Source organism: Streptomyces sp. NBC_00448, from assembly GCF_036014115.1.
In the GTDB taxonomy this organism is placed as follows: Bacteria; Actinomycetota; Actinomycetes; order Streptomycetales; family Streptomycetaceae; genus Actinacidiphila.
In genome coordinates this window covers 6,152,483-6,208,800 of the sequence record NZ_CP107913.1, presented here as the reverse complement: position 1 = coordinate 6,208,800, position 56,318 = coordinate 6,152,483, and the positions used below count along the sequence as shown (strand labels likewise).

Sequence of the window (56,318 nt, the reverse complement as noted above, 5' to 3'; positions counted from 1 at the left end):
GGTCCGGGTCGTTGGTGATGTCGGCGTCGAGCCGGTCGGCGGCCAGCCGCTCGTTCGGGGTCAGCGTCGGGGTGTAGAAGACGACGACACCCCGGTAGCCGTCATCGCGGGCGGCCCGGATCAGCTCGAAGCCCCGGCCGGGGGTGCCGAACGCGGCGACATGGCACAGCACGGCCCGCGGTTCGCGGGCGAGCACGTCGGGCCACAGCTCTTCGTAGAAGTCGAAGTCGTGGTCAAGGCCGCCGCGGCGCAGCGCGAAACCGACCGCCCCCGCGGCGCCCGAGGTGAAGCCCGCCACCACCACGACCGGGGGCCGCGCGCCCCGCCCGTCGCCGCCCGGGGACAGGGACGAGGGCATCCGCTGGGCGTACCCGGCGGGCAGCGGATAGTCCACCGGGAAGGTCTCGGTGTCCTGCGGGTCGAGCGCGGGGCTGACCGGATCGACCGGCCCGGCCGGCCGGGCCGCGGGCGGCTGCGTGGTGGTGCGCGGCGACGACTGCGGCGGGCTCGTCGAACGGTTCCCGCCCGGCGAGTTCGCGCCCGGCGAGTTCCCACTCGGCCAATTCCCGACCGGCCGGTCGCCGCCCGACCCGTCTCCGCCCGGCGAGTTCCCGCTCGGCCGGTCCCTATCCGGCCGGCCGGCCCCGGGACGGTCGCCACTGGGCACGCTCGATCCGGGCTCCCCGCGCGCCCCCGGAAGCATCGTCGGCTCGCCGCTGTGCGGCAGCCCCACCATCTCCGGCGCGACCCACCCCGCCGGCGGCTCGGACGGCGGTGCCGGCAGCGGCTCCAGCGGGCGGTCCATCCCTTCCCGCAGCCGCTGGAGCACCAGCTCCGCGCCCTCCAGCTCCCGCAGCCCCCACAGCAGCGACACGAACGTCTGGTCGATGGCCAACGCGGGGAACCGGTCGGGCAGTTCGCCCTCCAGCACGCGCAGGGTGTCCTCGCGGTCGTGCTGGTCCTCCCCCTCCGGCGGCGCCATGGCGTACCGGGCCAGGAAGCCCTCGACCCGCTCCGCGTCCCGCGCCGACCAGTGCGAACCGGCCCGCAGCAGCGCCCGGACCGCGCAGTACTCGAAGAACGTGTCCACCACCTCGGGCTGCGAGCCGGGCTCGTTCTGCGCGGTCATCAACCGGTAGAAGTCGATGTAGAGGTACCGGAGCAGCAGCGTGATGATGACCGCCTCGGTGCTCAGGTCGGACCAGCTCGGGTTGAGGTTCGCCTCCAACAGCAGGCCGTTGACCAGGGTCTTCACCCGGCGCGGGTTGCGGGCTGCCCGGTAGCCCAGCAGCTCCACCAGCTGCTGGTCGAGGAGGTCGGCGATGCCGGCCCGCCCGGCGCAGCTCCATACGTAGTGCTGGATGTCGCGGTTGCCGGGAGCGGGGATGCGGTAGCTGGTCTGGAAGATCTTCTCCATGAAGGCCGCGCCGGCCGGCGTGAGGTTGCGCAGCATGCCCTCCTCGCTCATTGCCTCGCGGTCGCAGCCGATCACGAAGGCGAGGCCCGGCACGTCCAGGTAGACCTTGAGCGCCTCGCACAGCGCGAGCACCGTCTCCTGGGAGCAGCGGTCGAGGTCGTCGATGAAGACCACCAGCAGCCGGCCGGGGGCTCCCGGGTGCGGCGCGGCCGTCCAGTCCGCCACCATCTTGCGCAGCGCGTCCCGCATCCGGTTGCGCGCGGTGGCGTCCACCGACAGGGCGCGCCACAGCGCGTCCACCATGCCCGCCACGCCCAGCGGCCCCGCGGCCACCAGCGTGAGCGCGCGGACCACCCTGGCCAGGCCGCTGCCGCCCTGCAACCGGCGCAGCGCGCGGCGCAGGACGTTCGGGTCGAACTGCGCCAGCACGGACTTGATCAGCCCTTCGAGCGCGTCGGCCCCGGTCGAGCTCCAGGCGTTGTACCAGACGGTGTGCACGCCGTCGGTGTCCTGGAGCTTGGCGTCGACCAGCCGCATCAGGCTGCTCTTGCCCATCCCCCAGCCGCCCTCCAGCGCGAGGGTGAAGGGCGTGGAGCGCCGGGATGCCAGCAGCAGCGCGGACAGCTGCTCGGCCACCCACCGGGCACCCAGTTCGTCGTCCTGGGCACCGGTCACCGGCTCGTCGTTGAGCAGCACCAGCCCGCTGCGGGCGCCCTCCCCCATCCGTACCGTGCCGGGCGCGGCGGGCCCGGGCCGGCCGCCGTGCGGCGGTTGGATCGCCATCCCCCGAGTCTCCCAGCCTTGGACCCCCCCAGGGGCGGGGCCCGGCGAAATCCGTCCGGTGTCCACGTGGTGGAAAACACCGCGCGGCTCCCGTGACGCCGCCGTAAGGTGACCGACATGCAGGTGATTCAGTCCACGAAGCTCGCGAACGTCTGTTATGAGATCCGGGGTCCGGTTCTTGAGGAGGCGATGCGGCTGGAGGCGGCCGGGCACCGCATCCTGAAGCTGAACACCGGCAACCCGGCGCCTTTCGGGTTCGACTGCCCGCCGGAGATCCTGGAGGACATGCTGCGCACCTTGGGTGACGCGCATGGCTACGGGGACGCGAAGGGGCTGCTGTCGGCGCGGCGCGCGGTGATGCAGCACTACCAGACCAAGGGCATCCCGCTGGAGGTCGAGGACATCTACCTCGGCAACGGCGTGTCCGAACTGATCCAGATGTCGATGCAGGCGATGCTCGACGACGGCGACGAGGTGCTGGTCCCCGCCCCCGACTACCCGCTGTGGACCGCCTCGGTCTCGCTGGCCGGCGGCACCGCGGTGCACTACCGCTGCGACGAGCAGTCCGACTGGATGCCGGACCTCGCCGACATCGAGCGCAAGGTCACCGACCGCACCAAGGCGATCGTGGTGATCAACCCGAACAACCCCACCGGCGCCGTCTACGACGACGAGCTGCTGCGCGGCATCACCGACATCGCCCGCCGGCACCGCCTGGTGGTCTGCTCCGACGAGATCTACGACAAGATCCTCTACGACGACGCCACCCACACCCCCACCGCCGCGATCGCCCCCGACCTGCTCACGCTCACCTTCAACGGGCTGTCGAAGGCGTATCGCGTGGCCGGTTTCCGCAGCGGGTGGATGGCGGTGTGCGGCCCGAAGAAGCACGCCGGCAGCTACATCGAGGGCCTGACCATCCTCGCGAACATGCGGCTGTGCGCGAACATGCCCGCGCAGCACGCCATCGCGACCGCGCTCGGCGGCCACCAGTCGATCAACTCCCTGGTCCTGCCCGGCGGCCGGCTGCGGGCGCAGCGCGACGCCACGTACGAAGCGCTGATGGAGATCCCCGGCATCAGCTGCGTCAAGCCGAAGGGGGCGCTGTACGCCTTCCCGCGGCTCGACCCGCAGGTGTACAAGATCAAGGACGACCGGCAGATGGTGCTTGACCTGCTGCGCGCGGAGAAGATCATGATCGTGCACGGCACCGGGTTCAACTGGATCGAGCCGGACCACTTCCGCATCGTCACGCTGCCGCGCGCGGAGGACCTGCGCGAGGCGGTGGGCCGGATCGGCCGCTTCCTCGACGGCTACAGCCAGCCGTAACAAGCGCTCCAGTCGTAGGAGCTCCAGCCGTAAGAGCTGTTTCGCAGGGGCGCGGGGTCCTTCCCCCGCGCCCCTCACCGCTTACCCCAGTCGCTCGACCAGCGAGCGGTACTCCGTCCACAGCTCCGGAGGGGTGTGCTCCCCGAAGGTCTCCAGGTGGGCCGGGATGAGCGCCGCCTCCTGCCGCCAGATGTCGCGGTCGACGCTCAGCAGCAGTTCGAGGTCGGCCGCGGACAGGCCCAGCCCGTCCGTGTCGAGAGCGCCCTCGGCCGGTAGCACACCGATGGGGGTGCGCACCCCCTCCGCCTGGCCGTCCAGCCGCTGCACGATCCACTTCAGCACGCGGCTGTTCTCGCCGAACCCGGGCCACACGAAGCGCCCGTCGGCGTCCTTGCGGAACCAGTTGACGTAGTAGATCCTCGGCAGCTTCGCGGGGTCGTGCTCCTTGCCGAGCTTGACCCAGTGGCCGAAGTAGTCGCCCATGTTGTAGCCGCAGAACGGCAGCATCGCGAACGGGTCGCGGCGCAGCTCGCCGACCTTGCCCTCGGCGGCGGCGGTCTTCTCGCTGGCGACGTTCGCGCCGAGGAAGACGCCGTGCTGCCAGTCGAAGGACTCGGTGACCAGCGGCACCGCGGAGGCGCGGCGCCCGCCGAAGAGGATCGCCGAGATCGGCACGCCCTTGGGGTCCTCCCACTCGGGCGCGATGATCGGGCACTGGGCGGCCGGCACGGTGAACCGGGCGTTGGGGTGGGCGGCCGGGGTGGCGCTGTCCGGCGTCCAGTCGTTGCCCTTCCAGTCGGTGAGGTGGGCCGGCGGCTGCTCGGTCATGCCCTCCCACCACACGTCGCCGTCGTCGGTGAGGGCGACGTTGGTGAAGACCGAGTTGCCGTACATGGTCTTCATCGCGTTGGCGTTGGTGTGCTCGCCGGTGCCGGGGGCGACGCCGAAGAAGCCGGCCTCGGGGTTGATCGCGTAGAGCCGGCCGTCCGCGCCGAACCGCATCCAGGCGATGTCGTCGCCGATGGTCTCCACGCTCCAGCCGGAGACGGTGGGCTCCAGCATGGCGAGGTTGGTCTTGCCGCAGGCCGAGGGGAAGGCCGCGGCCACGTACCGGGCCTCGCCGTGCGGGGGTGTCAGCTTCAGGATCAGCATGTGCTCGGCGAGCCAGCCCTCGTCGCGGGCCATCACCGAGGCGATCCGCAGCGCGTAGCACTTCTTGCCGAGCAGCGCGTTGCCGCCGTAGCCGGAGCCGTAGGACCAGATCTCGCGGTCCTCGGGGAAGTGCGAGATGTACTTGGTCGCGTTGCACGGCCACGGCACGTCGGCCGCTCCGTCGGTCAGCGGGGCGCCGACGGAGTGCACGGCCTTGACGAAGGCGCCGTCGGTGCCGAGTTCGTCGAGCACCGCGCGGCCCATCCGGGTCATGGTGCGCATGGACACCGCGACGTAGGCGGAGTCGGTGATCTCCACGCCCATCGCGGACAGCTCCGAGCCGAGCGGGCCCATGCAGAACGGCACCACGTACATGGTCCGGCCGCGCATGGCGCCGCGGAACAGGCCGCCCTCGCCGCCCTCCCGGCTCTCGCCGCTCTCTCCGCTCGTGCCGGCACCGCCGCTCGTGTCGCCACGCCCGTGGTCACCCTTCCGGCCGGTGAAGATCTCCCGCATCTCGGCGGGTGCCTTCCAGTGGTTGGTCGGGCCCGCGTCGGCCTCGCGCCGCGAGCAGATGAAGGTCCGGTCCTCGACCCGCGCCACGTCGGTGGGGTCGGAGGCCGCGTAGTACGAGTTGGGGCGCAGGGTCGGGTCGAGCCTGGTGAAGGTGCCCTTGGCGACGAGTTCCCCGGCGAGCCGGTGGTACTCCTCCTCCGAGCCGTCGCACCACACGACCTCGTCGGGCTGGGTGAGTTCGGCGATCTCGCCGACCCAGTTGATCAGTTCCTGATGGTTGGTGGGAGCCGCATTGCCGCGCGCCACGATCGCTCCGTCCCGCCGGGTCCGCACAGACCGGCGTGGTGTGAGGGTGTTGTCTCGGCCCCTTGGGGGCTGCGGCCCGGACGCGTTCGTGGAGTGCTCATCCGGTGCCGACCGCACTCATATGAGTGTGGTCCCGGCGAAATGATTCTGTCCAGACCACCCAGCGTGAGCATTACCACTCGGAGGGCGGTCATGCTACTTACGGGTAACTTACGGTCGCGTAGGTATCATCCGCGGTATGACCGCCGTGGACGAGACCGACGACGCAGCCTCCGCCGTTGCTTCGGTCGACCTGCCCAAGCTCGCGAAACCCAAGCTCAGGGGGTGGCTGCACGCGGGAATGTTCCCCGCGGTACTCATTTCCGGCGTGGTCCTGACAGCCTTCGCGCAGAGCACCCGCGGGCGGATCGCCTGCGCCGTCTTCACCGTCACCGCCTGTGCCCTCTTCGGCGTCAGCGCGCTCTACCACCGCGGCAACTGGGGCCCGCGCGGTGCCGGAATTTTGCGACGACTTGACCATGCCAACATCTTCCTGATCATCGCGGGCACGTACACGCCGCTGACGATCCTGCTGCTGCCCGGAGCCACCTCCGAGCTGCTGCTGTGGCTGGTCTGGGCCGGCGCGCTGGCCGGTATCGCCTTCCGGGTCTTCTGGGTCGGCGCCCCCCGCTGGCTCTACACGCCCTGCTACATCGCGCTCGGCTGGGTCGCGGTCTTCTTCCTGCCGGACTTCATGCGCACCGGCGGCGTCGCCGTGATGGTCTGCGTGGTCGTCGGCGGCATCCTCTACAGCACCGGCGCGGCGGTCTACGGCTTCAAGCGGCCCAATCCCTCACCCCGCTGGTTCGGCTTCCACGAGGTCTTCCACTCCTTCACGCTGGCGGCGTTCATCGTCCACTACGTCGGCATCTCGCTGGTCGCCTACACCCACAACTGATCCAGCCGGACCCGGTCCGGCCACCACCTCCCCTCCAGATCGGCTCCCCCAGAACCGACCCGCCGCACCCGCCACGCCCCGCACTCCCCGCCCACGGGAGTGCGGGGCTTTCGCATGTCCGGAGTGACAGCTACTATTTTTTAGTAGTCACTTTCATTTGACATCTACTCGCGGGAGATCTCGTGTCGGCACCGTCCGCAACACCCTCCGCAGCAGCGCCCCACACCCACGAGCCGGGCGCCGACCCCAGGAGATGGCTCGCGCTCGGCGCGCTGGTCGCCAGCACCCTCGTCCTCAGCTTCGACATGACGATCCTCAACGTGGCGCTGCCGAGCATGGCCGGGCAGATCCACGCCGGGACCGGCGACCTGCAGTGGATCGTGGACTCGTACACCGTGGTCTTCGCCGCCGCGATGCTGCCCGCGGGCCTGCTCGGCGACCGGTTCGGGCGGCGCCGGATGCTGGTGGCCGGCCTGGTGGTGTTCCTCGCCGGCTCGATGATCGGCACCCTCGCGCACAGCCCGGGGCCGGTGATCGCGGCCCGTACCGTGATGGGCCTGGGCGGGGCGTTCGTGATGCCGCTGGCGCTGTCGGTGATCCCGTCGCTGTTCGGCCCGGCCGACCGGCCCAAGGCGGTGGCCATCACCAGCACCTCGATGGCGCTCGGCATGCCACTCGGCCCGATCATCGGCGGCGCGCTGCTGGAGCACTTCTGGTGGGGCTCGGTCTTCCTGATCAACATCCCGCTGGTCGCGATCAGCATCGTGGCGTGCGTGCTGCTGCTCCCCGAGACCCGCGATCCGGCCGCGCCACGGGTGGACCCGGTCGGCACCGTGTGCGCGGCCGCGGGCCTGGGCGCCCTGGTCTACGGCATCATCGAGGCCCCCGACCGCGGCTGGGCCGACCCGCTCGTGCTGGGCTCGCTGCTCGGGTCGGTGCTGCTGATCGCCGCGCTGGTGCTGCGCGAGCGCGGGGTGTCGCGGCCGATGCTCGACCTGTCGCTGCTGCGGCAGCGCGGCTTCCTGTGGAACGCGGTGGCCGCGACCCTGGTCAGCTTCATCCTCACCGGCCTGCTCTTCGTGCTGCCGTCCTACCTCCAGACCGTGCTGGGCTACGACGCCTTCGGCACCGGCCTGCGGCTGCTGCCGATGATGGGCGGGCTGATGGTCGCCGCCCGGCTCAGCGCCGGCCTGGTACGGCGGTTCGGCCCCCGGCCGGTGATCGCCACCGGGCTGCTGCTGCTCGCCGCGGCCGCCTTCCTCGGGGCCACCACCGGCAGCGGCGACGGCTACGGCGCCTGCGCGACCTGGCAGCCGATCGCCGGGCTCGGCTTCGGCCTGGCCATCGTGCCCTCGATGGACGGCGCGCTCGGCGCGCTCCCCCGCGACCGGGCCGGCAGCGGCTCGGGGCTGCTCCAGACGCTGCGGCAGACCGGCTCCGCGGTCGGCGTCGCGATCCTCGGCAGCGTGCTGGCCTCCGGCTACCGCGACCGGCTCGGCTCCACCCGGCTGACCGGCGCGGCGGCCCACACCGCACGGGACTCCGTGGTCGGCGCGCACCAGGTCGCCGCCAAGCTCGGCGACCGCGCGCTCGCCGCCGCCGCGGACCGGGCCTACGTCCACGGCATGGACCTGGCGATCGTGGTCTGCGGCGCCGCCGCACTGGCCGCGGCCGCGCTCGTCGCGGTCTTCCTGCCCGACACGCGCACGCCGGCGGCCCCCGGCAAGGCATCCGGGAAGGCCGCGGGCAACGCGTCCGGCCGGGCATCCGGCCAGGCCACCGCACCGGACGTACGGCAGGACGTACCGCAGGGCGCGCCCGTCCCCATGGCTCCCGGGGCCACCGATGCCCGACAATGAGCGGCATGTGCCCTCGTACGACCCCCACCGACGTGCCCGCGCCCGGCCTGCGGGAACGCAAGAAGGTCAAAACCCGGCAGGCCATCCGCACCGCCGCGTACCGGCTCTTCGCCGAGCAGGGGTACGACGCGACGCCGATCGACCAGATCGCCGCCGAGGCGGACGTGTCGCCCAGTACCGTCTTCCGCTACTTCCCCACCAAGGAGGACATCGTCCTCACGGACGAGTACGACGACGACATGGCGGGGGTACTGCGCACCCGACCGATGGACGAGCCGGCGCTGGCCTCCGTACGGCACGTGATGCACGAGGTGCTGGGGCGCATGCTCGCCGACCCGCAGGCGCGCGAGGAACTGGTCCGGCGCGAGGAACTGGTCCGGGACGTGCCGGCGATCCGCGCCCGCGCGCACGAGTCGATGTCCACGACCGGGCGGCTGCTCGGCGGCATCATCGCGGAGCGGACCGGGCGGCCCGCGGACGACCTGGAGGTCCGGGTCTTCACGACGGCGGTCTTCGGGGCGATCCACGAGACCACGATGTACTGGATCGAGCACCACCGGTCCGAGGACATCATCGCGCTGCTCGACCGCACCCTCGGGTTGCTCCGCCGAGGCCTCGACATCCCGCCGACCTGAACCACCCCGGGCCCGCGGGACCGGGGCGCCGGGGGGTCAGGCCTCCACTCGGAGTTGGGAGCGCAGGGCGCGGGGGTCGGAGGTGGGGGCGTCGCAGACGAAGCGGCGGCAGACGTACGCCGCCGCGCGCCCACCCCTCGTCGGGCGCCCCCGCAGCAGCGGGAACTCCTCCGACCCCTCCTCCCCGATCGCCACCACGGCGCCGGGCGCGGCGCCCAGCAGCGCGGTGCGGTGCAACTCGTCGGTGAGCGGGTCCCCGACCGCCCCGACGACCGCGACCTCCCGCGGCCCGTCGAGCATCGCCTCGGCCACCGCGAGCCCCCACCCGACGAAGCGGGGCGCGCGGGCGGCCAGCGCCCCGACCACGCCGAGCGCCCGCTCCGCCGCGGTGCGGTGCCGCTCGGAACCGGTGTGCGCGGCATACGACAGCAGGGCGCCCGCCGCCGCGTTCCACCCGGAGGGCACCGCGTTGTCCGTCGGGTCCTGCGGGCGGCGGATCAGCGCCTCGGCGTCGTCGGCGGTGTCGTAGAGCGTGCCGTCGGGCGCGGTGAAATGCGCGAGCACCCCGTCCAGCAGCAGCCCGGCGAAGTCCAGCCAGGCGCCCTCCCCGGTCACGGAGGCGAGCGCGAGGAAGCCCTCGGCGACGTCGCCGTAGTCCTCCAGCACGCCCGCGTTGGTGCCGGGCGCGCCGTCGCGGGAGGTGCGCAGCAGCCGTCCGTGGGGATCGAGGTGGACGCGTACCAGCAGGTCGGCGGCGTCGACCGCGGCCTGCACCAGGTCGGGCCGGTCGAAGTAGGCGCCGGTCTCGGCGAGCGCGGCGATGGCCAGCCCGTTCCAGGCGGCGACCACCTTGTCGTCCCGGCCGGGCCGGGGCCGCCGCGCCCGGGCGGTGAGCAGCCGGTCGCGTACGGAGGCCACCCGGTCGGCGTCCACCACGCCGTTGCCCTGCGGGAGTTGGAGGACCGAGGCGCCCTCCTCGAAGGTGCCCTGCTGGGTCACCCCGAAGTAGCCGGCCGCGAACTCGCCGTCGGCCGGACCGAGTTCGTCGGCGAGCTGGGCGGGCGTCCAGACGTAGTAGGCCCCTTCGACGCCGTGGCCGCTGCCGTCGTCGCTGTCGGCGTCCAGCGCGGAGGCGAACCCGCCCTCGGCCGTGCCGAGTTCGGTGACCATGAAGTCCGCGGTCTCCAGGGCGACCCGGCGGGCGAGGTCGGAGCCGGTGGCCCGCCACAGGTGCGCGTACACGCGGGTGAGCAGCGCGTTGTCGTAGAGCATCTTCTCGAAGTGCGGCACGACCCACGCATGGTCCACGCTGTACCGGGCGAAGCCGCCCGCGAGTTGGTCGTAGATCCCGCCGCGGGCCATCGCCTCGCAGGTGTCGCGGACCATCCGCAGGGCGCCCTCGGCGCCGGTGCGGGAGTGGTGGCGCAGCAGGAACTCCAGCGCCATCGACGGCGGGAACTTCGGGGCGCCGCCGAAGCCGCCGTGCGTCGCGTCGTACGCCCGGGTCAGGCCGAGCAGCGCCGCGGCGAGTTCGCTCTCGCCCACGCCGCCGGTCGCGTTGCCGTACGCCCCGGCCCGCTCGGACAGTTCGCGTACGATCCGGCCGGCCACCTCGCCGACCTCCTCGCGGCGCTCCCGCCACGCGGCGACCACGCCCTCCAGCACCTCCCGGAACCCGGGCATGCCGCCGTGCGGGGTGGGCGGGAAGTAGGTGCCGAAGTAGAACGGCTCGCCGTCGGGGGTGAGGAAGACGGTCATCGGCCAGCCGCCCTGGCCGGTGGCGGCCTGCACGGCCTCCATGTAGACCGCGTCGACATCGGGGCGCTCCTCCCGGTCCACCTTGACCGCGACGAAGTGCTCGTTCAGGTAGGCGGCGACCGCCTCGTCCTCGAACGACTCGTGCGCCATCACATGGCACCAGTGGCAGCTGCTGTACCCCACACTCAGCAGCACCGGCACCCCCCGCTTGCGGGCCTCCTCGAACGCCTCCTCGCCCCAGGGCCACCAGTCCACCGGGTTGTCCGCGTGCTGAAGCAGGTACGGCGACGTCGCGTCACCAAGTCGGTTCACCCGGCCACTTTCTCACGCCGCCACGACCCTCCGCGCGCGCCGACGTGGAGGTGTCGTGACGGCCGCTCCACAGCCCACCGTCGCCGCGTCGCGCCTCCCTGGCCAGTACGCTGGGCGCACTGCCGTCGGACGGCGTCGGAGACCAGGAGGACCGGGAAGCGCACGATGCGTGTCGGGAGGGTCGTGCCCGCGTGGATGCACGAGCGGATCACCGCTGAGCAGTACGACTCGTGGTCGGCCGAGCAGTGCGCGGGCATCGAAGTGGTGGACGGCATGATCGCCGTGAGCCCGAGCGCATCGGTTCGGCACAACCGTGTCGCCGGGATCATCGCGAACGCGCTGGACGACGCCGGGGGCCCGGAGTGGAACGCGGACACGGACTTCGACGTACGGCTCCAGGACATTCCGCTGACCAACCGACGGCCGGACGTCGTGGTCTACCGGGCGGACCGGATCGACACGGTGCCCATGCGCCCGGAACACGTCCTGCTCGTGGTGGAAGTCGTGTCGCCCGGGTCCGAGACCACCGACCGCACGGTGAAGCTGGAGCAGTACGCCAGGGCCGGGATTCCCGTGTACTGGCGGATCGAGCAGATCGCCACCACCACCTGTGTCGCGTACACCTACCTCCTCGACGCGGCGAGCGGTCGCTACCGGGAGAGTGACGTGTTCACCGGTGCGATCGAGGCGGCCGCCCCGTTCCCGGTCGAGGTCGACCTCCGAGCCGTCTGACCGGGAGGCACCGCCACAAAGCTGCTTCTGGGCGCCTGCCCGGTCTTCGACGACCGCCCGGAAAAAAGTTCCGCGGGCGTGTCGATTCCGGGGTGGTCCGCTCGACGCACTGGTGGGAGCGGGAAGAAGTCCCGCGGCCGGAATATCTCCGGACGGACCGAAGGAGCACGAGATGCGCTACATGATGCTGGTCAAGGTGGACCCCTCGAAGGCGCCCGCGGCGGGGCCGAGCGCGGAGATGATGACGGAGATGGGCAAGCTCATCGACGAGATGGCCAAGGCCGGGGTGCTGCTGGACACCGGGGGGCTGCGGCCGGTCGAGGAGAGCACCGTGCTGCACCTGTCCGGCGGGAAGCAGACCGTGCTGGACGGCCCGTTCACCGAGGCCAAGGAGATCATCGGCGGCTACTGCATCGTGCAGGTGAAGTCGCGGGAGGAGGCCCTGGAGTGGGCGTCCCGCTTCCTGTCGGTGCACGACGACGAGTGGGAGCTGTCGTCGGAGATCCGGCAGATCGTGGAGCCGCAGTAACGCGATCCGCGCGTCGGGGGGCGCCTGCCGAGCGCGGGCGCCCCCGGCTGCTGTCATGGGTCGGCACGGCGGGCACGGCGAGCAAGGCGAGCGGCAGGCGGCGGGTGTGGCGGTATGACGGTATGACGGAGGAAGAAGGACAGGAGCAGGCAGCGGTGGACGGGCACGCGCGGTCCCGTACGGACCCGGGACGGGACGCGCATCGGGCCGTGGCCGCGGTGTGGCGGATCGAGTCGCCGCGGCTGGTGGCCGGGCTGGCCCGGCTGGTACGGGACCTGGACACGGCGGAGGAACTCGCCCAGGACGCGCTGGTCGCCGCGCTGGAGCAATGGCCGCGGGAGGGGGTGCCGCGCAACCCGGGCGCATGGCTGATGACCACCGCCAAGCGGCGGGCGATCGACCAGATCCGCCGGGACGAGACGTTCGCCCGCAAGTTGCGCCTGCTCGCCCGCGAGCAGGAGACCGGGCCCGGGCCGGCGGACGTCGAGGAGGCGTTCGCGCGGGCGGAGGACCCGGACGCGATCGGGGACGACCTGCTGCGGCTGGTGTTCACCGCGTGCCACCCGGTGCTGTCCCAGGAGGCGCGGGTCGCGCTGACCCTGCGGCTGGTGGGCGGCCTGACCACGGACGAGATCGCCCGCGCGTACCTGGTCGCGGAGCCGACGGTGGCGCAGCGGCTCGTCCGGGCCAAGCGCACCCTCGCGAAGGAGCGGGTGCCGTTCGAGGTGCCGTACGGGCCGGAGCGGGCGCAGCGCCTCGCGTCGGTCCTCGAAGTGGTCTATCTGGTTTTCAACGAGGGCTACTCGGCGACCGCCGGCGACGACTGGACGCGTCCCGCGCTGTGCGAGGACGCGCTGCGGCTGGCCCGGGTGCTGGCGGGGCTGATGCCGGCCGAGCCGGAGGTGCACGGGCTCGCCGCGCTGCTGGAGATCCAGGCGTCCCGGTCGGCCGCGCGCGGCGGCGCCGAGCCGGTCCTGCTGGCCGACCAGGACCGGCGGCGCTGGGACATGCTGCTGGTCCGCCGGGGGTTCGCCGCGCTGGCCCGGGCGAACGCCGCGGCGCGGGAGCGGGGCGTGGCGCCGGGGCCGTACGCGCTCCAGGGGGCGATCGCCGCCTGCCACGCGAGCGCGCTCGACCCGGCGGACACCGACTGGGACCGGATCGCCGGGCTGTACCGGATGCTGGCCGCCCGTACCGGCTCCCCCGTGGTCGAGCTGAACCGCGCGGTGGCGGTCGGCATGGCGCGCGGCCCGGCCGCGGGCCTGGAACTGGCCGACGCGCTCGCCGGCTCGGGCGCGCTGGAGGGCTACCACCTGCTGCCGGCCGTACGGGCGGACCTGCTGCTGCGGCTGGGGCGGGCGGCCGAGGCGCGCGAGGAGTTCTCCCGGGCCGCGGAGTTGACCCGGAACAACGCCGAACGGGCCCTGCTGCTGCGGCGGTCGGCGCAGGCGGGCGCAGGCGCGGAGGCGGGCGCGAGGACCGAGGTGGAGCCGGCGCCGGAACCGGGCAAGGGACCAGGCAAGCGCACCAACGCGGCCCCCGACAACGGGGTTCAGCCGCACGGCAGTTGACGCCCGCGGCTCGCACCGTACGCGCGCCCGTACCGGCTCCGCCGCGGCACCTGCCACCGGTCCGGCACCACGCCCGGTGGCGCCTCCGTCCCCCCGGCGCGCACGGTGCGCTCCGGGCGCTTGTCAACCGCGCGCCGGAAAGGGGGGGTTGAGGCGGGCCCGGTACGGGAACCTCCTACTACCCGTGGAGTGTGTTCACCACGGGGCCGGTAGGTAATGGGAGGGCATGTGGCGGAGTCGCGGATCGCGTTGCGGGCGGCGGACCGGGCCGAGGTGGAGCGGCTGCTGCGCCGAACGGTGGCCGAGCGGGGCGCCGGCGCCGGGAGCCCCGCGGGCGATACGCGGGCGCTGCTGGCGCGCGGCCGAAAGCAGTTGGACGACCTTGCGGGTGCCGCTCCCGAGGAGTACACCGCCTACCGCAAGGCGCTGCGCGAGGGCCGGGCCGCCTCCAACGTCTCGGCGATGGCACCCGGTTCGGTGCCAGGACTCGCCGCGATCGTGGCCGCGCTGGTCGCCTTCGGCCTCGACCTCGGGCACGGGCTGTCGGCCGGCGCCGCCGTGATCACCGGCCTCGCCACCGGGGCCGCGACCTTCTGCGTGGCGGCGCTGCGCACCCTCCGGGCGCACCAGGCGCTGCCCGCCGGCGCCGCGCAGGCCAGGTCGGCGTGGCTGGCGGCGGTGGAGCAGCGCGGGATAAGGCCGTTCGTGCTGGACGTCCGGCCGGCCGCACCGGGCTCCGCATCCGGCGCGGGCGCCCCACCGGTCGCCAGGCAGCGCACCGCCGCGCCCGAGCCGTCGCGCGCGACCGCGCCGCCGCCCACCCGCGGGGCCGCGCCCGCACCCGCTTCCCCGGCCCCGCCCGCACCGTTGCCGCCCCCCGTACCGGAGCGGGCCGCGGCCACCAAGGCGCGGCGCGGCGGGGACCGCAGCGCCGCCGCCCGGGCCCGGGCGGTCCTGGAGCAGTCGTTCGGCCAACTTCCGGAGACCGAGGGGCCGTTCGCCGGGCGGCGCGGCCACCTCGCCCAGATCGCGCAGTGGGTGCACCAGGCCCGTGCGTCAACTGCCGTACGCCCCACGGTCGTGGTCCTGCACGGCCCGGCCGGCGGTGGCCGCAGCGCCCTCGCGGTGCGCGCGGCAAGGGAGTTGAAGGACCAGTTCAAGGGCGCGTGCGTGGTGGACCTGCGCGGCGCGGGCGCCGCGCCGCTGCCGGTCAGGGACGCGCTGCTGCACCTGCTCAACCGGCTCGGCGCGCCCCGCGACCAACTCCTCTTCCGGGAGCGGCCGGAGCGGCAGGACCAGGGCCAGCACATGCACCGCCTCGCCGAGCAGTACCAGCAGCACCTGACCGGCGTGCCGGTGGTGATCGTGCTGGACGACGCGGCCGACGCCGAGCAGATCCGGCAGCTGGTGCCGGAGCGCTCCGAGAGCCTGGTGCTGGTCACCTCCGCCGAGTCGTTCGACCCGGATCTGCCGGGCGCGGTCGTGCACCACCTGCCGGTCGGCCCGTTGAACCTCGACGACACCTTCGAACTGCTCGGCGAGATCGCCGACGCGGCCGGCACCGACACCGCGCCGCCCGAACAGGCCGAGCGGCTGCGCGAGTTGACCGCGGGCCTGCCGATCGCGCTGCGGATCGCGGCCTCCGGGCTCGCCGAGCACGGCGGCGCGGCCGGACTGGCCGACGACATCGAGGTGTTCGGGCCACGCGACCCGGTCGACCGGGTGCTCGCGCTGCGCTACCACGACCAGCCCGAGCCGGGCCGCCGCCTGCTGCGCCGCCTCGCACTCGCCGGGCGGGCCAGTTTCGGGGCGGCCGCGGCCGCGGCACTGCTGGCCACCGACGAGCAGGAGGCCGGCCGCCGGCTGGCCGAACTGGCCGCCGCCGGACTGCTGGAGAACGTCCGCGGCAGCCGCTACCGGCCGCACGACCTGGTCCGGGCCTTCGCCGCGGAGCGGCTGCTCGACGAGGAGGACCCGGTCGAGCGGGCCGCCGCCCACGAACGGCTGATCCGCTCCTACGCCGACCTGGCCGACACCGTGATCCGGCTGGTCGAGGGGAAGACCTCGACCCGGGCCGGCCGGTTCGGGCCGCACGGCTTCGCCTCCCTCGAACTCGCGCTGCGCTGGCTGGACGAGGAGTCCTCGTTCATCACCGCCGCGCTGCGCGACACCGCGGGCGTGGACCAGTCCGCCGTGCAGGCGCTGCTGGGCGCGCTGTGCGACTACTGCCTGCTGCGCGGCGACCTGTACCGGCTGGGCGAGATCAGCGAGATGGCCCAGGCGCAGCAGGCCGCGGGGCTGCGCTCGGGCACCGAGGGCGACCGTTCGGTGCTGGTGCGGTCGGTGCAGTGGCGGACCGGTATCGCGGCCCGGCAACTCGGCGAGCTGGACCGTTCGAAGTCCACCCTCAGCGCGGTGGTGGACCTGTACTTCGAGGCCGAGCACCCGGCCGGCGCCGCCCGCGCGCTGGACAGCCTCGGCATCACCCTGCACCACCAGGGCAACCTGCGGGAGGCCGAACTGCGGCTGCGCGAGGCCGTCGACATCCAGGCCGCGCCCGGGCTGGAGGAGGACCGGGCCTGGACGCTGCACGCGCTCGCCGCGGTGCTGCGGGACATGGGCCAGGTCGGGCAGGCGCTCGGGCTGCTCCAGGAGTCGCTGGCGCTGCACCGGGAGAACGAGAGCGTGCAGGGCGAGGCCTGGGCGCACCTCCAACTCGGCCAGGTCTACCTGCGGTTGGGCCGGCTGGCGGAGGGCGAGGAGGAACTGCGCGCGGCCGGGCGGTCGTACGCCCTGGCCCGTGACCCGCGCGGCACCGCGTGGACGCTCACCCAGCAGGCCCGTGCGCGGCTGATGCGGGGCGAGGCGCGGGAGGCCGCCCGCGACCTGGACGAGGCGGTGCAGCGGCACCGGACCAGTGAGGACGCCCGCGGCGAGGCGTGGACGCTGTACTACCTCGGGCACGCGCTGGAGGAGAGCGGCGACACCGACGCGGCGCTGCGCACCCTGGAGCGGTCGCGCAGCATGTTCTCCCGGATGCGGGACGTCTACGGGCTGGCCTGCGCCCGGCACCACTCCGCGCGGGTGACCCGGGACCAGCGGGCGGCCCGCACCGGGAACCTGCGCAACAGCGGGTTCGCCCGGCAGCTGCTCCAGGACGCCCGGCAGGACTTCCGGCGGATCGGGGTGGAGCACGGCGAGGCGTGGTCGTGCGTGGAGCTGGCGGTGATCGACGCGGGGAACGGGCGGCTGCTGGAGGCGCTGACGCTGCTGGACGAGGCGGCGGAGCTCTTCGCCTCGCTCGGGGACCGGCGCGGCCACGACTGGGCGGTCTTCCTGCGGGCCACGGTGCTGCCGCTGCTGCCGCCGGACCCGGCCGGGCCCGACGGCACCACCCGGGCCCGTGAGGAGCTCCAGGCGCTGCTGGCCGAGTCCTTCCCCGAGCGCGACCCCGATCTCACGGAGTACGCCGAGGCACACCTGCTGCTGCTCGCCCGCGGTTCCATCGTCCCCGGGTCGCCCTGGGACGCGTGGAGGCTGGGCATGACCCCGACGAGGTCTGCCCGGATGGTGATGGCGGTCCCGACGTAGCGGGGGCCGCCGCGCGGTTACTCCCGCGCCGCCGGGATCTTCGGCTTCGTGTCGGGAGCCGGCTGCTCCTCGAAGTCGATCTTCTTCATCTGCTTGTTCATGTTCTTCATCAGCGCCCACAGGCCCACCGCGATCACGGCGAAGACCACGAACCCGAGCAGCCCTGGGGTCACCTTGTTCTTGTCGAGCTCCTGGGCGAGCGGGACAAGCTGGTGGAGGGCGTGGTAGTCAGTCACGCCCTCCATTGTTGCTCAGGCCCGCAAGGCCCCGGAGGTCAGGCCCCGCGAACGCCCGCGAACAGGTCGTCCTCGGGCAGGGAGACGTCCACCCGGGAGCGGGCGAGTTCGTAGTCCTCGGTGGGCCAGACCTCGCGCTGGACGTCCATCGGGACCCGGAACCAGCCGCCGTCGGGGTCGATCTGGGTGGCGTGGGCGAGCAGCGCCTTGTCGCGGATCTCGAAGAAGTCGCCGCACGGCACGTGGGTGGTCAGGTTGCGCTCGGGCCGGTCGGACTCCTCGAACCGCTTGATCCAGTCCGCGTACGGGGACTCCAGTCCGCGGGCGAGCAGCGCCTCGTGCAGGGCGAGCGTGCGGGCCTTGTTGAAGCCCTGGTTGTAGTAGAGCTTCGAGGGGGTCCAGGGCTCGCCCGCCTCGGGGTAGCGCTCGGGGTCCCCCGCCGCCTCGAACGCCACCACCGAGATCTTGTGGGTCATGATGTGGTCGGGGTGCGGGTAACCGCCGTTCTCGTCGTAGGTGGTGATCACCTGCGGCCGGAACTCGCGGATGAGTTTCACCAGCGCGCCGGCCGCGGTGTCCACGTCCTCCAGGCCGAAGCAGCCCTCGGGCAGCGGCGGCAGCGGGTCGCCCTCGGGCAGCCCCGAGTCCACGTAGCCGAGCCACGCCTGCTTCACGCCGAGGATCTGCCGGGCCTCGTCCATCTCCTTGGCCCGGACCTCGTGGATGTGCTCCTCGATATAGGCGTCGCCCTGGAGCTTGGGGTTGAGCACGGAGCCGCGCTCGCCGCCGGTGCACGTCGCCACCAGCACGTCGACCCCCTCTGACACGTACTTGGCCATGGTGGCCGCACCCTTGCTCGACTCGTCGTCGGGGTGGGCGTGCACGGCCATCAGTCGAAGCTGATCGGTCAAGGCTGGCTTCCTTAGGTCTCCGGTCTTCACAACAGTGTCGAACCCCCTCCGAAGTCACCCGGGGGAACCTCCCTATAGTGACGGGAGACGGGGGCGAATAATTCCGCGGTCCCCGACGGAAGGACGATCATGACGGCCGTGCAGCCTGGCCCGGCACCCGCGCTGCCCGAAGGGCGTTACGGCGGCGGCCCGGACGCGGACGCCCGCAAGGACCGCGCCCTGCGCAGGGCCGCGGTCGTGCTGGGCGCGCTCCTGGCGGTCGGCATCGGCTACTTCGCCTGGCACTCGCTGACCGGGAACAAGATCAGCGCGCAGGTCGTCTCGTTCAAGGCGGTGACCGCCCACTCCCTGCAGATCCACCTCGAAGTCCACAAGGGCGCCGGCACCGTCGCGATCTGCACGGTCCGCTCCCAGGACACCGACCACAACGAGGTCGGCCGCAAGGACGTACGGATCACGCAGCACGCCAAGGACGTCGACACGATCGTGACGCTCCGCACCACGGCGCTGGGCACCACCGGCGAACTCGTGGGCTGCCAGACCGCGAAGAACAGCTGACGAGCCGCCGGGGGACGGCCGAAGGACAGGCCCCGGGCCGGCCGCCCGGCCCCGCTTCCGTCAGTGGCTGAGCACGTTCGCACCCACGATGAACAGGCCGATCAGCACGTCCACGCCGCCGACTCGGCAGGACGGCCCCCAGCCCTGACCCGCCGCGCGGGCCGCCCACAGCCCCCATCCGAAGAGCGTCGCGGTGTTGACGATCAGGACGACGCTGGTGCCGCCGCTCTCGCTCCACCACCCGGCGGACGCGCCCAGGAGCGCGAACAGCGTCGGGATCACGGCGGCGACCAGCGGCCACTCGTCCCGCATCGACCGAAGCGTCTCGACGGTGGCCTTCTTGCCGCCGCCGGCCGACCAGTGGGAGATGGTGTGCGCGTAACCGTGGGCCGCGGCCGCCGTGACCGCGGCCAGCAGAATCCACAGCGCGTCGTAGCCGGGGTTGGGCTGGCCGGTGTCGTGGTCGAGGGCGGACGCGAGGGAGCTGGCGAGCACCGTCCCGTACACGCCGCCGAACAGCAGACGCTGCCGCGGCACGCCCAGGGTCGTGTAAGCCGTGTCCCGGCTCGGGCTGTCCGGCACGCTGCCACCCTTCGCGCAGTACGGTCGCTCCGCACGATGTAACCGCATGTGGGACATATCTCCCCGCACCCGGCCGGGGGCGCCGCCTCATGTCGGCCGCGCCGAGCGGCGGGCGCCAGAAGGGCTCCACGAGGCCCGGAAACGCGTTCGAGGCGCGTTCGGGACCCCGCCCGGCGCTCGCCCGGGAGCCGCCCGGGACCCGCCCGGGACCCGCCCGCCGGCCGCCGAGGGGCCGCGGACCGGCAGGACGAGGCCGCCTCGCCGGTCAGGAATTGTTAGGCTCGTGGTTTCGTCCCTGCACCGGCTGGCAATGCACTTGTTCACCGGAAAGGGACACGCATACGCACACCGCATGACAGTACCGACGAGGAGCACCTGTGACCCAGACCAGCGACAACGTCACCTGGCTCACCCAGGCGGCGTACGACCAGCTCAAGGCCGAGCTGGAGCATCTGTCTGGTCCGGCCCGCGCCGAGATCGTCGCCAAGATCGAGGAAGCCCGTCAGGAAGGCGATCTCAAGGAGAACGCCGGCTACCACGCGGCGCGTGAGGACCAGGGCAAGCTGGAGCTGCGCATCCGGCAGCTCAACCAGATCCTGGAGACCGCGAAGGTCGGCGAGGCGCCGGCCGACGACGGCGTGGTGGCTCCCGGCATGGTGGTGACCATCGCGTTCGACGGCGACCCGGACGACACGCTGACCTTCCTGCTCGGCTCGCGCGAGGGGGTCGGCAGCGACCTCGACACGTACTCGCCGCAGTCGCCGCTCGGCCGGGGTGTGGCCGGCAAGCGCAAGGGCGAGGACGCCACGTACGAGCTGCCGAACGGCAAGACGGCGGCGGTGAAGGTCCTCGACGTGAAGCCGTACCAGGGCTGAGCCCTCCGCGCGGCGCCGCCCTCGCGGCACGCATGACGCAGCCCCGGCCGTCGGGTGACGGCCGGGGCTGCGTACGTGTACGGCGTACGCCCCCGGCGCGGGCGCACCGGCGCGCGTACGGCCTGCGTACGGCCCGTAAAGGGACCGGCCCCGGCTAGGAGGCCGCGGAGCGGTACTTGCGCACCGCGAGGGTGCGGAAGATCGCCACGATGACCACCGACCAGGCCAGCGAGGCCCACACCGGGTGCTCCATCGGCCAGGCCGAGGACTTGACCACGCCCGGGTTGCCGAAGAGCGTGCGGCTCGCCTGGACGGTGGCGCTGAACGGGTTCCACTCGGCGATGTGCCGCAGCCACGGCGTCATGTTCTCCGGGGAGACGAACGCGTTGGACACGAAGGTGACCGGGAAGAGCCAGACCAGGCCGCCGGAGGTGGCCGCCTCGGGGGTGCGCACCGACAGGCCGATCAGCGCGCCGATCCAGGAGAAGGCGTAGCCGAGCAGCAGCAGGAGCGCGAACGCCCCGAACATCTTCGGCACGCCGTTGTGGATGCGCCAGCCGACCAGCAGTCCGACGCAGGCGAGGACGACCACGGTCAGCGCCGTCTGCACCAGGTCGGCGAGGGTACGGCCGGTGAGCACCGCGCCGCGCGACATCGGCAGCGAGCGGAACCGGTCGATCAGGCCCTTGTGCATGTCGTCGGCGATGCCCGCGCCGGCGCCCGCGGTGGCGAAGGTGACGGTCTGCGCGAAGATGCCCGCCATCAGGAAGTTGCGGTAGTCGGAGGCGTTGGACGACCCGCCGACGGCGACCGAGCCGCCGAAGACGTAGCTGAACAGCACCACGAACATGATCGGCTGGAACAGGCCGAAGATCACGACCTCGGGGATGCGCATCATCCGCAGCAGGTTGCGCTTGGCGACGACCAGGGAGTCGTGCAGGGAGCCCAGCACGCCGCCGCGCGGGGTCGGCGCGAGGGTGGCGTGCGGGGTCTCGGGGGTGCCGGTGACGGCGCTCATTTCGTGCTCTCCTTCGCCGAAGCGGCCTGCTGGTCGTCACCGGAGCCGGAACCCGAACCGGAGTCGGAGCCGGAGTCGGAGCCGGCACGGTCGGCGGCCTCCGCGGCCTGCGCCTCGGACTCCTCGGCGGTGTGCCCGGTGAGGGAGAGGAACACGTCGTCGAGGGTGGGGCGGCGCAGCCCGATGTCGTCGATCTCGATGCTCTCGGCGTCGAGGTCGCGGATCACCTCGGCCAGCAGCTTGGCGCCGCCGGCGACCGGCACGGTGACCTTGCGGGTGTGCTGCTCGACGGTGACGGCGTCCCGGCCGCCCTTGCCGTGCCGGACCAGCACGGCCACGGTGTCCTCGATCCGGCCCTGGTCGTGGGCGACGACCTCGATCCGCTCGCCGCCGGTCTGCGCCTTGAGCTGGTCGGAGGTGCCGCGGGCGATCACCAGACCGTGGTCGATGACGCAGATGTCGTGCGCGAGGTGGTCGGCCTCCTCCAGGTACTGCGTGGTGAGCAGCAAGGTGGTGCCGCCGGCCACCAGTTCCTGGATGACCTCCCACAACTGCTGCCGGTTGCGCGGGTCGAGCCCGGTGGTGGGTTCGTCCATGAACATCACCGGCGGGCTGACCACGAGGGCGGCGGCCAGGTCGAGCCGGCGGCGCATACCGCCGGAGTAGGTCTTGGAGACGCGGTTGGCGGCGTCGGCGAGGTTGAACCGCTCCAGCAGTTCGTCGGCGCGCGCCTTGGCCCGCTTCGCGTCGAGCTGGTAGAGCTGCGCGACCATCTGCAGGTTCTCGCGGCCGGTGAGGTACTCGTCGACGGCCGCGAACTGGCCGGACAGCCCGATGTGCCGGCGGACCTCGTTCGGGTGCTTGAGCACGTCGATGCCCGCGACGACGGCCTTGCCGCTGTCGGGGCGGAGCAGGGTGGTCAGGACACGGACGGCGGTGGTCTTCCCCGCGCCGTTGGGCCCGAGCAGGCCGAGGACGGTGCCTTCCGGCACGTCGAGATCCACTCCCCCCAGTGCTCTGACGTCTCCGAAGGTCTTGACCAGACCTTCGGCGTAGATGGCGCCCGCCATGTCTTTCGCTCCCGTCGGTGATCCGTGTGTGCGCGTACGCGGGACGCGTACCGGGGCGGCAGCCGCGTGCCCGCGGCCGGGCCCGCTGCCTCGCGCCCGTTCGACCGGTGCCCCGACCGGAACTCATCGGTCGACGGGCGTCTTCGCGATAGTTCGCGAGCATGCCAGACGCGATATATCGCGTCAACCGGTTTTTCCGGGGCCCGGTTTTCCCGGGGCCACGCCGCCCGCTCAGCCGATCACCCGGTAACCGGCGTCCTCCAGGGCCGTCGCGACCACCGCGCGGTGCTCGGGCCCCTTCGTCTCCAGGTGCACCTCGACCTCCGCCTCGGTGAGGCCGAGCCGCGGGTCGGTGCGCATATGGCTGATGTCGAGCACATTGGCATCCGCCTCTGACAATGTGCTCAACAGCCCGGCCAGCGCGCCCGGGCGGTCGGTGAGCCGCAGCCGCAGCGACAGGTAGCGGCCGGCCGCCGACATGCCGTGCCGCAGGATGCGCTGCATCAGCAACGGGTCCACGTTCCCGCCCGACAGCACCGCCACCACCGGGCCCTCGAAGGACCGCGGCGCCGCCAGCAGCGCCGCCACCGAACTGGCCCCGGCCGGCTCCACCACCAGCTTCGCCCGCTCCAGACACAGCAGCAGCGCCGACGACAGGTCGTCCTCGGAGACCGTCACCACGTCGTCGACCAGCTCCTTGACCAGCGCGAACGGCACGTCGCCCGGCCGGCCGACCATGATGCCGTCCGCCATGGTCGCCACCGAGCCCAGCGCTATCGGCCGCCCCGCCGCGAGCGAGGGCGGATACGCCGCCGCGCCCGCCGCCTGCACCCCGACGACCCGCACATCCGGCCGCAGCGCCTTGATCGCCACCGCCATCCCCGCCACCAGCCCGCCGCCGCCGACGCCGACCACCACGGTCCGCACCTCGGGGCACTGTTCCAGCACCTCCAGGCCCACCGTGCCCTGCCCGGCGATGATGTCCGGGTGGTCGAAGGGGTGGATGAACACCGCGCCGGTCCGCTCCGCGTACGCGATCGCCGCCCGCAGCGTCTCGTCGACGACCGTGCCGTGCAGCCGGACCTCGGCGCCGTAGTCGCGGGTCGCGGCCACCTTGGGCAGCGGGGCGCCCATGGGCATGAACACCGTCGAGCGCACGCCGAGCAGCGACGCGGCGAGCGCGACGCCCTGCGCGTGGTTGCCGGCGCTGGCGGCCACCACGCCGGCCGCGCGCTCCTCCGGGCGCAGCCCGGCGATCCGCACGTACGCGCCGCGGATCTTGAACGACCCGGTGCGCTGGAGGTTCTCGCACTTGAGATGCACCGGCGCCCCGACCAGCGACGACAAGTGGCGGGAGGTCTCCATCGCGGTGATCCGGGCGACCCCGGAGAGCATCTTGTGGGCTCCGCGCACGTCATCCAGGGTGATCGACCGGAGCCGATTGTTGTCCATGCGCCCAGTCTCGCAGTCCGACCTCGCGATCCCGGCCAACGCTTTGCCCGGGAAGTCGGCAGAAGCTCCCCGCGGTGACCGTGGCCGCGTACTCTTCTCCCAACTTCCCGCCGTACCTGCGCCGTACCTCCCGCTCATCCCCCGCTCATCCCACCTTCGACCGGAACCCTCACCGGTACTCCACCGGACCGACAGAACGCGAGCTTCAAGGTCATGTCCAACCCTCCGGAGACCTCGACCGAACTCCTTGAGAGCCTCCAGCACCAGGTCGCCCTCTTCGCCCGCCGCGCCGAGCAGACCCGGCTCGGCGGTGTCGGCAGGGCCCGCAACTCCATGGACCGCGCCGCCTACCTCCTGCTCAACCGGCTCGACCACGAGGGCCCGATGGGCGTCAAGGCACTCGCCGAGGCGATGGGCATCGACTCCTCCACGGTCACCCGCCAGGTCGCGCCGCTGGTGGACACCGGCCTGGTCAAGCGCACCTCCCACCCCGAGGACGGACGTGCGGTCGTCCTCGCGCTGTCCCCGCGCGGCCGCGGCCGGCTGGGCGAAGTACGCGACTCCCGGCGGGAGTTGATGGCCAAGGTGACCGAGGACTGGTCGCCGCGGGAACGGGAGCTGTTCACCGAGCTGCTGGGCCGCTTCAACATCGCGCTGGCCGACTGGCACTCCGGGTTCGGGCAGCGCGGCGAGCCGGACCGCGGCGAGGACATCGTCGGCCGCTGAGCGCGCCCCCGCACCGGCGCCACCGAACCGGTGTGACCCGGGTCACGCACGAGTATTGACCGCGGGCCCGCGCGTGCCGTCCCATGGCCGCGTGGGGACTCCAGGGAGCACTCCAGGACGCACTCCAGGGCGTCAGCGCCGGGCGGCCGCGGGGACCCGCCGGGACGCGGAGTTCGCGGCGTTCGTCGCGGGCGCGGGCGGACGGCTGCTGCACTCCGCCCTTCTCCTCACCGGCGACCGGGCCGACGCCGAGCGGCTGCTCACCGATGCGCTCGCCCGCCTCTACGCGGACTGGCAGCACCTGCTCGACGGCGACGACCCCTACGACCGGGCGCGCAGCGAGCTGTTCGTGCGGTACGCCTACCGGCCCTGGCGCCGCCTCCGCGGCGGCGCCCTCGACGGGCTCTCCGCGCGCGAGCGGCTCATCATCACCATGCGGTACTTCGAGGGGATCGGGGAGGAGCAGACCGCGGCGCTGCTCGGGATGGGGGTCGAACGGGTCGGCGAGATCGCCGCGCACAGCGGGGCGAGGCTGCGCAGCCGGCCGGCCCGGGTCGGCCCCCGGGCCGCGCGGTCCCGTACGGCCTCGGCGGTCGGACGGTGAGTGCGCCGCCGAACCGGCGCGAGGACGAGTTGCGGCGGCAACTCGACACCCCGCACCCGCTGGTGCCCTCCGACCTCGCGGAGCGCGCCGCCGCGCGGGGCCGCCACCTCCTACGGCGCCGCCGCATCGTGCGCTACGCGCTCTGCACGGTCCTCCTCGCCGCGGCCACCACGGCAGTGCTCCTCCTCGCCTGAACCCCCCGGGTGCCCCGGTCCTGTCGGCGCCGGGCCCTTACGGCCGGTGGGTGGCTTGTCGCGCAGTTCCCCGCGCCCCTCGGCTCTGCACCGTCTCGGTCCCGGCGTGTTTCCCGACCACGGGCCGGTGGCCTGCTGAGCGCGCAGTTCCCCGCGCCCCTGAGTAACTGCGGCTTCCTCCGCGGAAGGAGGGCACCCCCAAGGGGCGCGTGGGGGTACTCCCCCTGGCTCCGCCGGGGGCACCCCCACCCAGGCAAAGCTCTGGGGGAGAACGGAGCGACAAGCCACGGCGTCGCGGCACTGTGGACACGGCGAGCAACCACCCCCTGCGCGAGCACCCCCCACCGGCAGGTGGTCCCTCGACCGGCGGAACGGGGCACCCGGGTGGGTCAGTTGAGCGCGCTGCGAAGATCGTCGATGAGGTCGTCCACCGCTTCGATGCCGACCGAGATACGGACGAGGTCCGCCGGAACCTCGAGCGCGGAACCGGCCACAGACGCATGCGTCATACGCCCCGGGTGCTCGATGAGCGACTCCACCCCGCCGAGCGACTCCCCGAGCGTGAAGAGTTCCGCACGGTCGCAGACGGCGACCGCCGCCTCCTCACCGCCGGCCACCTGGAAGGACACCATCCCGCCGAAGCCCCGCATCTGCTTCGCCGCGACCTCGTGCCCGGGGTGCGAGGCGAGCCCGGGGTAGTAGACGCGGGTGACCTTGCCGTGGCCCGCCAGCATCTCCGCGATCCGCCCGGCGTTCTCGCTGTGCCGGTCCATCCGCACCGCGAGCGTCTTGATCCCGCGCATGACCAGCCACGCGTCGAACGGCCCGGCGACCGCGCCCATCGCGTTCTGGTGGTACGCCAACTCCTCGCCGAGCGCGGCGTCGGAGGTGACCAGCGCACCGCCGACGACGTCGGAGTGTCCGCCCATGTACTTGGTCATGGAGTGCACCACCACGTCCGCGCCCAGCGCCAGCGGCTGCTGGAGGTAGGGGCTGGCGAAGGTGTTGTCGACCACCAGCCGCACCCCGGCCTGGTGCGCCACCCCGGCGAGCGCGGCGATGTCGGTGATGCCGAGCAGCGGGTTGGACGGCGTCTCCACCCAGATCAGCTTCGTCTCCGGCCGTACGGCGTCGCGTACCGCCTGCACGTCGGAGGTGTCGGCGACCGACCACCGCACGCCCCACCGCTCGGCGACCTTCGAGAAGAGCCGGAAGGTGCCGCCGTAGGCGTCGTTGGGGATGACCACGTGGTCGCCGGGCGTCAGCACCGTACGCAGCAGGCAGTCCTCCGCGGCCAGGCCGGACGCGAAGGCGAGGCCGCGGCTGCCGCCTTCGAGGGCGGCGAGGTTCTGTTCGAGCGCGGTGCGGGTCGGGTTGGCCGAGCGGCTGTACTCGTAACCGCCGCGCAGTCCACCGACGCCGTCCTGCTTGTACGTCGAGACCTGGTAGATCGGCGTGACCACCGCACCGGTCTGCGCGTCGGCCGGCTGGCCGGCGTGGATCGCCAGGGTCTCGAAGTGCTGGTGCGCACGCGGGTGGTGAGGGCTATCGTTCATGCCGCCGAGCGTAGCCGCCGAGCGCCGTGACCCGCTGATCGGCGCAACACGCCGGATCGTACGGCGTGGCGCACCCCCGTTGCGACCCGGCGGGTCCGCGCCCGGCGGCCGGGGCGGCTCAGGCCCGTGCGGTGGCGCGGGCCGGCACGTGGGGGACGGCCGCGCCCGGGTCGTGCCCGGCGAAGACCAGGGCGATCACCAAGCCCGCCGCTTCCTCCAGTTGACGCGCGCGGCGCAGCGGCCCGACGGCCGCGGGCTCGGCGCCGGCGTCGCGGACGAGGCCGGCGGCGGTGCGCAGGGCCGCCTCGTCGTCGCCCGCGATCGGTACGGTGACCGGTGGGCGGCCGGGTGACCACTGGTCCGCGGGGAAGAGGTGGAACGCCTTGACCACGTGCGCGCCCGGGGCGAGTTCCGCGATGTGCTCGGCGGCGGCCCGGCCGTCGGTCACGAGGTGCTCGCCGACGCCGTGGTCCACCGCGTTGACCGGGTCGACCAGCACGGTCCCGGACAGCGCGCCGCCGGCGGCGCCCGCCGCGCGCAGGATGTCGGGCACCCCGGTCCAGGTGACGGCGAGCAGCACGGCGTCCCGCCCGGCGACGGCCTCGGCGGGGGTGGCCCCCGCGCGGGCGGTGCCGCCGGTGGCCGTACCGCCACTGCCCGGGTCACCGGTGCCCGTACCGCCGCCCATCGCGGCCGCCGCTGCCGCGGCCTTCTCCGGCGAACGGCCGCCGACCACCACGTCGTGCCCGGCCCGTACCCAGGCCGCGCCGAGCGCGGTTGCCAGGTTTCCGGTACCGAGAATCCCGATCCTCATCGTGTGCTCCCGAAGGTGTGGGCGGCCTGCGGGTCGAGGCCGCCGCGGGACCGCCACCGTAGGAAAACCGACGCGCACCGGACGGTAGGAAACGGATGCGGGACCATGGCGGCACGATGGACGACGACCGCGCCACCCCGACGACCACCGCACCGGCGACCACCGCACCGGCGACGGCCGGACCGGCGACGGCCGGACCGGCGACCGGCACCCGGGCCCCGCACGCCGCCCGGGAGAACCGAGGCGCCCACGACACCCGGAACCCCGGGGACGCCTCCTGCGAGCGGCTGCTCGTGGACTGCCGGCTGCGCGCGGCCACCGAGCTGTTCGCCCACACCTGGGACCCGGTGATCCTCGCCGGGCTGAGCGAAGGACCGCTGCGCCGGGCCGAGTTGCGGACGCTGGCCGGCGGGATCAGCGACAAGGTGCTCACCGAGTCGCTGCGCCGCCTGCTCGCCAACGGCCTGGTGGAGCGCCGCGCCTTCCGCGCCGCGCCGCCCCGGGTCGACTACGGCCTCACACCGCTGGGCACCAGCCTGGTGGACGGACCGCTGCGCGCGATGGGCCGCTGGACCCGGGAGCACGGCGAGGAACTGCTCGAAGCCCAGGAGCGTACCGCCGGGCAGGCGGCGAGCTGACGGCCGGCGGCGGACCGACGACGGGCGACGGGCGACGGGCTGACGACGGGCGGCGGCGCGGCCCCGGGGGCTCACTTGCGGGTGGACTCGCGCACCGTGAGGGTGCCCTTGCGGATGGTGGCCAGCCGGGGGGCGCGCTTGGCGATGGTGGAGTCGTGGGTGACCAGGATGAAGGTGAGGCCGCGGTCGCGCCACAGCCCTTCGAGCAGCGCCATGATGTCGTCGCGGGTGCCCTCGTCGAGGTTGCCGGTCGGCTCGTCGGCGAGCAGCACCTTGGGCTCCTTGACCAGGGCGCGGGCGATGGCGACGCGCTGCTGCTGGCCGCCGGAGAGCTCGGACGGCAGGTGGGTGAGGCGCTCGCCGAGTCCGACGGACTCCAGGGCGGCCGCGGCGCGGGTGCGGCGCAGCGACGGGCGGACCCCGAGCGGCACCAGCGCGGTCTCGACGTTCTCCTGGGCGGTGAGCGTGGGGATGAGGTTGAAGCTCTGGAAGATGAAGCCGATGTTCTCCGAGCGGACCTTGGTCAGCCGTGCCTCGCTGAGCTTGGCCAGGTCGGTGCCGTCGAACCCGATCGAGCCGGAGGTGGGCCGGTCCAGCGCGCCGAGCATCTGGAGCAGGGTGGACTTGCCGCCGCCGGTGGGGCCTTGGATGACGACCTGGTCGCCGTCGGCGATGGTGAGGTCGATCCCGCGCAGGGCGTCGACGTTGGTCTTGCCCCGGCGATAGCGCTTGGTGACGCCGCTGAGCTGGTACATGGGTGGACTCCTGGGAGCGGAAGGGAAGTGGGGGTGGCCGGGTGAGCGGCCCCGGGGGCGGCCGGACGGCCGGGTCACGCGGCGGAGCGGCCGGGTAGCCGGGTAGCCGGGTAGCCGGGTAGCCGGGTAGCCGGGTAGCCGCTGATCGGCCGCCACCCGGCCCCGCCCGGCCACCGGGCGGGGCCGACGAGCGAGGCCGATCAGCGGGCGGCGCGGCCGATCAGCGGCCGATCACGGCCGCGGCTACTCGACGCGGCGCAGCGCGTCGGCCGGGCGCAGCCGGGACGCGCGCCAGCCGCCGAAGGCGCCGGCGATCAGGCCGCCGCCGATGGCGAGCCCCACGGCCAGCACGATGGTGCCGGCGCTGACGGGCGCGCTCAGGGCGACGTCGAGCGTCTTGGACGCGGCCTGCCGGGCGCCGCCGCCGAAGCCGCCGGGGCCCCCGCCGCCGGGCCCGCCCGTGCCGCCGGAGGAGGCGGAGGAGCCGAGTTGGGCCGTGAGGCTGGGGCTGATCTCGGTGACGGCGAAGGCGCCGGCCAGGCCCAGCGCGATCCCGAGGACGCCGCCGATCAGGCCGTTGACCAGGGCCTCGCCCATGACCTGCCGGGTGACCCGGCCGCTCTTCCAGCCGAGCGCCTTGAGCGTGCCGAACTCCCGCACCCGGCGGCTGACCGCCGAGGAGGTGAGCAGCCCGGCGACGAGGAACGCCGCGATCAGCACCGCGATGGACAGCCACTTGCCGACGTTCGTGGCGAGCGACGACGCCGTGGACAGCGACCCGGAGACGGTGGAGGCGAGGTCGGCGGAGGTGGTGACGGTGGTGCCGGAGATGTTCTTCTGGATCTCCGACTTGACCCCCGAGATCTGCTTGGAGTCGGCCGCCTTGACGTAGACCGTGGTGACCTTGTTCGCCGAGGAGGAGAGGGTCTGCGCCTGCTTCAGCGGCAGGTAGAGGTTGGCCGCCGCGTCGCCGCTGTCGGCGGTGGCGATGCCGATCACCTTGTACTTGGTGCCCTTGACGGTGACGGTGGAGCCGACCTTGAGCTTGTTCTGCTTGGCGTACGCGGAGTCGGCGACCATCACCTTCGCGTCGGCGTCGGCCGCGGTGAAGGTGGTGCCCGAGGTGATCTTGGAGGAGGTCAGCGGGCCGAGCGAGAGGTTGGAGACGTCCACGCCGTAGAGCGTGTAGCTGTTGGCGTCGAACTGCGCGCCGCCGCCCTTGACCTCGCCCTGCGGCGCGCCGCTGCCGCCGGAGCCGCCGCCGGGCCCGCCGCCCGCACCGGAGGTGCTCTGGCGCTGCTGGAACTGGCCGGGCGTGAAGGTGCCGTTGATCTTCAGCACCTGGAGGTTGAGCCCGCCGACCGCGCTCGCGACGTTCTTCTGTTTGCCGACCGTGCCGACCACCGAGGAGGACAGGGTCTGGAAGCCCTGCACGGTGACCCGGTCGCTGCTCTGCGACTTGCCGTTGCTGTTCGCGTCGAAGTCGAACTTGGGCCGGGTGGTGGAACCGGTGCCGGCGGCCGGCGCGGCCTTGGTGACCGTCATGTCGGTGCCCAGGCCGTACAGCGACTTGAGCACCTTGCCCTGGGCCTGGTCCATGCCGGACGAGACCGAGTCGACCGTGATGACGAGGCCGATGCCGAGCGCGAGGCCCAGCGCGACCACGAGCGCCGCCTTGCGCCGGCGGCGCAGCTCGCGCCGGAGATACGTGAAGAACATCCGATTCCTCGTGTTTGGCAGAGAGAGGCAGTGGGGTGCACCGGGGTGAGGTGCGGAGAGCGGGGCGAACGCGAGGAGGGCGAGGCGTCCGCCCCTGCTCCCACTGCCGCGCAACGCTAGGAATCGGCGGTGAGGGCGCGGTGAGGCGAAAGTGAGGGGGCCTTGAGAAAGAGCACGTGGAGATGAGGTCCGGCTGAGCGGAAGGTGATTTCTTCCTTGAACAGGCCGCGCACGGCCTGTTCACAGCCGGTCCCCAGGTTGGTCCGGGACTCTTGTCCGTTGCCCGGACCGGCGTACGGGCCGACAGGCCGGTCCGCCGGTCCGACCGGGGACGTGCAGCGGTCCTGCGGTTCAGCGCACGCCGAGCAGGTGGTCCATGGCGAGCTGGTCGAGCGCCTCGAAGGCCATCCCGCGCTCGGCCACCGCGTCCGCGTCGAAGTCCTCGTACGCGCTGCGGTCGGCGAGCAGGTCGGCCAGCGACTCGTCGGCGCCCAGCGTGGTCTGCGCCAGCTCGTCCAGGCCGGAGACGCGCAGCGCCTCCTGGACCACCGGGTCGGCGCGGAAGGCGGCGGCCCGCTCCTTGAGGATCAGGTAGTTGCGCATGCCGCCGGCCGCCGACGCCCACACACCGGACATGTCCTCGGTCCGCGGCGGCTTGAAGTCGAAGTGCCGCGGGCCCTCGTAGCCGCCGCGCTCCAGCAGGTCGACCAGCCAGAAGGCCGAGCGCAGGTCGCCGGCGCCGAACCGCAGGTCCTGGTCGTACTTGATGCCGGTCTGGCCGTTGAGGTCGAGGTGGAAGAGCTTGCCGTGCCACAGCGCCTGGGCGATGCCGTGCGGGAAGTTGAGCCCGGCCATCTGCTCGTGGCCGACCTCGGGGTTGACGCCGACGATGTCGGGGCGCTCCAGCGAGTTGATGAACGCCAGCGCGTGGCCGACGGTCGGCAGCAGGATGTCGCCGCGCGGCTCGTTCGGCTTCGGCTCCACCGCGAAGCGCAGGTTGTAGCCCTGCTCGGTGACGTACTGGCCGAGGATGTCGAAGGCTTCCTTCATCCGGTCCAGCGCGACCCGGACGTCCTTGGCGCCGCCGGACTCCGCGCCCTCCCGGCCGCCCCACGCGACGTAGGTCTCGGCGCCCAGCTCCACGGCCAGGTCGATGTTGCGGATCACCTTGCGCAGCGCGAAGCGGCGCACCTCGCGGAGGTTGGAGGTGAAGCCGCCGTCCTTGAAGACCGGGTGGGTGAAGAGGTTGGTGGTGGCCATCGGCACCTTCATGCCGGTGGCGTCCAGCGCCTGCCGGAAGCGCTTGATGTGGCCGTCGCGCTCGGCGTCGGAGGAGCCGAACGGGATCAGGTCGTCGTCGTGGAACGTCACGCCGTACGCGCCCAGTTCGGCGAGCCGGTTCACCGACTCGACCGGGTCGAGCGGGGCGCGGGTCGCGTCGCCGAACGGGTCACGGCCTTGCCAGCCGACCGTCCACAGTCCGAAGGTGAACTTGTCGGCGGGGGTAGGGGTGAGGTTCGTCTCGGAAGTCATTGCGGTCGGCTCCTATTCGTCAGACTGTTGAACAAATTAGTATGCGAGCCCAGGGTTGGGAAGTAGGAACCGCGCGAAAGGACCGGGATCACATGGCGCGACAAGGGCAGATCGTGCTCGGCGTGGACAGTTCCACGCAGTCCACGAAGGTGCTGGCGGTCGACGTCGACAGCGGCGAGGTGCTCGCCCGCGGCCAGGCGGCGCACACCGTCAGCACCGGCGCCGGGCGCGAGACCGACCCCGAGGTGTGGTGGAACGCCCTCCAGGAAGCGCTGGGCGAGCTCGGCCCGTACGCGGCGCGGGCCGACGCGATCTCGGTCGGCGGCCAGCAGCACGGCCTGGTCGTGCTCGACGAGCGGGGCCGCCCGGTGCGGGACGCGCTGCTGTGGAACGACGTCCGCTCCGCCCCGCAGGCCGAGGCGCTGGTGGAACGGCACGGCGCGGCCTGGTGGGCCGAGCGGGTCGGCTCGGTGCCCGGCGCGAGCTTCACCATCGCCAAGTGGGAGTGGCTGCGCGCCCACGAACCCGAGGCGGCCGCGGCCACGCAGGCGGTCCGGCTGCCGCACGACTTCCTCACCGAGCGGCTGAGCGGCGCCGCCGTCACCGACCGCGGCGACGCCTCCGGCACCGGCTGGTGGGCGGCGAGCACCGGGGCGTACGACGACGCGCTGCTCGCCGAGGTCGGGCTCGACCCGAAGCTGCTGCCCGCGGTGCTCGGGCCCGGCGAGCGCGCCGGCACCGTACGGGACGGCGCCGGCGTACGGCCCGGCGCGCTCGTCGGCGCCGGCACCGGCGACAACGCGGCCGCCGCCCTCGGCCTCGGGCTCGCACCGGGGCGGCCGGTGCTCAGCCTCGGCACCTCCGGCACCGTCTACGCGGTCGCCCGGCAGCGCCCGGCCGACCCCTCCGGCACCGTCGCGGGGTTCGCCGCCGCCGACGGGGCCTGGCTGCCGCTGGCCTGCACGCTGAACTGCACGCTCGCCGTGGACAAGGTCGCCGCGCTGCTCGGCCGCGACCGCGAGCAGGTCGACCCCGGCGGCTCGGTCGCCTTCCTCCCCTTCCTCGACGGCGAACGCACCCCGAACCTGCCGTACGCCTCCGGCCTGCTCACCGGTGTCCGGCACGACACCACCGCCGGGCAGGTGCTCCAAGGCGCCTACGACGGTGCGGTGTACGCGCTGCTCGCCGCGCTCGACCTCGTGCTCGCCGTCGACGGGGCGGACACCGGCGACCAGCCGATCCTGCTGATCGGCGGCGGCGCACGGGGGGCCGCGTGGCGGGAGACCGTACGGAGGCTTTCCGGGCGGGCGGTCCAGGTGCCCGTCGCCTCGGAGCTGGTCGCCCTCGGCGCGGCGGTCCAGGCGGCCGTCCTCCTCACCGGCGAGGAGCCCGCCGCGATCGCCGCGCGCTGGGGCACCGACCGGGGCGAGCTGCTCCCGGCGACGGAACGCGACGACGCGACGCTCGAACGGCTGGGGGCGGCACTGCCGTTGGTGGGGGGCTAGGCCGTGTTTTGGAAGTAGCGCCGTCCGCCCAAAGGGCGGGGCCCGTGGCGTCTGGTGCTCCCCCACAGCCTTCGGCGTGGGGGTGCCCCCAGATCGCAAGGCGGAGGGTTGTCCTCGTAGTGGGCCTACTCGGACAAGCCCGACAACGAAGCGAGCGTGCGTGCCAGGCGCCACGGGCCAGGCGGGACTTCCAAAACACGGCCTAGCGAGTACCTGCGGTGCGGGAGCGGGGAGAGCCGCAGACACGCAGGGGCGCGGGGAACCGCGCGACCAGCCACGACGGCGAGGCCCACGGGCGATGTCGGAACCCTCGCGGCGGGGGCCCGGGGCCGGAAGCGTGCCCTCGACCAGTAGCGGCGGGTGGGTGGGGAGGAGCCCCCGGAGGGGCCGCACATACTTGTGGACGGGACGGCGTGAAATCGGCGTAAAGGAGAACCGTGGTCAAACGCACCGGCGCCCAATCGGAACTACGCCACCGCAACCTCTCCCTGGTGATGCGAGCCCTGGCCACGGAGGACGACCTCACCCGCGCCACCATCGCCGCCGAGGTCGGCCTCACCCGGGCAACCGTCTCCACGCTCGTGGACGAACTCCTGGCCGCGGGCCTGCTGGAAGAGCGCGGTGCCCGCCGCCCCGGCACCGTGGGCCGCCCCGGCACCGCCCTCGCGCTGTCCGACACCGGCCCCGCCGGCATCGGCGCGGAAATCGGTATCGACCACCTCGCCGCCTGTGTGGTGGACCTCCGCGGCGAGCTGCGCTGCCGTACCGAGTCCCCCGCCGCGAACCGGGGCCGCCCGGCCGCGTCCGTGCTGGCCGAACTCGCGGAGCTGACCGCGCAGGTCGCCAAGGAGGCCGCCGCGATGGAGCTGCGCCCGGTCGGCACCACGGTCGCCGTCCCCGGCCTGGTCAGCCGCGACCGCGGCACCGTACTGCGCGCCCCCAACCTCGGCTGGGAGGACGTCTCGGTCGCCACCGCGCTCGGCCCGCACGCGACCGTCGTGGAGAACGAGGCGAACCTCGGCGCGCTCGCCGAACTCTGGCTGGGCGGCCATGACCGACTCGCCGACTTCGTCCACGTCTCCGCCGAGATCGGCATCGGCGCCGCCCTCATCGTGGAGGGCCGGCTCTTCCGTGGCGCCCGTGGCTTCGCCGGCGAGCTCGGCCACGTCCCGGTCCACCCGGACGGGCCGCTGTGCTCGTGCGGCGCGCACGGCTGCCTGGAGACCTTCGCCGGCGAGGAGGCCCTGCTCCGGTCCGCGGGCGCCGGCACCCCCAGGGAGCTGCGCACCGCCGCGGCGGCCGGCGACCCCGCCGCGATCCGCGCCCTGGAGGACGCCGGCGCGGCCCTGGGCATCGCGCTGAGCGGCGCCGTCAACCTGCTCGACCCGCAGGCCGTGGTGGTCGGCGGCCCGCTCGCGGACCTCGCGCCCTGGCTGCTGCCCGGCGCGCGCCGCGAGCTGGCCGCCCGCGTCACCGACCGCCAGTGGCGCCCGGAGGACGTGGTCACCTCGCGGCTCGGCCGCGACGGCGTGCTGCGCGGCGCCGCCTACAGCGCGGTGCGGGCCGTCCTGGACGACCCGGCCGCCTGGATTCACACCGCCGTGGACTGACGAGTGAGCCGGGCGGTACCGGCCGCGCCCCCGAGACGCGACCCGTACCGCCCGGCTCACTTCGCCCGGCGCACTCCCGTACGGCCACTCCCGTACGGCTTACTGCCTGCCCGGCTGGCTACCTGCCCGGGCTCGGCTCGGCTCACAGCGCGGAGCCGGCCACCCACTTGCTCCACGACATGTTCCAGCCGTTGAGGCCGTTGTCGGGCTGGATGGTCTTGTCCGGCGAGTTCTTCACCACGACCACGTCGCCGATCAGCGAGTTGTTGTAGAACCACGCCGCGTCCGTCGTGTCGTCCTTGCCGCCCTTGACGTCGCTCAGCCCGATGCAGCCGTGGCTGGTGTTGGCGGTGCCGAAGATCGACTTGTCGGACCAGTAGTTGCCGTGGATGAACGTGCCGGAGTTGCTCAGCCGCATGGCGTGCGGCACGTCGGGGATGTCGTACTCGCCCTTGCCGTCGTCGTCGGTGAAGCCCACCGTCGCGCCGTTCATCCGGGTGGTCTGGTCCTTCTCCTCGATGACCATCTGGCCGTCGTAGGTGGTGTGCCCGTCGCCGCCGGCGGAGATCGGCAGGGTGCGGATCACCTTGCCGTCGCGGACCACGGTCATCATGTGCGTGGCGGCGTCCACCGTGGAGACCTGCGAGCGGCCCACGTCGAAGCCGACCGTCTTGTGCTGCGTGCCGTAGACGCCCGGGGCGCCCTCGACGCCCGCCAGGTTCAGATTGAGCGTGACGTGCGAGCCCGCCTGCCAGTAGCTCTGCGGCCGCAGGTCGAGCCGGGTGGAGCTGAACCAGTGGCCGACGACCTGCTGCCCGCTGCTGGACTGCACGGAGATCCCGCGCTGCACGGCGGCCCGGTCGGCGGACGAGATCGCCTTGCTGAAGTTGATCGAGACCGGCATGCCCACGCCCACCGTGGAGCCGTCCTCCGGGGTGAAGTACCCGACGAAGCTGCCGGTGGCCGCCTTGGTGCCGAACGTGGCCTGCGTGGAGGTCGTACGCCCCTGCGAGTCGCCGGCGGTGGCGGATATCCGGAACTGGAGGCCGTGCGCGAGCGTCGCGTTCGGCGTCCAGGTGGTGCCGTCGGCGGATATCCTGCCCGCCACGGTGTGGCCGGTCGACGTGGCCGTCATCGTCACCTTGGTCAGCTTGCCGCCGGTGACGCTCACCTTCACCGCGCCGCTCACCGCGGCCTGGGTGGTGCCGGACTTCGGCGAGATGGTGATCTTCGCGGTCGAGGTGTGCTTGGCCGCGGCCGCGTCCTCCCGGGCCTGCGTCTGCGGGCTGGTGGTCGGGCTCGTGGTGGGGCTGGAGCCCGGGTCGGCGGAGGTGGCGCCGGTCGTCGGGGAGACGGACGCGGCCGCGTTCTGGCTGCTGTCCTTGCCGCTGTCGCCGTGGCCGCACGCGGTCAGCGCCACCGCGCCGCCGGCCACCACCGCGAGCGCCGCGAGGGTGCCGCGGCGGAACACGGTGCGCTTCCGGCGGACTACTCCGGTCGGGCCGTGCTCGGCGGGGCCGTCCTCTGCGGAGGCGGGGGATTTTCCGGTGTCGGGCGGCGTCACGCGTCTCTCCCATGATCGGGGTCGCCCGCAGGCCGAAACGATCGGCGCGGGGCTTCTTCCGCCATCCATGGAAACAGCCTCGGCGCCAGATATGTCCCTTCCGATGGAAATTGTGGGCTTTGACACGTACTCCCCGTGATGACCGTCACGTGGCTTTCCGTAGCCGCCCGCCACGCACCGCGAACGGCCGGCGAATCCCCGTCGGGCCGACCCGCCGCTTCCCACCGGCCGCCGCCAGTCACTACGATCGGCTCTTACGGTCAACTCGCCGCATCCGCTGGGGGATCAGATGGCCTCGCCCCGCCCGTACGTCGCCGTGGCCGCCGCCGCCGTGCTGGCCGCGCTCTACTTCGTCCCCTCGGCACACGCGGGCACCGCCACCGTCGCGGACACCTTCACCGTCGCGGCCACCGCACCGGCCGCCACCTCCGCCCGGACCCCCGCGACCACCACCCAGGCGGAGCCCGCCGGGTCGCTCGCCGAGACCGGCATGATCGACACGAAGCCCTACGTCATCGGCGGCGCCGTCTTCCTCCTCGCCGGCGCCGGCCTCGTCGTCAACGCCACCCGCCGCTCCCGCCACGCCTTGCAGGTCGCCGAAGCGGCGGAGGACGCCGACCCGGAGGAGTAAGCCGGCCACTCTCCGCCCAGCCCGCCCTCCCCCGCCCACCGCCGGGCGCGCCTCTCCCCCGTCGCCCCTCCCCCATCGGCCCCCGTCGGCCCGGCCAAGCCCAGCCCCGGCCACGCCCCCACCCCGCCCGCGAGCCCCCGCGACAGGCAAAACCTCGGTCAAGAGGGTGGCCGCGATTCATTTATCTGAACTCCGGGTCTTGACGTGCACCAGCCAACGGCCCAACCATGCTGACTCATGGTTAGGAAGCTTTCCTAACCTGTTAGCCCCTGCCGGTCTTGCGCTCCCCCACTGTCTCCTCCGCCTCCCGAGAGGTTTCACCATGGCCAAGTCACCCGTCCGCCCCGCACTCGTCGCCGCGGCCGCGGTCGCCCCGGTGCTCGCGCTGCTCGCCGCGGCCCCCGGCGCCCACGCCGCCGCCATGGCCCCGACCGCGCTCCCCGCCCAGTTCGCGGCGCCGTACCTGCAGATCGACTCCTCCACCGCCAAGGACATGGCCGCCGACCAGAGCGCGAGCGGGCTGAAGAACTACACGCTGGCCTTCCTCACCTCCAAGTCCGGCTGCACCCTCCAGTGGGAGGACGGCGGGGACTCGGTCGGCGCCTTCAGCTCCCAGATCAACGCGGTGAAGTCGGCCGGCGGCAACGTGATCCCGTCCTTCGGCGGCGCCGGCAGCAAGGAACTCGCCCAGACCTGTACCTCGGTCTCCAGCCTCACCGCGGCCTACCAGAAGGTGGTCAGCACCTACGGCGTCACCCGGCTCGACTTCGACATCGAGGGCGACACCCTCGCCAACGGCAACGCCAACGCCCGGCGGGACCAGGCCCTGGCGGCGCTCCAGCAGGCCGACCCGTCCGTGCAGATCGACTGGACGGTGGCCGTGGACCCGGACGGCATGGAGTCCGACGTCACCACCCTGCTCAAGAACGCGCAGTCGGCGGGGGTGAAGACCAGCGCGGTGAACCTCATGACCATGGACTTCGGCGACGGCGAGAACGCCCTGGCGGACGCGGAGTCCGGTGCCACCGCCGCCGAGAAGCAGTTCGCGAGCATCTACGGCGGCTCGGCCGCGCAGAACTGGGCCCGGATGGGCCTGACCCCGATCGCCGGCCAGAACGACGACGACGAGGACTTCACCCAGGCGAACGCCTCCACCCTGGAGAGCTTCGCCGCGTCGAAGGGCGTTCAGGAACTGGCCTTCTGGGAGGTCGACCAGTACGACAAGCCGACCGGGTACGCCTACTCCAAGATCTTCAACAAGATCTGAAAGACCTGGCGGATCTGACGCCGAGGACGACGGCGGGCGCACCCTGACCTGTCCGGACCCGCATGCCGGCGATGCGGGTCCGGACGCTCCCCCGGACCGGACCCGGACCCGGCCGCGGGTCCGGACACCCACCGGCTAGGCCAGCGGCCCCGTCACGCTCTCCGCGGCCCGGACCAGGGAGCCGTAGCGGACGAAGGCCTCCGCGGCCGCGAGGTCGGGCGCGAGGAAGCGGTCCCGCCCGGGCCCGGGCACCCCGGCGGCGCGCAGCGCGGCGAGCACGGCGGCGGTGGCGGGCGCCGGGCGCAGCTCGGTCCCGGTGGTACGGATCTCCAGCGCCCGGGTGGCCGCGAACATCTCCACCGCGATGACCCGGGTGAGCGCGTCCACCGCGGTCCGCAGCTTCCGCGCCGCGGACCACCCCATGGACACGTGGTCCTCCTGCATCGCCGAGGAGGGGATCGAGTCGACGGACGCGGGCACCGCCAGCCGCTTCATCTCGCTGACCAGCGCCGCCTGGGTGTACTGCGCGATCATCAGCCCGGAGTCCACGCCCGGGTCGTCGGCGAGGAAGGGCGGCAGCCCGTGCGACCGGTTCTTGTCGAGCAACCGGTCCGTACGCCGCTCCGCGATCGACGCGAGGTCGGCCGCGGCGATCGCGAGGAAGTCCAGCACGTAACCGACCGGGGCGCCGTGGAAGTTGCCGTTCGACTCGACCGTGCCGGCCTCCGTCACCACCGGGTTGTCGATGGCCGCGGCCAGCTCGCGGTCGGCGACCAGCCGGGCGTGCGCGAGGGTGTCCCGCCCGGCCCCGGCGACCTGCGGCGCGCACCGCACGGAGTACGCGTCCTGCACCCGCGGCGCGTCGTCCTGGTGGTGGCCGGTCAGGCCGGAGCCCGCGAGCACCCTGCGCATGTTGTCCGCGCTGGCCGCCTGCCCGGGGTGCGGGCGGATCGCGTGCAGTTCGGGCGCGAGCACCCGGTCGGTGCCGAGCAGCGCTTCGAGGGTGAGCGCGGCGGTGACGTCGGCCGCGGTGAACAGCCCCGCCAGGTCCGCGCAGGCCATCACGAGCATCCCGAGCATGCCGTCGGTGCCGTTGATGAGGGCCAGGCCCTCCTTCTCGCGCAGCTCGACCGCCTCGATGCCGTGCTCGGCGAGCAGTTCCGCCGCAGGGCGCACCACGCCGTCCGGCCCTTCCGCCTCGCCCTCCCCCATCAGCACCTGGGCGCAGTGCGCGAGCGGCGCGAGGTCGCCGGAGCAGCCGAGCGAGCCGTACTCGTGCACGACCGGGGTGATGCCCGCGTTCAGCACCGCCGCCATCGTCTCCACGACCACCGGGCGCACCCCGGTACGGCCCGACGCCAGCGTCTTCAGCCGCAGGAACATCAGCGCCCGCACCACCTCGCGTTCCACCCGCGGGCCCATGCCCGCGGCGTGCGACCGTACGAGGCTGCGTTGCAGCTGGGCGCGCAGCTCCGGGCTGATATGGCGCACCGCCAGCGCGCCGAAGCCCGTCGAGACGCCGTAGACCGGTTCCGGTTTCGCGGCGAGCGCGTCGATCACGTCGCGCGCTCGCGCGACGCCTTCCAGCGCCTCCGCGCCGACCTCGATCCGCGCGTTGCCGCGGGCGACGGCTGTGACGTCTTCCGCTTCCGTACCGTGCGCGCCCAGCACCACCACGTTCTGCATATCCATATTCACAAACCCTAAGCACTGAATCGTTCCCTGTCACCCGCCGCCCCGGCGGTCCTCGCGGCGGGCCCGGCGGCGGTCCTCGCGGCGCCGGTCGCGGCGGTCCACCGCCAAGGCGCCGAGGCCGAAGAGCAGGAGGCCGCCGGACACGGCGGCGGCGAGGAGCGCGAAGACGACGTTCGTGACGCTGTGGCTGTGCGCGGCGCCCGACGGGTCCACGTGGACGGACGAGACCGTGCCGTCGGAGTAGCGGCGGGCGGCGTCGCGGCGCTGCTGGTGGGAGCGGCCGTCGACGCTCCAGTGGTAGACGCAGGAGTACACGTCCTGGCTGGAGCCGACATCCGGGTTCACCACGGTGCCGTCCCGGCGGCACGCGGTGACGGTCGCGCGGACCTTCGTGGGAGAGTAGCCCCACTCCCGCAGCGCGTGCGTGCTCCACGCGGTCGAGGCCGCGCAACTCCAGACCAGGGCGAGCGCCACCGCGGACGCGCCGAGGTGTTCGCCCAGGTCCTCCCCCTTGCGCAGGGGCAGGGCGGTCAGCACGGCCACCAGCAGGGCGGCCGCGGTCACGGTGAGCGCGATCCGGGCCGGCGCCTCCCACGCGCGGTCGGCCACCACCAGCCACAGCACGACCCACCCCGCGACCGCCGACGCGGTCACCGCCGCGACCGAGACCCGCTGCCACCTGTTCACGCCGCCCACCCCCTCCGGCGCCCACGCGGCGCCGTGCGGTTCCATGCTCATCACCCGGCGCGGGCCCGTAAAGCCACGCCGCAAGCTCCGCCGGGACGGCGGCGGTCGGACGCGGTGCCGTGCGAGGATGGCGGGAGGTTTGCGATCGTTAACCGAGCGCGGGAGGGACGGGCGGAATGGGCGAGCAAGTGGAAGAGGGCGCGCGGAGGTTCGGGGACGTCGTGGTGGTGCGCCGGCACGGGGACCGTGTCGCCGAGGTGGTGCTGGACCGCCCGAAGGCGATGAACGCGGTGTCGACGGGCATGGCCGAGGCGATCGCGGCCGCGTGTGCGGCGGTGGCCGCGGACCCGGCCGTGAGCGTCGCGGTGCTGACCTCGTCGAGCGAGCGCGCCTTCTGCGCCGGAGCGGACCTGAAGGAGCGGAACTCGCTGAGCGACGCCGAGTTGCTGCGCCAGCGCCCGCGCGCACGGGCGGCGTACGGCGGCGTACTGGACCTGCCGATGCCCGCGATCGCCGCGGTGGGCGGGTTCGCCCTGGGCGGCGGCTACGAACTCGCCCTCGCCTGCGACCTGATCGTCGCGGACGAGTCCGCGGTGGTCGGGCTGCCGGAGGTGTCCGTGGGCGTCATCCCCGGTGGCGGCGGCACCCAACTGCTGCCGCGCCGGGTGGGCGCCGCCCGGGCCGCGGAACTGGTCTTCACCGCGCGCCGCGTCCCGGCGGCCGAAGCGCTGGGGCTGGGCATGGTCGACCAGCTCGTCCCCGCGGGCCAGGCCCGTACCGCCGCTCTCGCCCTCGCGGAGCGTATCGCGGGGAACTCCCCGGTGGGGTTGCGCGCCGCCAAGCAGGCCCTGCGGGTCGGCCACGGGCTGGACCTGCGGACCGGCCTGGAGGTCGAGGACGCGGCCTGGCGCACCGTCGCGTTCTCGGCGGACCGGGCGGAGGGGGTCGCGGCGTTCAACGAGAAGCGCCCGCCGGCCTGGCCCGGCCTCTGACGCCGCCTCTTACGCCGCCTGTTACGCCGCCGCGGGCCGGGGCCCGTATCGACCTCCGTTCCGACCCCCGCACCGGCCCAGGCCCCGCCCCGGACCGGCCCGGGACCCGCCCCCCGTATCGGCCCCCGGACCGGTCGCCGGGATTCGGGGGAGGTCCGTTCGGCTCAGTGCGGGGCCGGTCGAGCGTCAAGGCGGGGCAAAGGTGCCTAGCCTGGGGTGATGGCGGAAGGTACAGCCGATGTGCGGCTGCGGGCGGTCGTGGAGCTGGCACAGGCGCTGGCCACGGCGCAGACCCCGCGTGCGACGGTCCGGGCGGGGGCGCGCCGCGCCCGGTTGGCGATGCAGGGCACCTTCGCCGCGGTCTCGGCGTGGGAGCGGGAGACCGGCCGGCTGCGGGTCCTGGTCAACGACGGCGACCTGGCCCCGGGCGAGGAGGCGGAGCCGGCCGACGAGTCGTACTCGGTGCACGACTTCCCGGAGATCGCCGAGTTCCTGCACGGCACCTGGGCCGCGGGCGGTGAGCCGCACGCGTGGGTGGAGACGAAGGACGCGACCGGTACGTCCCCCGGCGGAGGAAGCTGGGGCCGGGCCGCGGCGCTGCGGCGGCGCGGGCGGGGCAGCTGCGTGGTCGCGCCGATCGTGCTGCACGGGCGGGCGTGGGGCGAGCTGTACGTCGCGCGGCGGGTGGGCGAGGCCGGCTTCGACCGCGCGGACGCCGACTTCGCCACGGTGCTGGCCGCGCTGATCGCGTCCGGGATCGCCCAGACCGAACGTCTCGCCGAAGTCCAACTCCTCGCGTTCACCGATCCGTTGACCGGCCTCGGCAACCGCAGGGCGGTGGACGTGCGGCTGGACGAGGCGCTGGAACTGCACCGGGAGCAGGGCGCGGTGGTGAGCTTGGTGGTGTGCGACCTGAACGGGCTGAAGCGGGTCAACGACCGGCTCGGGCACGCGGTCGGCGACCGGTTGCTGGAACGATTCGGCTCGCTCCTCTCGCTCTGCGGCGCGATGCTTCCCGGGAGTCTCGCGGCACGGCTCGGCGGGGACGAGTTCTGCCTCGTCGCGGTGGGGCAGACCGCCGACGAAGTCGTACGCGCCGCCGACGAGTTGTGCCGCCGCGCCGCCGAACTGGAAGTCGGTGACGGAGTGGCCTGCGGCCTCGCTTCCACCGGTGACCCGATCGGACCGGTCCGCTCCGCCCGGCGCCTCTTCCGTCTGGCGGACGCGGCACAGTACCGGGCGAAGGCGCTCCGCGCGGACTACCCGGTGGTCGCGGGCCGTGAGGGCCCCCAGGACCCGGTGGTCCGCCTCGCTGACTCCCCCCCGTCCCGCCCCGAAGGCGAACGCCGCGGACTCCGTGGACGGCGCCCCTGACCCCCGGGCGCCCCGGTGCTGTCGGCCGAGGACCACCTGCCGGTGGGGGCACGCACGGCCCCCGACAGCCAGCCGAGCCTCCGGATCTACGGACCTACGGACCTACGGACCTACGGACGAACGTGGCGTTCTCGCTGCGCTGAAGCAGGACGACACGGTTCCGGAACCACGATGCGTCCCTTCGCCGGCCGGCCGATCGGCATCTCAGGCCAGCGCTTCCCGCGCGCGGCGGGCCAGTTCGGACGCTCCGGGCACCCTACGTCGTTGGTAGACGGCGAGAGGTGACCGGAGCCGACCGGCCGGAGTCAGTTCCGCACTGCTTTCGTCGCGTCAATGGGGACACCCCTTGACCACAACTCCTCGGCGTGCTCAGCGAAACGATCGAAGAGTCCCCCTGTGCTCAGCTTTCGCAGGTGAAGAAGGGGCGAGTCATGCCCGACCAATCGAGCGAGATGCGGAGTGACGAGGGCTTCGCCATCGAATCTGAACACGGACAAGGACACGTGGTTCACCGCGTCTTCCGTCGCCGAGTACCGGACCTCAAGCCCCTGGTGCGATCCGAGTTTCTCTATGTGCTCCAGGGTGATGCGAATCCGCGTCGACACGCTGAGAGCAACCTCTTCCACCCGCTCTCGACTGCGCGTGACCTCACCTTCGGGATCTCCGAGCAGAAAACGGACTCGACATCCAGTGTCGAGTTTCCCGAGCAGAGTTGCAACGAAATGCGGTTGATCCAACCAAAGGAAATAATTCGTGTAGCCGGCGAAGAAAAGATCATCTGCAGCGTTGGCGGTCAGCTCCCCCCAAACCGTCGACGGACACGCCGAACGGTAGGGGTAAGAGCGAACAATCTCCTGGTCGCCACCCGTCTTGATTCGATTTTTCACCGCTTTCGGCCACAGCATATCCTGGTCAACTCCCAGCACAGAGGATACGTCTTCCCGATTTCTGGCGTGCGGGATCAGCTCCGCGTCAGCCACCCATCGTTCAACGGTCTTGCCAGAAACGCCAACTCGAAGCGCAAGCTGTCGCGGCGACATGCTCGCCGACTGCATAGCAGATCGCAGGTACGTATTCAATACTTACCCCTGGGTCGTTTGGGCGTTCTCTACGGTAGCGGCCAGACGTCTGGACTGTCTCCCGACCTGGAAACAAAAGTCCCTGACGGGTCTTCACCATGGACTGACACAGCCCCGGATGCCGCTGTCGCGGCGCGGGGTGTGACGCACCTGGGAGGCAGGCCGACATGTGGAAACCCGTCAGGCGTTGGTGGCCGGCGCCGCGCACTGCTCTGATTGGTGTCGCGATCTCAACGCAGTCGGGGGCTGCACGGTGAGTCTGCGATTGCTGCCCTGGCCCGGGCCGAACGGACAGGCGTGTTACCTGCCCTCGGTTGAGCGCGACACGGCATCGGCGTTGTGGCGGTTGGCGGACGAGATGGAGTCGGTGCAGCTCGGAATGGGCTCGGAGTTGCTGGGCTTCGTGCGTAAGACGCTGCGGGAGGCGGCTCCGTCGGAGACCGAACTCCACGGCATGGTGACGCACTTGTGCGCGGCGTTGTCGGACGCGCTGCGCGTTGCCGACAGCCGTGGTGCGCTGCTGGACCTGCCACCGGTGGCACCCGGTCGCCCCCTTGATTCATGAACTCCCCCTTGTAGCTCAGTCAGGAAGAGCCCGGGCGGCACCGCACACTCTCCGTTCATGCGTGCGGGCAGGCCCGATGACTCCGGTTCGAGTCCGGACAAGGGGACGTGGCGCCCCGGCACGCGGAATTCCCGTGGCCCCCGGGGCACATAGCACCAGCACGACCATCACCGTAGAGAGGAATTCCGTATGGCCGGAAGCAGCGTAAGCGGCGGGAGCGGGAGCAAGGTCGTCATCGACTGGGAGTGGTTATCCGCGCGGGAGTTGTACGCCAGCGAGCTGGCCTGTCGGCGGCAGCAGGCGGGGCTCACGCTGATGGAACTCGCGGGGCTGTGCATGTACGAGCAGTCGTACCTGCACCGGCTGGAGCGGGGGCAACGTCTCGGCACCCTTGAAGCGGCTGCCGCGCTGGACAAGGTGTACGGCACCGGGACCCTCCTGGTGAAGCTGTGGCACCTGGCCAAACGCGAGGCGAAGGACCGCCCGTTCCTGGGACTTGCCCCGTTGGAGGCGGACGCGGTGAGCGTCCAGGAGTACGCCGTCAGCGCCGTGCCGTACCTGCTCCAGACCCGCGCCTACGCCGAGGAGCAACTGAGCACCGTCCGCCCGCACCGGGTCAAGGAGTTGGGCGCCCAGGTCGCCGCACGGCTGAAGCGGCAGGACCGTCTCACCGGCCCGAACCCCGTCCACTACCGCGCGCTGATCGACGAAGCCGTACTGCGCCGCAAAGCCCGCGACCCCCAGACGTGGACCGCCCAACTGGAACACCTCATCGAGACCGCCCAAAAGCCCGATGTCTCCCTGCACGTCGTCCCGTTCGGCACCGGCCCGCACCACATCCGCAGCTGCTTGGAGCTGATCTTCTTCCAGGACGGCCACGTGGTGGCGTACACGCAAAGCAGTTGGAGCGGCCACCTCGTGGAGGAACCCGAAGACGTCGAACCGCTGCGCCTCGCCTACGACCTGCTCCGCGACACCGCCCTCACGCCGACGGACTCGCTGACCTTCCTCCGCACCGCGCTGGCCGAACACACCGCAATGGAGCCCCACCGATGAACACCGACGCCACGGCGTTACGTACGACCAGCCGAGCACGCACCTGGCGGATCACCACGACCAACGGCACCACGGCCTACGGCTACCTGCCCGCCTGGGCGGACGACGACCCCAGCGAGACCGACCTCGACCCGCGCACCCTGAGCCTCACCCTCACCGACATCGTGCACCACTTCCCATTCACGGGCATGACCACGCCCCTCGTCACCCACCGCGAGGACACCCCGGACGCCGACGACGGCATCGCGTCGTACTTCTGCGAGATCGAGTGCCACCCGCACCCCGACCACGCCCACCCCGACGGCCCCCTCACCCCCGTCCTCCACGTCCAGATCACCCAGAACCACACGACGACCTGCCACGAACCCGCCGAACTCATCACGCTCATCGCCCAGTTACGCGCCCACACCGACTACCTCACCCGCGACGTCCTCCCCACCTTCCGCACCATCCACGACGACTGGGCCACCCACCACCGCGAGCCCACGAAACAGCCCTCGTGAGCCCGGACGCACCGACCCTCCGCGGAGCGGAGAGCCCTGCCCGCCCAGCCCCCACCGCCGAGGGACAGCTCGGCCCGCTCATGCCGGCCGCTTTCGTGGCGGGCGCGCTCCAGCGGCAGCTCGGAGAGGGATTCCGGCTCTGTACGTTATCATGTACGTTATGAAGACGATGAGTGTCACCGAGCTGCGCTCCGGGATCGCCGACGCCCTCGACGCGGTGGAGAACGACGCCGAGGAGCTGGTCATCACCCGCGCCGGCCACGAACCGATGGTCATCGTCTCGCTCGCCGAGTACGAAGCGCTGAAGGAGACCGACTACCTGCTGCGGTCGCCGGCGATGGCCGAGCGCCTGCGCAGGTCCATCGAGCAGGACAGGGCGGGCGGGGGCACCCTCCGCGACCTGGTGGACTCCGACGACGAGGCCGGACAGGGCGTCGCGTGAAGGTCTTCTTCCTCGACGACGGCTGGAACGACTACCTGTGGTGGCAGGCGAACGATCGCAAGCTGCTGAAACGGGTCAACCAGCTCATCGCCGACATCGACCGCAACGGCCACGAGGGGATCGGCAAGCCCGAACCGCTGCGGAACGACCTCTCCGGATACTGGTCGCGTCGCATCAACTCCGAACACCGGCTGGTGTACCGCATCGACGAGGACGACGTCATTCACGTCGTGGCGTGCCGCTTCCACTACGAACGCCGATAGAGCACGCGCAGCTCGGGGGCCCGCGCCCCCTCCTGCGGGCCCCCGGAAGCGACGGGAACGAGGGCACCCGGGGGGATCGGCTCAGCCCTCTCGGCGAGAGAGCAGCCAGGGTTCGACCACGCCGAGCCCTCGGACCGGGCGGCGCCACATCGGCTGGAGGGCGAAGCGGTACTTCTCCGCGGTCGCGTCGACGTCGGCCTCGGAGAGCGGGGCCTCCCCGGCCGCGCCGAGCGCCTCCGCGAAGTCCCCGTCCACGAGGACGGCGTCGCGTGGCGCTATCGAGGTGAGCCGGGACGCGAGGTTGACGGTCGTCCCGAACACGTCCCCCATCCGCGTGGTGACCGTGCCGAACGCCATCCCCACCCGCAGCGCGGGCATCGTCTCGTCGCCGGTCATCGTCTCGATCAGCCGGATACCGATCTCCGCGGCGGTCCCCGGGTCGTCGGCGACGAAGAGCACCTCGTCGCCGAGCGTCTTGATCAGCCGTCCTCCGTACGCGGCGACCTGATCCGCCGCGGTGGTCTCGAACGCCTCGACCAGCTCCCCGAGTTCCTCCTCCTCCAGCCGGCGGGTGAGCCGGGTGAAGCCCACCAGGTCGGCGAAGCCGACGGCGAGCCGGCGGTCGACCGCCTCTTCGTCGTCGGACTGTACGACCCGGCTGGTGGCGGCCGCGACCTGCCGGCGCCACACGTAGATCAGGAACTCCTCCAGCTCGGGTAGCAGCAACTCGACCAGCGGGTACGCCACTTCGGCCCGGGTCATGCCCGGCTCGGGCGGTTCGGTCAGGCCCTCGAGGAAGGAGTCGGTCTGCCAGTCGGCGAGCCGCGCGGTGGTCTGCCCGGTGGACCGCGCCACCTGGATCGCCATCGACTCGCTGAGCAGGCCCGCCTCGACCAGGCCGGCCAGGCGGCGCAGCGCCAGGACGTCCGCCTCGGTGAGCGCCTTGGCCTGGCCGATGTCGGCGAAGCCCATCGCCCGCCAGAAACGGGAGGCCAGGTCCATGGACACGCCCGCGGTACGGGCCGCCTGGAAGGGGGTGTAGCGGCGCGGCGCGCCGAGGATCAGCTGCTCCAACCGCAGCGCCAGCGGGTGCTCCCCGGACTCCGCCCCGGCCTCGCCGAGGTCCTGCTCCTGGTCCGGGTCCTGATTCGGGTCCTGGTCCTGGTCCTCGTCCTGGCGCTCACCAGGGTCCGCTTCCTCGCCGGCTGCCCCGTCCCCGCCCGGCTCTCCCCCGCCGCCGTCCGCCCCGTCTTCCGGTCCACCGGAAAGTGCGGGCTCGCCACCCCCCGCGGCTTCAGCAGAACCCGCGGCCGTAGCGGAGCCCTCAGCACCGCCCGAACCCCCGGCACCGCCTGAACCCGCGGCCTCACCAGAACCCTCGGCCCGGGCATCGCCGGACGCCGAATCACCGCCGGACGCGGCACGCGCACCGTCGGAGGCGGCATCACCGCCGGAGGCATTCGGCGGGGGGCTGTCGTTGTCCACGTCTACCGCCCGGCCCCTGAAGAGTCCCTGCGCACAGCCCTTCCGATCATCGAGACGACGCAGCCCCTCAACGATACGGCAGGTGTGCCCTGGCTCACTCTCACTCGGTGGGGCGCAGATGGACCACATCGCCGGCGCCGACCGCCTGCTCGCCGTGCGACCCGGCGATCACCAGCCGCCCGTCGCCGTCGACCGCGACCGCCGTGCCGGACAGGTCCCGGCCGCCGGGCAGCTCGGCCCGCACCTGGCGGCCGAGGGTGGCGCAGCCGGCCGCGTAGGTCTGCTGGAGCCGGGACGCGGCCGGGTCGCCGCCCGCCGCCCGCCAGGCGTCGTACCAGTCGCCGAGCGAGCGCAGGACGGCCCGCAGCAGGGGGTCGCGGTCGGTGCCGGGGGCGCCGGCGAGGGCGAGCGAGGTGGCGGTGCCGACCGGCAGTTCCTCGGCGCGCAGCGACACGTTCAGCCCGATGCCGATGACGACGGCGGTCTCCCCGACCCGCTCGGCGAGGATGCCGCCGGCCTTGCGCTCCTCGCCGTCGACGGTGAGCAGCAGGTCGTTGGGCCATTTGAGTGCCGTGTCGACGCCCGCGGCGCGGGACAGCGCGGTGGCGGTGGCGACACCGGCGAGCAGCGGCAGCCAGCCCCAGCGGTGGACGGGCACCGGCTTGCGGATGCCGTCGGCGGTCGCGGCGGCCTCACCCGGCCGGAGCAGCACCGAGAAGAACAGCCCGGACCGGGCGGGTGCGCTCCACCGCCGGTCCAGCCGGCCGCGCCCGGTGGTCTGCTCCTCGGCGACCAGCACCGCGCCCTCGGGCGCGCCGTCGGCGGCCCGGGCGGACAGGTCGCTGTTGGTCGAGCCAGTGGCTTCCACCACATCGAGCGAGGTCCATACCGCTTCCGGTGTGACCACCGCCTTGCGCAGGGCGCCGGCGTTGAGCGGCGGCCGTTCCAGGTCGGACCAGCGGCTGGACGTCATGCCCCCACCCTATGAGCACCGCCCGCGGGAACCGCGCCACGCCCGCCGCCCCGCACGCGATGTGGTGAACGCCGCACTGCTCGTTCGTCTGCGTCACCACTACGCTACTCAGCAGCGTTACTCGCCAGTCACGTGCGCGCTGACCGTACGCGTACGACCCGCCGAGAGCAGGAGAGCCGCTTCCATGGCCGAGCCGCAGTACGACATCCACACGACCGCGGGGAAGCTCGCCGATCTGCGCCACCGGATCGAGGAGGCGACACACGCGGGTTCGCGGCGGGCCGTCGAGAAGCAGCACGCCAAGGGCAAGCTGACCGCCCGGGAACGGATCGAACTGCTGCTGGACGACGGCTCCTTCACCGAGCTGGACGAGCTGGCCAGGCACCGCTCGACCAACTTCGGGCTGGAGGCGAACCGCCCGTACGGCGACGGGGTGGTCACCGGCTACGGGACCGTCGAGGGCCGCCCGGTGGCGGTCTTCTCCCAGGACTTCACGGTCTTCGGCGGGGCGCTGGGCGAGGTGTTCGGCGAGAAGATCGTCAAGGTGATGGACTTCGCGCTGAAGACCGGCTGCCCGGTGATCGGCATCAACGACTCCGGCGGCGCCCGCATCCAGGAGGGCGTCACCTCGCTCGGCATGTACGGCGAGATCTTCCGCCGCAACACCCACGCCTCCGGGGTGATCCCGCAGATCAGCCTGATCGTCGGCCCGTGTGCGGGCGGCGCGGTCTACTCCCCGGCGATCACCGACTTCGTGGTGATGGTCGACCAGACCTCGCACATGTTCATCACCGGTCCCGACGTGATCAAGACGGTGACCGGCGAGGACGTCGGTATGGAGGAGCTGGGCGGCGCGCGCACCCACAACACCACCTCCGGCAACGCCCACCACCTGTCCGGCGACGAGAAGGACGCCTTCGAGTACGTCAAGGCGCTGCTGTCCTACCTGCCGAGCAACAACCTGGAGGAGCCGCCCGCCTTCCCGGCCGAGGCGGACCTGGAGTCCACCGACGAGGACCGCGAGTTGGACACGCTCATCCCGGACTCGGCGAACCAGCCCTACGACATGCACAAGGTGCTCGAACACGTCCTGGACGACGGCGAGTTCCTGGAGACGCAGGCCCTCTTCGCGCCGAACATCCTCACCGGCCTGGGCCGGATCGAGGGCCGGCCGGTGGGCGTGGTCGCCAACCAGCCGCTGCAGTTCGCCGGCTGTCTGGACATCAACGCCTCCGAGAAGGCCGCGCGCTTCGTGCGGACCTGCGACAGCTTCAACATCCCGGTGGTCACCTTCGTCGACGTCCCCGGCTTCCTGCCCGGCACCAGCCAGGAGTGGGACGGCATCATCCGCCGCGGCGCCAAGCTGATCTACGCGTACGCCGAGGCGACCGTGCCCCTCATCACGATCATCACCCGCAAGGCGTTCGGCGGCGCGTACGACGTGATGGGCTCCAAGCACCTGGGCGCGGACCTCAACCTCGCCTGGCCCACCGCCCAGATCGCCGTGATGGGCGCGCAGGGCGCCGTCAACATCCTGCACCGCCGCACCCTCGCCGAGGCGGCCACCCCGGAGGAGGCCGACGCGCTGCGCCAGCGGCTCATCACCGACTACGAGGACACCCTGCTGAATCCTTACGTCGCGGCCGAGCGCGGCTATGTGGACGCGGTCATCGAGCCGTCCAGGACCCGCGCCCAGCTCGTCAAGGCGCTGCGGACGCTGCGCAACAAGCGGGAGAGCCTGCCGCCGAAGAAGCACGGCAACATCCCGCTGTAGCAACGGCAGCCGGCCATCCGGACCCGCGAAGGAGGACCGTACAGATGATGATCAAGGTGGAGCGGGGCCGGCCGACCCCGGAGGAGCTGGCGGCGGTCGTCGCGCTGGTCCAGGCGCGCGCCGCCGCCCTGGACTCCGACGGTGGCGGCGACGGCCGGACGGGCGCCCGCAGCGCGTGGTCCGACCCGGCCCGTACGGTGCCGGGCACCGCGCCCCGGCCCGGCCCGACGGCGTGGCGCACCTCGGTGTGGCCGGCCTGACCGCGCAGGGCGCCTGACCGTGCAGGATGCCTGACCGCAGGGGCCTGTGGGGCGGGTGGGACGGCCGGTGCGTCGGGCCGCGCAGTGAGTACTCGTACTCAGGCGCGCGTCCGCGCGACGGTCCACCCTTGACGGCATGCTGTGGTCCGATGATCAACCGCGCAAGCGCGACGAGGAGTTGCGCCGGGCTCAGGTGATGCTGCGCCGGGCGATGCTGGTGCTCGCGGTGGCGGCGGTCATGGTGATGGCGCTGGCCGCCTGGCATGCGTGAGCGGGCGGCGGTCGCGCTCCCGGCGTTCTCTACGATGGCCCGGTGACCTCTTCGCCCCGCCGCGCCCTCGTCCTGGCGTCCGCCTCGCCCGCCCGTCTCGGGCTGCTGCGACAGGCCGGGCTCGACCCCAAGGTGGTGGTCTCCGGCGTCGACGAGGAGGCGATCACCGCGCCCTCCCCCGCCGAACTGGCCCGCGTGCTGGCCGAGGCGAAGGCGACGGCGGTCGCGGACGGCGGTGGGCTGGACGGTGGCGAGCTGGTGGTCGGCTGCGACTCGGTGCTCGAACTCGACGGTCGCGCGCTGGGCAAGCCGAAGGACGCGGCCGAGGCGACGCAGCGGTGGCACGCGATGCGCGGACGTAGCGGGGTGCTGCAGACCGGGCACTGCGTCATCGACACGGCCGACGGCCGCCGGCTGTCCCGGACCGCCTCCACCACGGTGCACTTCGGCACCCCGGACGACGCCGAGATCGCGGCCTACGTCGCCAGCGGTGAACCCCTCCACGTCGCCGGCGCCTTCACTCTCGACGGCCGCTCGGCCCCCTTCGTCGACGGCATCGAGGGCGACCCGGGCAACGTCATCGGGCTCTCCCTCCCGCTCCTGCGCGCCCTCCTGGCCGAGCTGGGCATCCCCATCACCGACTTGTGGGCGTGATCGCCGACGTGTGGGCGTAGGGCAGGGGGTGGGGCCAGGACCTCACTACGCGGCGGGACCTCGCTACGCCGCCAGCGGCTGACTACGTGGCCGGGACCGCCTCGACGGCGCCGTTCTCGTCGGTGCCGTTCTGGTCGGGCGCGTAGAGCAGCAACGTGCCCACGAGCAGCGCGAGTATCACCATCATCACCACGAACGCGTACCACCCGACGAGCCCGACCGCGGCGGCGCCGACCACGCCGTGGATGACGGCGCAGACGATGAGCACGATGCGGCCGACCCGGCCGGCCATCCGGTCGCGCAGCGCGATGCGGGCCACCAGCGCCGCGCAGCTGAGCAGGAAGAGCGCGAATATCCCGCCCGCCACCCACGACCCGACCTCCATCGCGTGGGTCGGCAGTCCGCCGAGGGACATCTGCTGGCGGCGAACCGCCAGCCCGAGTATCCAGTTCACCGCCGCGATGGTGAGGGCGTCGAGCACGAGCACCACGGCGGTGGCCACGGCTATACCTCTGCGCACATCGTCCCCCTTGTCACGGTCCGTCCGGGTGGTCCTTGCGAGCCGAAGTCTTACCGCGCCCCGACTCGCCGGGATTTTCATGGGAGTTACCCCAGGTACCCCGCGGCTCGCAGGCTACTCACGGGTATGCGCGGCGGCAAGGGCCCGGGCACAACCACTCGTCAGGGAACGGACGGCAGCAAAGTTTCCGTGCTCTCTTCGTAGGAACTCCACAAAGGATCGGCGCGTCCCAGGTCGGCCGACATGCGAGACCCGTTCCACACACGGGAGTGCGGGACATTGCGCCAACCCGCGCCGTACCTTGGAATGAGCAGGCTTTCCACGGGTTCTCCGGGCCCCTGGATCACCCTCTGTGTGGGCAACCTCACGTGTAGGGGTGCCTCGGTTTCAAGTGTGGCCATTGCCTAAACTCTGCTTGTTCCAAGGAGGGAGCCATCGTGCGCAAGGTGCTCATCGCCAACCGCGGTGAAATCGCTGTCCGTGTCGCTCGTGCGTGTCGGGATGCCGGTATCGGCAGTGTCGCGGTGTACGCCGAGCCGGACCGGGACGCGGTCCACGTCCGGGTTGCCGACGAGGCGTACGCACTGGGTGGTGACACCCCGGCGACCAGCTATCTCGACATCGGCAAGGTGCTGGCGGCCGCGGCGGAGTCGGGCGCCGACGCGGTGCACCCCGGCTACGGGTTCCTGTCGGAGAACGCGGAGTTCGCCCAGGCGGTGCTGGACGCCGGGCTGACCTGGATCGGCCCGCCGCCGCAGGCGATCCGCGACCTGGGCGACAAGGTGGCGGCCCGTCACATCGCCCAGCGCGCGGGCGCGCCGCTGGTGGCCGGCACCCCCGACCCGGTGTCGGGTGCGGACGAGGTCGTCGCGTTCGCGAAGGAGTACGGCCTGCCGATCGCCATCAAGGCGGCCTTCGGCGGCGGCGGCCGCGGCCTGAAGGTCGCCCGCACGCTGGAGGAGGTGCCGGAGCTGTACGACTCCGCGGTGCGCGAGGCGGTGGCCGCGTTCGGCCGCGGCGAGTGCTTCGTGGAGCGCTACCTGGACCGGCCCCGGCACGTGGAGACGCAGTGCCTGGCCGACACGCACGGCAACGTGGTGGTGGTCTCCACCCGTGACTGCTCGTTGCAGCGCCGGCACCAGAAGCTCGTGGAGGAGGCCCCGGCGCCCTGGCTGTCTCCGGAGCAGAACGCGCAGCTCTACAGCGCGTCGAAGGCGATCCTGCGCGAGGCCGGCTATGTCGGCGCGGGCACCTGCGAGTTCCTGGTCGGCCAGGACGGCACCATCTCCTTCCTGGAGGTCAACACCCGCCTCCAGGTGGAGCACCCGGTCACCGAGGAGGTCTCCGGCATCGACCTGGTCCGGGAGATGTTCCGGATCGCCGACGGCGAGGCGCTCGGCTACGACGACCCGGAGCACCGCGGCCACTCCTTCGAGTTCCGGATCAACGGCGAGGACCCGGGCCGCAACTTCCTTCCCGCGCCCGGCACCGTCACCGTCTTCACCCCGCCCTCGGGTCCCGGCGTACGGCTGGACGCGGGCGTGGAGTCCGGCAGCGTGATCGGCCCGGCCTGGGACTCCCTGCTGGCGAAGCTGGTGGTGACCGGGGCGACCCGTGAGCAGGCACTCCAGCGGGCCGCCCGCGCGCTGGGCGAGTTCACCGTCGAGGGCATGGCGACCGCGATCCCGTTCCACCGCGCGGTGGTCGTCGACCCGGCGTTCGCGCCGACGGACGGCGGCCCGTTCACGGTGCACACCCGGTGGATCGAGACGGAGTTCGACAACACCATCCCTCCGTTCAAGGGTGCGGCGGCCGACGAGGAGGAGTCCGGCGGGCGCGAGACCGTCGTGGTCGAGGTCGGCGGCAAGCGCCTGGAGGTGTCGCTGCCCGCGCACCTGGGGATGACGCTGGCCCGTACCGGGCTGGCCGCGGGGGCCAAGCCGAAGCGGCGGGCCGCGGCGAAGGCGAGCGCCGCCGTGTCCGGCGACACGCTCGCCTCGCCGATGCAGGGCACCATCGTGAAGGTCGCGGCCGAGGAGGGCCAGCAGGTCTCCGAGGGCGACCTGATCGTGGTGCTGGAGGCGATGAAGATGGAGCAGCCGCTCAACGCGCACCGCTCCGGCACCGTCGTCGGCCTGAAGGCGGAGGTCGGCTCCTCGATCTCCTCCGGCGCGGTCATCTGCGAGATCAAGGACTGAGGCAGGGCGGGGCGCGCAGGGCGCGCCCACGCGGAAGCGGGCGGCGGCTGACCTGGTGTCAGCCGCCGCCCGCCTCACGTCATACGGTCGGGCCCCGGCGGCGCGCCCGCGGCTCGCCGCCGCTCCCGCTCAGCGCAGCACCGGCTTCGGGGGCGCCTTGAGCAGGAGCACCATCACCAGCGCGGCCGAGACGAAGATCGCCGCCAGGGTGAACGCGGCGGTGGCGCCGTCGATGAACGCGTTGCCGTGCGCGTGCCGGGAGACCGTACCGAAGACGGTGAC

Annotated in this window: 52 protein-coding genes, 1 tRNA gene and 1 pseudogene (2 of these 54 running past the window's edge); 31 read left to right on the top strand and 23 right to left on the bottom strand. The window is 72.7% G+C overall.

Features of this window, described 5'->3' with window-relative positions:
- Positions 1-2,200 carry the 5' portion of a KAP family P-loop NTPase fold protein gene (locus OG370_RS26775; protein ID WP_328468553.1) on the bottom strand. 68 nt of this gene lie to the left of the window's left edge, so 2,200 of the gene's 2,268 nt are visible here — the first part of the coding sequence; the start codon lies at positions 2,198-2,200; its stop codon lies off the left edge, out of view.
- A gap of 117 nt (positions 2,201-2,317) precedes the next feature.
- On the opposite strand from OG370_RS26775, the gene OG370_RS26770 reads away from it, so the two are divergent.
- On the top strand, positions 2,318-3,529 hold the full coding sequence (locus OG370_RS26770; RefSeq protein ID WP_328468551.1) for a pyridoxal phosphate-dependent aminotransferase: 1,212 nt from the start codon (positions 2,318-2,320) through the stop codon (positions 3,527-3,529).
- 81 nt (positions 3,530-3,610) lie between these two features.
- Here the strand turns inward: OG370_RS26770 and OG370_RS26765 are convergent, their stop codons facing one another.
- Positions 3,611-5,503 (bottom strand): phosphoenolpyruvate carboxykinase (GTP), encoded by a 1,893-nt coding sequence (locus tag OG370_RS26765; RefSeq protein WP_328468548.1) that lies wholly within the window; start codon positions 5,501-5,503, stop codon positions 3,611-3,613.
- Positions 5,504-5,741: 238 nt separating this feature from the next.
- On the opposite strand from OG370_RS26765, the gene trhA reads away from it, so the two are divergent.
- From trhA to OG370_RS26750, 3 genes are all read left to right on the top strand, one after another.
- Positions 5,742-6,440: a PAQR family membrane homeostasis protein TrhA gene (trhA, locus tag OG370_RS26760; RefSeq protein WP_328468546.1), complete on the top strand. Its 699-nt coding sequence runs from the start codon at positions 5,742-5,744 to the stop codon at positions 6,438-6,440.
- A 182-nt stretch (positions 6,441-6,622) separates the two neighbouring features.
- Positions 6,623-8,299, top strand: coding sequence for an MFS transporter (locus tag OG370_RS26755; RefSeq protein ID WP_328468544.1), 1,677 nt, complete (start codon positions 6,623-6,625; stop codon positions 8,297-8,299).
- Positions 8,300-8,304: 5 nt separating this feature from the next.
- Entirely contained in the window at positions 8,305-8,934 is a 630-nt protein-coding gene (locus tag OG370_RS26750) for a TetR/AcrR family transcriptional regulator (RefSeq protein WP_328468542.1), read from the top strand.
- 36 nt (positions 8,935-8,970) lie between these two features.
- Here the strand turns inward: OG370_RS26750 and OG370_RS26745 are convergent, their stop codons facing one another.
- Complete coding sequence (locus tag OG370_RS26745; protein ID WP_328468540.1) at positions 8,971-11,004, bottom strand: thioredoxin domain-containing protein; 2,034 nt, start codon at positions 11,002-11,004, stop codon at positions 8,971-8,973.
- Between the two features lie 165 nt (positions 11,005-11,169).
- On the opposite strand from OG370_RS26745, the gene OG370_RS26740 reads away from it, so the two are divergent.
- The 4 genes from OG370_RS26740 to OG370_RS26725 all read left to right on the top strand — a co-directional run bounded on the left by OG370_RS26740 (position 11,170) and on the right by OG370_RS26725 (position 17,427).
- Positions 11,170-11,736 (top strand): Uma2 family endonuclease, encoded by a 567-nt coding sequence (locus OG370_RS26740; RefSeq protein ID WP_328468538.1) that lies wholly within the window; start codon positions 11,170-11,172, stop codon positions 11,734-11,736.
- Between the two features lie 172 nt (positions 11,737-11,908).
- Complete coding sequence (locus OG370_RS26735; RefSeq protein WP_328468536.1) at positions 11,909-12,265, top strand: YciI family protein; 357 nt, start codon at positions 11,909-11,911, stop codon at positions 12,263-12,265.
- 122 nt (positions 12,266-12,387) lie between these two features.
- Positions 12,388-13,836 carry an RNA polymerase sigma factor gene (locus OG370_RS26730; RefSeq protein WP_328468534.1) on the top strand — a complete coding sequence of 483 codons (1,449 nt, stop codon included), beginning with the start codon at positions 12,388-12,390 and terminating at the stop codon, positions 13,834-13,836.
- A gap of 228 nt (positions 13,837-14,064) precedes the next feature.
- The gene (locus tag OG370_RS26725) at positions 14,065-17,427 is read left to right on the top strand and encodes a tetratricopeptide repeat protein (RefSeq protein WP_328468532.1); all 3,363 of its coding nucleotides are present in this window, start codon (positions 14,065-14,067) and stop codon (positions 17,425-17,427) included.
- Between the two features lie 17 nt (positions 17,428-17,444).
- Here the strand turns inward: OG370_RS26725 and OG370_RS26720 are convergent, their stop codons facing one another.
- Together OG370_RS26720 and mca are read right to left on the bottom strand one after the other, a co-directional pair.
- A complete protein-coding gene (locus OG370_RS26720) occupies positions 17,445-17,672 on the bottom strand; it encodes a hypothetical protein (RefSeq protein WP_328468530.1) in 228 nt (75 codons plus the stop codon).
- Between the two features lie 29 nt (positions 17,673-17,701).
- Complete coding sequence (gene mca / locus OG370_RS26715) at positions 17,702-18,574, bottom strand: mycothiol conjugate amidase Mca (protein WP_328468528.1); 873 nt, start codon at positions 18,572-18,574, stop codon at positions 17,702-17,704.
- A gap of 129 nt (positions 18,575-18,703) precedes the next feature.
- Here mca and OG370_RS26710 point away from each other — a divergent pair, with 129 nt between their 5' ends.
- A complete protein-coding gene (locus OG370_RS26710) occupies positions 18,704-19,132 on the top strand; it encodes a DUF4307 domain-containing protein (RefSeq protein WP_328468526.1) in 429 nt (142 codons plus the stop codon).
- A gap of 60 nt (positions 19,133-19,192) precedes the next feature.
- Here the strand turns inward: OG370_RS26710 and OG370_RS26705 are convergent, their stop codons facing one another.
- On the bottom strand, positions 19,193-19,714 hold the full coding sequence (locus OG370_RS26705; protein ID WP_328468524.1) for a hypothetical protein: 522 nt from the start codon (positions 19,712-19,714) through the stop codon (positions 19,193-19,195).
- Between the two features lie 377 nt (positions 19,715-20,091).
- Between OG370_RS26705 and greA the strand changes: the two genes are divergently transcribed.
- Positions 20,092-20,589, top strand: a complete 498-nt coding sequence (greA, locus tag OG370_RS26700) for a transcription elongation factor GreA (protein WP_328468522.1) — start codon at positions 20,092-20,094, stop codon at positions 20,587-20,589.
- A gap of 154 nt (positions 20,590-20,743) precedes the next feature.
- Here greA and OG370_RS26695 read toward each other — a convergent pair whose 3' ends face one another.
- The 3 genes from OG370_RS26695 to ilvA form a co-directional block, all read right to left on the bottom strand.
- Positions 20,744-21,607, bottom strand: coding sequence for an ABC transporter permease (locus OG370_RS26695; protein WP_328468520.1), 864 nt, complete (start codon positions 21,605-21,607; stop codon positions 20,744-20,746).
- Positions 21,604-22,677, bottom strand: coding sequence for an ATP-binding cassette domain-containing protein (locus OG370_RS26690; protein ID WP_328468518.1), 1,074 nt, complete (start codon positions 22,675-22,677; stop codon positions 21,604-21,606). Before OG370_RS26690 ends, OG370_RS26695 begins: the two co-directional genes overlap by 4 nt.
- Before the next feature lie 231 nt (positions 22,678-22,908).
- The gene (gene ilvA, locus OG370_RS26685; RefSeq protein ID WP_328468516.1) at positions 22,909-24,129 is read right to left on the bottom strand and encodes a threonine ammonia-lyase; all 1,221 of its coding nucleotides are present in this window, start codon (positions 24,127-24,129) and stop codon (positions 22,909-22,911) included.
- A 213-nt stretch (positions 24,130-24,342) separates the two neighbouring features.
- Here ilvA and OG370_RS26680 point away from each other — a divergent pair, with 213 nt between their 5' ends.
- From OG370_RS26680 to OG370_RS26670, 3 genes are all read left to right on the top strand, one after another.
- Positions 24,343-24,855, top strand: coding sequence for a MarR family winged helix-turn-helix transcriptional regulator (locus tag OG370_RS26680; protein WP_328468514.1), 513 nt, complete (start codon positions 24,343-24,345; stop codon positions 24,853-24,855).
- 91 nt (positions 24,856-24,946) lie between these two features.
- Positions 24,947-25,459: a sigma factor-like helix-turn-helix DNA-binding protein gene (locus tag OG370_RS26675; protein WP_328468512.1), complete on the top strand. Its 513-nt coding sequence runs from the start codon at positions 24,947-24,949 to the stop codon at positions 25,457-25,459.
- Complete coding sequence (locus OG370_RS26670; protein ID WP_328468510.1) at positions 25,456-25,653, top strand: hypothetical protein; 198 nt, start codon at positions 25,456-25,458, stop codon at positions 25,651-25,653. The genes OG370_RS26675 and OG370_RS26670 overlap by 4 nt, the downstream gene beginning before the upstream one ends.
- Before the next feature lie 389 nt (positions 25,654-26,042).
- Here OG370_RS26670 and OG370_RS26665 read toward each other — a convergent pair whose 3' ends face one another.
- Complete coding sequence (locus OG370_RS26665) at positions 26,043-27,209, bottom strand: cystathionine gamma-synthase (protein WP_328468508.1); 1,167 nt, start codon at positions 27,207-27,209, stop codon at positions 26,043-26,045.
- Between the two features lie 118 nt (positions 27,210-27,327).
- Positions 27,328-28,023 carry an NADPH-dependent F420 reductase gene (locus OG370_RS26660; RefSeq protein WP_328468506.1) on the bottom strand — a complete coding sequence of 232 codons (696 nt, stop codon included), beginning with the start codon at positions 28,021-28,023 and terminating at the stop codon, positions 27,328-27,330.
- Positions 28,024-28,310: 287 nt separating this feature from the next.
- Here OG370_RS26660 and OG370_RS26655 point away from each other — a divergent pair, with 287 nt between their 5' ends.
- Positions 28,311-28,661, top strand: coding sequence for a winged helix-turn-helix transcriptional regulator (locus OG370_RS26655; protein WP_328474430.1), 351 nt, complete (start codon positions 28,311-28,313; stop codon positions 28,659-28,661).
- 71 nt (positions 28,662-28,732) lie between these two features.
- Here the strand turns inward: OG370_RS26655 and OG370_RS26650 are convergent, their stop codons facing one another.
- The 3 genes from OG370_RS26650 to xylA all read right to left on the bottom strand — a co-directional run bounded on the left by OG370_RS26650 (position 28,733) and on the right by xylA (position 32,668).
- Positions 28,733-29,416: an ABC transporter ATP-binding protein gene (locus tag OG370_RS26650; protein WP_328468504.1), complete on the bottom strand. Its 684-nt coding sequence runs from the start codon at positions 29,414-29,416 to the stop codon at positions 28,733-28,735.
- A 243-nt stretch (positions 29,417-29,659) separates the two neighbouring features.
- Positions 29,660-31,135 carry an ABC transporter permease gene (locus OG370_RS26645; RefSeq protein WP_328468502.1) on the bottom strand — a complete coding sequence of 492 codons (1,476 nt, stop codon included), beginning with the start codon at positions 31,133-31,135 and terminating at the stop codon, positions 29,660-29,662.
- A gap of 351 nt (positions 31,136-31,486) precedes the next feature.
- Positions 31,487-32,668, bottom strand: a complete 1,182-nt coding sequence (gene xylA, locus OG370_RS26640; protein WP_328468500.1) for a xylose isomerase — start codon at positions 32,666-32,668, stop codon at positions 31,487-31,489.
- A 92-nt stretch (positions 32,669-32,760) separates the two neighbouring features.
- On the opposite strand from xylA, the gene xylB reads away from it, so the two are divergent.
- Together xylB and OG370_RS26630 are read left to right on the top strand one after the other, a co-directional pair.
- Positions 32,761-34,173 (top strand): xylulokinase, encoded by a 1,413-nt coding sequence (xylB, locus tag OG370_RS26635; protein WP_328468498.1) that lies wholly within the window; start codon positions 32,761-32,763, stop codon positions 34,171-34,173.
- Between the two features lie 494 nt (positions 34,174-34,667).
- A complete protein-coding gene (locus OG370_RS26630; protein WP_328474428.1) occupies positions 34,668-35,783 on the top strand; it encodes an ROK family transcriptional regulator in 1,116 nt (371 codons plus the stop codon).
- A 142-nt stretch (positions 35,784-35,925) separates the two neighbouring features.
- On the opposite strand, the gene OG370_RS26625 is transcribed toward OG370_RS26630, so the two are convergent.
- A complete protein-coding gene (locus OG370_RS26625; RefSeq protein ID WP_443060895.1) occupies positions 35,926-37,254 on the bottom strand; it encodes an Ig-like domain-containing protein in 1,329 nt (442 codons plus the stop codon).
- A gap of 382 nt (positions 37,255-37,636) precedes the next feature.
- Between OG370_RS26625 and OG370_RS26620 the strand changes: the two genes are divergently transcribed.
- Both OG370_RS26620 and OG370_RS26615 read left to right on the top strand, forming a co-directional pair.
- Entirely contained in the window at positions 37,637-37,978 is a 342-nt protein-coding gene (locus tag OG370_RS26620) for a hypothetical protein (RefSeq protein WP_328468494.1), read from the top strand.
- 322 nt (positions 37,979-38,300) lie between these two features.
- Positions 38,301-39,245, top strand: coding sequence for a glycosyl hydrolase family 18 protein (locus OG370_RS26615; protein WP_328468492.1), 945 nt, complete (start codon positions 38,301-38,303; stop codon positions 39,243-39,245).
- 135 nt (positions 39,246-39,380) lie between these two features.
- Here the strand turns inward: OG370_RS26615 and hutH are convergent, their stop codons facing one another.
- Positions 39,381-40,937, bottom strand: coding sequence for a histidine ammonia-lyase (hutH, locus tag OG370_RS26610; RefSeq protein WP_328468490.1), 1,557 nt, complete (start codon positions 40,935-40,937; stop codon positions 39,381-39,383).
- A 33-nt stretch (positions 40,938-40,970) separates the two neighbouring features.
- On the bottom strand, positions 40,971-41,672 hold the full coding sequence (locus OG370_RS26605; protein ID WP_328468488.1) for a hypothetical protein: 702 nt from the start codon (positions 41,670-41,672) through the stop codon (positions 40,971-40,973).
- A 131-nt stretch (positions 41,673-41,803) separates the two neighbouring features.
- On the opposite strand from OG370_RS26605, the gene OG370_RS26600 reads away from it, so the two are divergent.
- Entirely contained in the window at positions 41,804-42,619 is an 816-nt protein-coding gene (locus OG370_RS26600; protein ID WP_328468486.1) for an enoyl-CoA hydratase-related protein, read from the top strand.
- 219 nt (positions 42,620-42,838) lie between these two features.
- Positions 42,839-43,993 (top strand): GGDEF domain-containing protein, encoded by a 1,155-nt coding sequence (locus tag OG370_RS26595; protein WP_328468484.1) that lies wholly within the window; start codon positions 42,839-42,841, stop codon positions 43,991-43,993.
- Positions 43,994-44,197: 204 nt separating this feature from the next.
- On the opposite strand, the pseudogene OG370_RS26590 reads toward OG370_RS26595, so the two are convergent.
- Both OG370_RS26590 and OG370_RS26585 read right to left on the bottom strand, forming a co-directional pair.
- A pseudogene (locus OG370_RS26590) lies at positions 44,198-44,284 on the bottom strand (tat (twin-arginine translocation) pathway signal sequence domain-containing protein); the annotation flags it as partial.
- A gap of 14 nt (positions 44,285-44,298) precedes the next feature.
- Positions 44,299-44,973: an XRE family transcriptional regulator gene (locus OG370_RS26585; protein WP_328468482.1), complete on the bottom strand. Its 675-nt coding sequence runs from the start codon at positions 44,971-44,973 to the stop codon at positions 44,299-44,301.
- A 268-nt stretch (positions 44,974-45,241) separates the two neighbouring features.
- Between OG370_RS26585 and OG370_RS26580 the strand changes: the two genes are divergently transcribed.
- The 6 genes from OG370_RS26580 (at position 45,242) to OG370_RS26555 (ending at position 47,901) form a co-directional block, all read left to right on the top strand.
- A complete protein-coding gene (locus OG370_RS26580; RefSeq protein ID WP_328468480.1) occupies positions 45,242-45,637 on the top strand; it encodes a hypothetical protein in 396 nt (131 codons plus the stop codon).
- A gap of 4 nt (positions 45,638-45,641) precedes the next feature.
- A tRNA-Cys gene (locus OG370_RS26575) sits at positions 45,642-45,743 on the top strand.
- Between the two features lie 83 nt (positions 45,744-45,826).
- Complete coding sequence (locus tag OG370_RS26570; RefSeq protein WP_328468478.1) at positions 45,827-46,693, top strand: helix-turn-helix domain-containing protein; 867 nt, start codon at positions 45,827-45,829, stop codon at positions 46,691-46,693.
- Positions 46,690-47,196: a DUF6907 domain-containing protein gene (locus OG370_RS26565; RefSeq protein WP_328468476.1), complete on the top strand. Its 507-nt coding sequence runs from the start codon at positions 46,690-46,692 to the stop codon at positions 47,194-47,196. The genes OG370_RS26570 and OG370_RS26565 overlap by 4 nt, the downstream gene beginning before the upstream one ends.
- A gap of 160 nt (positions 47,197-47,356) precedes the next feature.
- A complete protein-coding gene (locus OG370_RS26560) occupies positions 47,357-47,638 on the top strand; it encodes a type II toxin-antitoxin system Phd/YefM family antitoxin (protein ID WP_443060748.1) in 282 nt (93 codons plus the stop codon).
- Positions 47,635-47,901 (top strand): Txe/YoeB family addiction module toxin, encoded by a 267-nt coding sequence (locus tag OG370_RS26555; RefSeq protein WP_328468472.1) that lies wholly within the window; start codon positions 47,635-47,637, stop codon positions 47,899-47,901. The genes OG370_RS26560 and OG370_RS26555 overlap by 4 nt, the downstream gene beginning before the upstream one ends.
- A gap of 81 nt (positions 47,902-47,982) precedes the next feature.
- On the opposite strand, the gene OG370_RS26550 is transcribed toward OG370_RS26555, so the two are convergent.
- Positions 47,983-49,386, bottom strand: a complete 1,404-nt coding sequence (locus OG370_RS26550; RefSeq protein ID WP_328468470.1) for an adenylate/guanylate cyclase domain-containing protein — start codon at positions 49,384-49,386, stop codon at positions 47,983-47,985.
- A gap of 100 nt (positions 49,387-49,486) precedes the next feature.
- Positions 49,487-50,359, bottom strand: coding sequence for a biotin--[acetyl-CoA-carboxylase] ligase (locus OG370_RS26545; RefSeq protein ID WP_328468468.1), 873 nt, complete (start codon positions 50,357-50,359; stop codon positions 49,487-49,489).
- A 184-nt stretch (positions 50,360-50,543) separates the two neighbouring features.
- On the opposite strand from OG370_RS26545, the gene OG370_RS26540 reads away from it, so the two are divergent.
- From OG370_RS26540 to OG370_RS26525, 4 genes are all read left to right on the top strand, one after another.
- Complete coding sequence (locus tag OG370_RS26540; RefSeq protein WP_328468466.1) at positions 50,544-52,133, top strand: acyl-CoA carboxylase subunit beta; 1,590 nt, start codon at positions 50,544-50,546, stop codon at positions 52,131-52,133.
- Positions 52,134-52,177: 44 nt separating this feature from the next.
- Positions 52,178-52,393: an acyl-CoA carboxylase subunit epsilon gene (locus OG370_RS26535; protein ID WP_443060747.1), complete on the top strand. Its 216-nt coding sequence runs from the start codon at positions 52,178-52,180 to the stop codon at positions 52,391-52,393.
- 136 nt (positions 52,394-52,529) lie between these two features.
- Entirely contained in the window at positions 52,530-52,664 is a 135-nt protein-coding gene (gene mmpB, locus OG370_RS26530) for a morphogenic membrane protein MmpB (protein ID WP_328468464.1), read from the top strand.
- A gap of 42 nt (positions 52,665-52,706) precedes the next feature.
- A complete protein-coding gene (locus OG370_RS26525) occupies positions 52,707-53,318 on the top strand; it encodes a Maf family protein (RefSeq protein ID WP_328468462.1) in 612 nt (203 codons plus the stop codon).
- A gap of 82 nt (positions 53,319-53,400) precedes the next feature.
- Here OG370_RS26525 and OG370_RS26520 read toward each other — a convergent pair whose 3' ends face one another.
- Positions 53,401-53,838: a hypothetical protein gene (locus tag OG370_RS26520; protein ID WP_328468460.1), complete on the bottom strand. Its 438-nt coding sequence runs from the start codon at positions 53,836-53,838 to the stop codon at positions 53,401-53,403.
- Between the two features lie 437 nt (positions 53,839-54,275).
- Between OG370_RS26520 and OG370_RS26515 the strand changes: the two genes are divergently transcribed.
- Positions 54,276-56,036: an acetyl/propionyl/methylcrotonyl-CoA carboxylase subunit alpha gene (locus OG370_RS26515; protein WP_328468458.1), complete on the top strand. Its 1,761-nt coding sequence runs from the start codon at positions 54,276-54,278 to the stop codon at positions 56,034-56,036.
- A 129-nt stretch (positions 56,037-56,165) separates the two neighbouring features.
- Here OG370_RS26515 and OG370_RS26510 read toward each other — a convergent pair whose 3' ends face one another.
- Positions 56,166-56,318: the 3' end of an MFS transporter gene (locus OG370_RS26510; RefSeq protein ID WP_328468456.1), read on the bottom strand. It continues 1,362 nt past the right edge of the window; 153 of the gene's 1,515 nt are visible here — the last part of the coding sequence; the start codon falls outside the window, past its right edge; it ends in the stop codon at positions 56,166-56,168.

Coding starts and splice junctions, on each gene's coding strand:
- OG370_RS26770 (WP_328468551.1), top strand. CDS start 2,318: ATGCAGGTGATTCAGTCCACGAAGCTCGCGAACGTCTGTTATGAGATC.
- trhA (WP_328468546.1), top strand. CDS start 5,742: ATGACCGCCGTGGACGAGACCGACGACGCAGCCTCCGCCGTTGCTTCG.
- OG370_RS26750 (WP_328468542.1), top strand. CDS start 8,305: ATGTGCCCTCGTACGACCCCCACCGACGTGCCCGCGCCCGGCCTGCGG.
- OG370_RS26740 (WP_328468538.1), top strand. CDS start 11,170: ATGCGTGTCGGGAGGGTCGTGCCCGCGTGGATGCACGAGCGGATCACC.
- OG370_RS26735 (WP_328468536.1), top strand. CDS start 11,909: ATGCGCTACATGATGCTGGTCAAGGTGGACCCCTCGAAGGCGCCCGCG.
- OG370_RS26730 (WP_328468534.1), top strand. CDS start 12,388: ATGACGGAGGAAGAAGGACAGGAGCAGGCAGCGGTGGACGGGCACGCG.
- OG370_RS26720 (WP_328468530.1), bottom strand. CDS start 17,672: ATGGAGGGCGTGACTGACTACCACGCCCTCCACCAGCTTGTCCCGCTC.
- OG370_RS26710 (WP_328468526.1), top strand. CDS start 18,704: ATGACGGCCGTGCAGCCTGGCCCGGCACCCGCGCTGCCCGAAGGGCGT.
- OG370_RS26695 (WP_328468520.1), bottom strand. CDS start 21,607: ATGAGCGCCGTCACCGGCACCCCCGAGACCCCGCACGCCACCCTCGCG.
- OG370_RS26690 (WP_328468518.1), bottom strand. CDS start 22,677: ATGGCGGGCGCCATCTACGCCGAAGGTCTGGTCAAGACCTTCGGAGAC.
- ilvA (WP_328468516.1), bottom strand. CDS start 24,129: ATGGACAACAATCGGCTCCGGTCGATCACCCTGGATGACGTGCGCGGA.
- OG370_RS26680 (WP_328468514.1), top strand. CDS start 24,343: ATGTCCAACCCTCCGGAGACCTCGACCGAACTCCTTGAGAGCCTCCAG.
- OG370_RS26665 (WP_328468508.1), bottom strand. CDS start 27,209: ATGAACGATAGCCCTCACCACCCGCGTGCGCACCAGCACTTCGAGACC.
- OG370_RS26660 (WP_328468506.1), bottom strand. CDS start 28,023: ATGAGGATCGGGATTCTCGGTACCGGAAACCTGGCAACCGCGCTCGGC.
- OG370_RS26650 (WP_328468504.1), bottom strand. CDS start 29,416: ATGTACCAGCTCAGCGGCGTCACCAAGCGCTATCGCCGGGGCAAGACC.
- OG370_RS26645 (WP_328468502.1), bottom strand. CDS start 31,135: ATGTTCTTCACGTATCTCCGGCGCGAGCTGCGCCGCCGGCGCAAGGCG.
- xylA (WP_328468500.1), bottom strand. CDS start 32,668: ATGACTTCCGAGACGAACCTCACCCCTACCCCCGCCGACAAGTTCACC.
- xylB (WP_328468498.1), top strand. CDS start 32,761: ATGGCGCGACAAGGGCAGATCGTGCTCGGCGTGGACAGTTCCACGCAG.
- OG370_RS26630 (WP_328474428.1), top strand. CDS start 34,668: ATGCGAGCCCTGGCCACGGAGGACGACCTCACCCGCGCCACCATCGCC.
- OG370_RS26620 (WP_328468494.1), top strand. CDS start 37,637: ATGGCCTCGCCCCGCCCGTACGTCGCCGTGGCCGCCGCCGCCGTGCTG.
- OG370_RS26615 (WP_328468492.1), top strand. CDS start 38,301: ATGGCCAAGTCACCCGTCCGCCCCGCACTCGTCGCCGCGGCCGCGGTC.
- hutH (WP_328468490.1), bottom strand. CDS start 40,937: ATGGATATGCAGAACGTGGTGGTGCTGGGCGCGCACGGTACGGAAGCG.
- OG370_RS26605 (WP_328468488.1), bottom strand. CDS start 41,672: ATGGAACCGCACGGCGCCGCGTGGGCGCCGGAGGGGGTGGGCGGCGTG.
- OG370_RS26600 (WP_328468486.1), top strand. CDS start 41,804: ATGGGCGAGCAAGTGGAAGAGGGCGCGCGGAGGTTCGGGGACGTCGTG.
- OG370_RS26595 (WP_328468484.1), top strand. CDS start 42,839: ATGGCGGAAGGTACAGCCGATGTGCGGCTGCGGGCGGTCGTGGAGCTG.
- OG370_RS26570 (WP_328468478.1), top strand. CDS start 45,827: ATGGCCGGAAGCAGCGTAAGCGGCGGGAGCGGGAGCAAGGTCGTCATC.
- OG370_RS26565 (WP_328468476.1), top strand. CDS start 46,690: ATGAACACCGACGCCACGGCGTTACGTACGACCAGCCGAGCACGCACC.
- OG370_RS26560 (WP_443060748.1), top strand. CDS start 47,357: ATGAAGACGATGAGTGTCACCGAGCTGCGCTCCGGGATCGCCGACGCC.
- OG370_RS26545 (WP_328468468.1), bottom strand. CDS start 50,359: ATGACGTCCAGCCGCTGGTCCGACCTGGAACGGCCGCCGCTCAACGCC.
- OG370_RS26540 (WP_328468466.1), top strand. CDS start 50,544: ATGGCCGAGCCGCAGTACGACATCCACACGACCGCGGGGAAGCTCGCC.
- OG370_RS26535 (WP_443060747.1), top strand. CDS start 52,178: ATGATGATCAAGGTGGAGCGGGGCCGGCCGACCCCGGAGGAGCTGGCG.
- mmpB (WP_328468464.1), top strand. CDS start 52,530: ATGCTGTGGTCCGATGATCAACCGCGCAAGCGCGACGAGGAGTTGCGC.